50 protein-coding genes are annotated in these 57,671 nt (G+C 59.2%); 23 read left to right on the top strand and 27 right to left on the bottom strand.

The window, feature by feature from the left end:
* Positions 1–204: 204 nt before the first annotated feature.
* The 4 genes from PYK22_RS09855 to plsY all read right to left on the bottom strand — a co-directional run bounded on the left by PYK22_RS09855 (position 205) and on the right by plsY (position 4,045).
* Positions 205–1,719, bottom strand: a complete 1,515-nt coding sequence (locus PYK22_RS09855; RefSeq protein WP_041976777.1) for a leucyl aminopeptidase — start codon at positions 1,717–1,719, stop codon at positions 205–207.
* A 13-nt stretch (positions 1,720–1,732) separates the two neighbouring features.
* Positions 1,733–2,203 carry an SsrA-binding protein SmpB gene (gene smpB, locus PYK22_RS09850; RefSeq protein WP_041976775.1) on the bottom strand — a complete coding sequence of 157 codons (471 nt, stop codon included), beginning with the start codon at positions 2,201–2,203 and terminating at the stop codon, positions 1,733–1,735.
* A gap of 85 nt (positions 2,204–2,288) precedes the next feature.
* Positions 2,289–3,290, bottom strand: a complete 1,002-nt coding sequence (locus PYK22_RS09845) for an NAD(P)H-dependent glycerol-3-phosphate dehydrogenase (RefSeq protein ID WP_041976772.1) — start codon at positions 3,288–3,290, stop codon at positions 2,289–2,291.
* 146 nt (positions 3,291–3,436) lie between these two features.
* Complete coding sequence (gene plsY, locus PYK22_RS09840; protein ID WP_041976771.1) at positions 3,437–4,045, bottom strand: glycerol-3-phosphate 1-O-acyltransferase PlsY; 609 nt, start codon at positions 4,043–4,045, stop codon at positions 3,437–3,439.
* Positions 4,046–4,478: 433 nt separating this feature from the next.
* Here plsY and PYK22_RS09830 point away from each other — a divergent pair, with 433 nt between their 5' ends.
* Both PYK22_RS09830 and PYK22_RS09825 read left to right on the top strand, forming a co-directional pair.
* Entirely contained in the window at positions 4,479–4,895 is a 417-nt protein-coding gene (locus PYK22_RS09830) for a hypothetical protein (protein WP_041977243.1), read from the top strand.
* Positions 4,896–4,993: 98 nt separating this feature from the next.
* The gene (locus PYK22_RS09825) at positions 4,994–5,551 is read left to right on the top strand and encodes an MOSC domain-containing protein (protein ID WP_060635536.1); all 558 of its coding nucleotides are present in this window, start codon (positions 4,994–4,996) and stop codon (positions 5,549–5,551) included.
* A 36-nt stretch (positions 5,552–5,587) separates the two neighbouring features.
* Here the strand turns inward: PYK22_RS09825 and PYK22_RS09820 are convergent, their stop codons facing one another.
* The 9 genes from PYK22_RS09820 to PYK22_RS09780 form a co-directional block, all read right to left on the bottom strand.
* Positions 5,588–6,823: a competence/damage-inducible protein A gene (locus PYK22_RS09820; RefSeq protein ID WP_211197670.1), complete on the bottom strand. Its 1,236-nt coding sequence runs from the start codon at positions 6,821–6,823 to the stop codon at positions 5,588–5,590.
* A gap of 41 nt (positions 6,824–6,864) precedes the next feature.
* Entirely contained in the window at positions 6,865–7,608 is a 744-nt protein-coding gene (locus PYK22_RS09815; RefSeq protein WP_041976765.1) for a hypothetical protein, read from the bottom strand.
* A gap of 68 nt (positions 7,609–7,676) precedes the next feature.
* Positions 7,677–8,732: a 3-isopropylmalate dehydrogenase gene (locus tag PYK22_RS09810; protein WP_041976763.1), complete on the bottom strand. Its 1,056-nt coding sequence runs from the start codon at positions 8,730–8,732 to the stop codon at positions 7,677–7,679.
* Positions 8,733–8,823: 91 nt separating this feature from the next.
* The gene (locus tag PYK22_RS09805) at positions 8,824–10,848 is read right to left on the bottom strand and encodes a prolyl oligopeptidase family serine peptidase (RefSeq protein WP_211197669.1); all 2,025 of its coding nucleotides are present in this window, start codon (positions 10,846–10,848) and stop codon (positions 8,824–8,826) included.
* A 239-nt stretch (positions 10,849–11,087) separates the two neighbouring features.
* Complete coding sequence (locus tag PYK22_RS09800) at positions 11,088–11,528, bottom strand: universal stress protein (RefSeq protein ID WP_041976762.1); 441 nt, start codon at positions 11,526–11,528, stop codon at positions 11,088–11,090.
* 22 nt (positions 11,529–11,550) lie between these two features.
* The gene (locus tag PYK22_RS09795; RefSeq protein ID WP_157770805.1) at positions 11,551–12,330 is read right to left on the bottom strand and encodes a M28 family metallopeptidase; all 780 of its coding nucleotides are present in this window, start codon (positions 12,328–12,330) and stop codon (positions 11,551–11,553) included.
* A gap of 489 nt (positions 12,331–12,819) precedes the next feature.
* Positions 12,820–13,377: a 2Fe-2S iron-sulfur cluster-binding protein gene (locus PYK22_RS09790; RefSeq protein ID WP_041976758.1), complete on the bottom strand. Its 558-nt coding sequence runs from the start codon at positions 13,375–13,377 to the stop codon at positions 12,820–12,822.
* Between the two features lie 453 nt (positions 13,378–13,830).
* Entirely contained in the window at positions 13,831–14,397 is a 567-nt protein-coding gene (locus tag PYK22_RS09785; RefSeq protein WP_211197668.1) for a Fur family transcriptional regulator, read from the bottom strand.
* 65 nt (positions 14,398–14,462) lie between these two features.
* A complete protein-coding gene (locus tag PYK22_RS09780; RefSeq protein ID WP_041976754.1) occupies positions 14,463–14,906 on the bottom strand; it encodes a Fur family transcriptional regulator in 444 nt (147 codons plus the stop codon).
* Between the two features lie 705 nt (positions 14,907–15,611).
* Between PYK22_RS09780 and PYK22_RS09775 the strand changes: the two genes are divergently transcribed.
* Together PYK22_RS09775 and PYK22_RS09770 are read left to right on the top strand one after the other, a co-directional pair.
* The gene (locus tag PYK22_RS09775) at positions 15,612–15,851 is read left to right on the top strand and encodes a hypothetical protein (RefSeq protein ID WP_041976752.1); all 240 of its coding nucleotides are present in this window, start codon (positions 15,612–15,614) and stop codon (positions 15,849–15,851) included.
* 20 nt (positions 15,852–15,871) lie between these two features.
* Positions 15,872–16,105 carry a hypothetical protein gene (locus tag PYK22_RS09770; protein ID WP_041977239.1) on the top strand — a complete coding sequence of 78 codons (234 nt, stop codon included), beginning with the start codon at positions 15,872–15,874 and terminating at the stop codon, positions 16,103–16,105.
* A gap of 41 nt (positions 16,106–16,146) precedes the next feature.
* Here the strand turns inward: PYK22_RS09770 and PYK22_RS09765 are convergent, their stop codons facing one another.
* The 4 genes from PYK22_RS09765 to betB all read right to left on the bottom strand — a co-directional run bounded on the left by PYK22_RS09765 (position 16,147) and on the right by betB (position 19,278).
* A complete protein-coding gene (locus PYK22_RS09765; protein WP_157770804.1) occupies positions 16,147–16,614 on the bottom strand; it encodes a zinc ribbon domain-containing protein in 468 nt (155 codons plus the stop codon).
* A 156-nt stretch (positions 16,615–16,770) separates the two neighbouring features.
* A complete protein-coding gene (locus PYK22_RS09760; RefSeq protein ID WP_041976748.1) occupies positions 16,771–17,262 on the bottom strand; it encodes a hypothetical protein in 492 nt (163 codons plus the stop codon).
* A 67-nt stretch (positions 17,263–17,329) separates the two neighbouring features.
* Positions 17,330–17,677 carry an OB-fold nucleic acid binding domain-containing protein gene (locus PYK22_RS09755; RefSeq protein ID WP_060635534.1) on the bottom strand — a complete coding sequence of 116 codons (348 nt, stop codon included), beginning with the start codon at positions 17,675–17,677 and terminating at the stop codon, positions 17,330–17,332.
* A gap of 122 nt (positions 17,678–17,799) precedes the next feature.
* On the bottom strand, positions 17,800–19,278 hold the full coding sequence (gene betB / locus PYK22_RS09750) for a betaine-aldehyde dehydrogenase (protein ID WP_041977234.1): 1,479 nt from the start codon (positions 19,276–19,278) through the stop codon (positions 17,800–17,802).
* 283 nt (positions 19,279–19,561) lie between these two features.
* Between betB and PYK22_RS09745 the strand changes: the two genes are divergently transcribed.
* Both PYK22_RS09745 and PYK22_RS09740 read left to right on the top strand, forming a co-directional pair.
* A complete protein-coding gene (locus tag PYK22_RS09745) occupies positions 19,562–20,368 on the top strand; it encodes a cyclase family protein (RefSeq protein WP_041976745.1) in 807 nt (268 codons plus the stop codon).
* A gap of 120 nt (positions 20,369–20,488) precedes the next feature.
* Entirely contained in the window at positions 20,489–21,163 is a 675-nt protein-coding gene (locus PYK22_RS09740; protein WP_041976743.1) for a Dph6-related ATP pyrophosphatase, read from the top strand.
* 64 nt (positions 21,164–21,227) lie between these two features.
* Here PYK22_RS09740 and PYK22_RS09735 read toward each other — a convergent pair whose 3' ends face one another.
* The 3 genes from PYK22_RS09735 to PYK22_RS09725 form a co-directional block, all read right to left on the bottom strand.
* The gene (locus tag PYK22_RS09735; RefSeq protein ID WP_211197667.1) at positions 21,228–22,484 is read right to left on the bottom strand and encodes a DUF1501 domain-containing protein; all 1,257 of its coding nucleotides are present in this window, start codon (positions 22,482–22,484) and stop codon (positions 21,228–21,230) included.
* Positions 22,485–22,521: 37 nt separating this feature from the next.
* On the bottom strand, positions 22,522–24,675 hold the full coding sequence (locus tag PYK22_RS09730; RefSeq protein ID WP_060635533.1) for a DUF1800 domain-containing protein: 2,154 nt from the start codon (positions 24,673–24,675) through the stop codon (positions 22,522–22,524).
* Positions 24,676–24,897: 222 nt separating this feature from the next.
* Positions 24,898–26,295: a M28 family metallopeptidase gene (locus PYK22_RS09725; protein WP_041976739.1), complete on the bottom strand. Its 1,398-nt coding sequence runs from the start codon at positions 26,293–26,295 to the stop codon at positions 24,898–24,900.
* A gap of 488 nt (positions 26,296–26,783) precedes the next feature.
* Between PYK22_RS09725 and PYK22_RS09715 the strand changes: the two genes are divergently transcribed.
* The 11 genes from PYK22_RS09715 (at position 26,784) to PYK22_RS09665 (ending at position 43,585) form a co-directional block, all read left to right on the top strand.
* A complete protein-coding gene (locus PYK22_RS09715; protein WP_041976732.1) occupies positions 26,784–27,443 on the top strand; it encodes a radical SAM protein in 660 nt (219 codons plus the stop codon).
* Between the two features lie 36 nt (positions 27,444–27,479).
* Positions 27,480–28,229 carry a 7-cyano-7-deazaguanine synthase QueC gene (gene queC, locus PYK22_RS09710; RefSeq protein ID WP_083437762.1) on the top strand — a complete coding sequence of 250 codons (750 nt, stop codon included), beginning with the start codon at positions 27,480–27,482 and terminating at the stop codon, positions 28,227–28,229.
* Between the two features lie 201 nt (positions 28,230–28,430).
* The gene (locus PYK22_RS09705) at positions 28,431–29,741 is read left to right on the top strand and encodes a carboxypeptidase-like regulatory domain-containing protein (RefSeq protein ID WP_041976731.1); all 1,311 of its coding nucleotides are present in this window, start codon (positions 28,431–28,433) and stop codon (positions 29,739–29,741) included.
* Positions 29,742–29,882: 141 nt separating this feature from the next.
* The gene (locus PYK22_RS09700) at positions 29,883–30,698 is read left to right on the top strand and encodes a class I SAM-dependent methyltransferase (protein WP_041976727.1); all 816 of its coding nucleotides are present in this window, start codon (positions 29,883–29,885) and stop codon (positions 30,696–30,698) included.
* A gap of 200 nt (positions 30,699–30,898) precedes the next feature.
* Positions 30,899–33,973, top strand: a complete 3,075-nt coding sequence (locus PYK22_RS09695) for a sensor histidine kinase (protein ID WP_041976725.1) — start codon at positions 30,899–30,901, stop codon at positions 33,971–33,973.
* Positions 33,974–33,982: 9 nt separating this feature from the next.
* A complete protein-coding gene (locus tag PYK22_RS09690) occupies positions 33,983–34,618 on the top strand; it encodes a response regulator (protein ID WP_041976723.1) in 636 nt (211 codons plus the stop codon).
* 137 nt (positions 34,619–34,755) lie between these two features.
* A complete protein-coding gene (locus PYK22_RS09685; protein WP_041976721.1) occupies positions 34,756–35,037 on the top strand; it encodes a carboxymuconolactone decarboxylase family protein in 282 nt (93 codons plus the stop codon).
* A 36-nt stretch (positions 35,038–35,073) separates the two neighbouring features.
* Positions 35,074–35,319, top strand: coding sequence for a carboxymuconolactone decarboxylase family protein (locus PYK22_RS09680; RefSeq protein ID WP_157770803.1), 246 nt, complete (start codon positions 35,074–35,076; stop codon positions 35,317–35,319).
* Positions 35,320–35,758: 439 nt separating this feature from the next.
* Positions 35,759–39,142 (top strand): TonB-dependent receptor, encoded by a 3,384-nt coding sequence (locus PYK22_RS09675; RefSeq protein ID WP_041976715.1) that lies wholly within the window; start codon positions 35,759–35,761, stop codon positions 39,140–39,142.
* Between the two features lie 101 nt (positions 39,143–39,243).
* Entirely contained in the window at positions 39,244–42,231 is a 2,988-nt protein-coding gene (locus PYK22_RS09670) for a TonB-dependent receptor (protein ID WP_083437760.1), read from the top strand.
* Between the two features lie 4 nt (positions 42,232–42,235).
* Positions 42,236–43,585 carry an APC family permease gene (locus PYK22_RS09665; protein ID WP_041976710.1) on the top strand — a complete coding sequence of 450 codons (1,350 nt, stop codon included), beginning with the start codon at positions 42,236–42,238 and terminating at the stop codon, positions 43,583–43,585.
* A gap of 148 nt (positions 43,586–43,733) precedes the next feature.
* On the opposite strand, the gene PYK22_RS09660 is transcribed toward PYK22_RS09665, so the two are convergent.
* The 6 genes from PYK22_RS09660 to PYK22_RS09635 all read right to left on the bottom strand — a co-directional run bounded on the left by PYK22_RS09660 (position 43,734) and on the right by PYK22_RS09635 (position 50,049).
* Positions 43,734–44,690 carry an SDR family oxidoreductase gene (locus PYK22_RS09660; RefSeq protein WP_041976708.1) on the bottom strand — a complete coding sequence of 319 codons (957 nt, stop codon included), beginning with the start codon at positions 44,688–44,690 and terminating at the stop codon, positions 43,734–43,736.
* Between the two features lie 247 nt (positions 44,691–44,937).
* On the bottom strand, positions 44,938–46,236 hold the full coding sequence (locus PYK22_RS09655; protein ID WP_041976706.1) for a UDP-glucose dehydrogenase family protein: 1,299 nt from the start codon (positions 46,234–46,236) through the stop codon (positions 44,938–44,940).
* Positions 46,237–46,532: 296 nt separating this feature from the next.
* Positions 46,533–47,243 (bottom strand): hypothetical protein, encoded by a 711-nt coding sequence (locus PYK22_RS09650; RefSeq protein ID WP_162199830.1) that lies wholly within the window; start codon positions 47,241–47,243, stop codon positions 46,533–46,535.
* A gap of 285 nt (positions 47,244–47,528) precedes the next feature.
* Positions 47,529–48,755: a N(4)-(beta-N-acetylglucosaminyl)-L-asparaginase gene (locus PYK22_RS09645; RefSeq protein ID WP_060635532.1), complete on the bottom strand. Its 1,227-nt coding sequence runs from the start codon at positions 48,753–48,755 to the stop codon at positions 47,529–47,531.
* 234 nt (positions 48,756–48,989) lie between these two features.
* Complete coding sequence (locus PYK22_RS09640) at positions 48,990–49,340, bottom strand: hypothetical protein (protein ID WP_041976702.1); 351 nt, start codon at positions 49,338–49,340, stop codon at positions 48,990–48,992.
* A 73-nt stretch (positions 49,341–49,413) separates the two neighbouring features.
* Positions 49,414–50,049, bottom strand: coding sequence for a hypothetical protein (locus tag PYK22_RS09635; RefSeq protein ID WP_157770801.1), 636 nt, complete (start codon positions 50,047–50,049; stop codon positions 49,414–49,416).
* A gap of 174 nt (positions 50,050–50,223) precedes the next feature.
* Here PYK22_RS09635 and coaBC point away from each other — a divergent pair, with 174 nt between their 5' ends.
* The 6 genes from coaBC (at position 50,224) to PYK22_RS09605 (ending at position 57,319) form a co-directional block, all read left to right on the top strand.
* Entirely contained in the window at positions 50,224–51,465 is a 1,242-nt protein-coding gene (coaBC, locus tag PYK22_RS09630) for a bifunctional phosphopantothenoylcysteine decarboxylase/phosphopantothenate--cysteine ligase CoaBC (protein ID WP_041976699.1), read from the top strand.
* Between the two features lie 150 nt (positions 51,466–51,615).
* Positions 51,616–52,566 (top strand): uracil-DNA glycosylase, encoded by a 951-nt coding sequence (locus tag PYK22_RS09625; protein ID WP_211197666.1) that lies wholly within the window; start codon positions 51,616–51,618, stop codon positions 52,564–52,566.
* A 98-nt stretch (positions 52,567–52,664) separates the two neighbouring features.
* A complete protein-coding gene (locus tag PYK22_RS09620; RefSeq protein WP_060635531.1) occupies positions 52,665–53,261 on the top strand; it encodes a uracil-DNA glycosylase in 597 nt (198 codons plus the stop codon).
* A gap of 101 nt (positions 53,262–53,362) precedes the next feature.
* Positions 53,363–55,834, top strand: coding sequence for a primosomal protein N' (priA, locus tag PYK22_RS09615; protein ID WP_041976696.1), 2,472 nt, complete (start codon positions 53,363–53,365; stop codon positions 55,832–55,834).
* Between the two features lie 63 nt (positions 55,835–55,897).
* A complete protein-coding gene (gene lpxD, locus PYK22_RS09610) occupies positions 55,898–56,953 on the top strand; it encodes a UDP-3-O-(3-hydroxymyristoyl)glucosamine N-acyltransferase (protein ID WP_041976692.1) in 1,056 nt (351 codons plus the stop codon).
* Between the two features lie 72 nt (positions 56,954–57,025).
* Positions 57,026–57,319 (top strand): hypothetical protein, encoded by a 294-nt coding sequence (locus PYK22_RS09605; protein ID WP_041976689.1) that lies wholly within the window; start codon positions 57,026–57,028, stop codon positions 57,317–57,319.
* A gap of 90 nt (positions 57,320–57,409) precedes the next feature.
* On the opposite strand, the gene PYK22_RS18375 is transcribed toward PYK22_RS09605, so the two are convergent.
* Entirely contained in the window at positions 57,410–57,670 is a 261-nt protein-coding gene (locus PYK22_RS18375) for a zinc ribbon domain-containing protein (RefSeq protein ID WP_408003164.1), read from the bottom strand.
* Position 57,671 lies beyond the last annotated feature (1 nt).

Here is a 57,671-nt window from a genome sequence, read left to right as displayed (position 1 = left end):
ACGGGGTGAGGACCAAATCTAATCCGCACCCTGTGCTCGCCAATGATTAGAGCAACGCCCGTGCCATCAGGCGCTCTCACGGGAAAGCGCCGATCTTTTCGGACACTTCTAAAGCTCCTAATGCAACGGGATGAGCCTCTTGTCCACAATAGTTGACACCGCTGATTACAAAAGTGGACAGCCGGACCGATCGAATCGATATACCTATCGCGAGGCGGCCTTTTGTGCCTCCCTCTCGACCAAACGGATGAACGTGCGAACGGGCAATCCGGTAGGACCCTTTGCGCGATAAGGTTTGGCGTCATCGGACCAAGCCGTGCCGGCGATGTCCAGATGGGCCCACTTCAATCCTTCGGTAAACTCCTTGATGAAAGCGGCGGCGGTGATCGTTCCGGCTTTGCGCCCGCCGACGTTTTTGATATCGGCGATATCTGACTTGATCTGCTTCGAATATTCCTCATCGAGCGGCAGTTGCCAGAACTTTTCGCCCACTTCACGCCCCGCCTCGATGATCTCGGCAATTAGGGATTGATCCGTACCGAGCACCGCCGCATTGACATCGCCGAGCGCGATCGAGACCGCGCCGGTTAGGGTCGCCGCATCGACGACTCGTGTTGCGCCCAACTTCTTCGCATAAGCGATCGCGTCGGCCAAGATCAATCGCCCTTCGGCATCGGTGTTGAGCACCTCGATCGTCTTACCGGACATCGAACGGAGCACATCGCCCGGCTTGTAAGCGCGCCCGGAAGGCATGTTCTCCACGGCTGGAACGACGCCGAGGACAGGGATGGGGATTCGAAGCTGCGCGATCGCTTGCATCGCGGCAATCACCGCCGCGCCGCCCGACATATCATACTTCATCTGGTCCATACCTTCGCTCGGTTTGATCGAGATCCCGCCAGTATCGAACGTCACGCCCTTCCCGACCAAAGCGAGCAAGCCATCAGCGGGCGTCGCCGCCTTCGGCGCGTAACGAAGCACGATCAAACGCGCCGGCTCTTCCGATCCGCGGGCGACGGCCAGCAGCGCCCCCATCCCCTCCTTCTCCATCCGCGCCGGGTCGAGCGCATCGAATTCGAGGCCACATCTTTCGGCCACCTGTCTGGCTCGTTCGGCCAAAATGGTCGGCGTCATGAAGGCGCTCGGTTCGTTGGCAAGCTCGCGCGCGAGGTTGACGGCTTCGCCGACGATGCGCCCGCGTTCGATCCCGCGCTGCAGAAGATTCACATCACCGTCTTCGATGATCAAACACCGCTCGATATTCCGCTCCTCTTTTTCGATCGTGCGATACTTATCCGTCTCGAACAATCCGATGATCGCGCCTTCGACCGCCGCCGAGACCGCTCGCGCGAAGTCACCGTCAGCGATGCGCGGCATCAACCCGACGGTCTTGATGCCGCGGCTGCGCAACGCCCGCACGGCGGTGCCAGCCATCTGCGAAACTTGCGCGGCTCGATACTTGTCGCGCTCCCCGACGCCGACTAACAACAGACGGCGCGCGCGCAATCTTCCCACTTCAGGTAGCAGATGCAAATAGACCGTCTCCCCCTCTTTGCCCTTGAACTCATCGGTCCCGATGACGGAACTGATGATGCCTCCCGCCATCTGGTCCAGCTCTTTGAGATGCCCTTCTTCGATCTTCTCATCCTTGTAGACCGCCACGGCCAAAGCATCGACCGCAGCTTCAGCGAAATTCGTTGCACAGATTCCGATCTCCATTGCCCCTTCCCTCTCATTGAGATTTGATGGTCCTGTGTTTTAATTGCGCGCGAGCTTCGCGCTCCAGCGTGCGTCGCATCTCAGTTTCGCGCTTATCGTACAATTTTTTGCCGCGCGCCACGCCTATTTCAAGCTTGATGCGCCCGCGCTTCAGATAGACGCGCGTCGGAACGAGCGTCATGCCGCGCACGCTCGCCGCTTTGGCCAGACGGTCTATCTCGTGCCGATGGAGCAGAAGCTTCCGCGCGCGTAACGGATCGTGGTTGAGGCGATTGCCGTGCGCGTAAGGTGAGATGTGCGCGTTGAACAACCACGCTTCGCCATCGCGTATGGCGACATATGAATCTTTAAGTTGAATCTGGCCGTTGCGTACGCTCTTGACCTCCGTGCCGGTCAAAGCGATGCCAGCTTCATAACGATCCAAGATGTGATAATCATGCAAAGCCGCCCTATTGGTCACAACAACCTTCTCTTCATCGGCCATCTCGCCCACCCCCGTAACCTGATGGCGCACAGATCTCCAAACGGATTGATCGAGTGTACCTTCAAAGACCCGCCAATCCAAGGCGCTAGTCGAACTCATCACGCAGCGGCCTTGCCATCAGATCATCAACAGCGGCGCGCACATTTTTACCTTCATAGATCACCGCATGAACGGCCTCGGTGATCGGCATTCGCACGGCGTACCGCTCCGCCAACAAGCGGACCGCCCGCGCCGTCCGAATGCCCTCCGCCACCTCATGCATTCCGCACATGACATCTTCGAGCTTGCGCCCTCGGCCCAGTTCGCGCCCGACGTAGCGATTACGCGATAGCTCGCCGGTACAGGTCAAGACCAGATCGCCCACCCCCGCCAAGCCGAGCATGGTTTCAGCGCGCCCCCCGACAGCGACGGTGAGTCGCGTCATTTCGGCCAAGCCGCGCGTAATCAATGCGGCCAAGCTGTTCGTCCCAAGTCCTAGCCCAACAACCATACCGGCGGCGAGCGCGATGACGTTTTTGACGGCGCCGCCCATCTCCGTCCCGATCAGATCATCGTTGGCATAGAGGCGCAGGTTCGCATGACTCAACGCAGTTTGAACGAGCCGCGCGTTCTCGATCGCCCGGCTCGCTGCGACGATCGCCGTCGGATATCCAGCCAGCACCTCGCGCGCGAATGAGGGGCCGGAGAGGGCGACGAAACGCTCGACCGCCATTTCGCTCAACTCTTCAGCGAAGATCTCGGAAATCCGCTTGCCAGTCTCCGCTTCGATCCCTTTCGCCGCGCTGACAAACAACGCTTCGCGCGCCAGGTGGCCATGCAACGCCCTTAGGATCTCACGCGCAGCGTGCGAAGGCGAAGCGTACAGGACGATTTCAGCCCCGCGCGTCGCCTCAGCAAGCGAGGCTGTCGCTTGAACTTCTTCCGGCAACTTTTGCTGCGGCAAGTAGTCGCCGTTCTCGCGCTCGAGGTTGAGCCGTTCGGCCAACTCCGCGCGCCGCGCCCAAAGGCGAACGGTGTGCCCCTTATGCGCAGCTATGATGCTGAGCGCCGTTCCCCAACTGCCCGCCCCGACGATGGCAATCCGCATCTTGGAATCTACTCGAACTCTTCGCCGACTCCAGAATCTCCCTTATCCTCTTCGGCAATCCGCATCTTAGAATCTACTCGAACCCCGCTGAGATCAGCGTCGAAGCCGCCCGCGACTCTGACGGATCACTGCGCGCCGACTTTCGATCATCGCCAAATGAGCTTGTTTTCGGTCCGCCGAAGCAATCGCACGATATTTCCCCAATGCCTCAGGATGACGACTGCGCTGATGATACTCGCCGCCGTCAAGAGCGGAATGGGACGCGCCGTTTCACTGTTCAAGAGCCAGATGACGAACGGCAAAAGCACAGCAGCGGTGATCGAACCAAGCGACACGTAGCGCGTCAACCAAACGATGATGACGAAGATCGGCGCAAGCACGAGCACCGCCATCGGCGATAGGACGAGCAGCACTCCCAAGCCCGTCGCTACGCCTTTGCCCCCACGAAAGCCTAACCAAAGAGGAAAGATGTGGCCGATGACGACGGCGATGCTCGCCATCGCCACGCCCCAATCCACCTCACCGCCGCGCGACAAGATGGATCGCGCGACCGCGACGGCCGCCGCGCCCTTTGCCGCATCGAGCGCAAGAGTCAAAAATCCAGCCCCCTTCCCCGCGCGACGCGCCACATTGGTCGCCCCCGTGCCGCCCGATCCGCTCCGCCGCACGTCATCGCCGCTCACATGCCGCACGATCAGATAACCGAACGGTATCGAGCCGAGCAGATACGAGATGATGATAAGAAGCGCCTTCATTCCAACCGACGAACGACTATAGCAAGAGCGCCAAGCGACAACAAAACCGCTCAAGCCGAAAAGCGAGCGGCCTCGAACCGATCGAGATTCAGCGCAGCCGTCAACCTTAACCGTCCGCCCTCGACTTTGCGAGCCGAGCTGAGGTTCGGTTTGGCTCGATAACGCAGATCGACCGAAAGACGTTCAAAAAATAATTTCGCCGAAAGATGCGCGCCTGAAATGAGATATCGCAGCGGTCTCCAACGTGGGCCCAGAGCTTCGCCATCCAATCGAGGCAATACGAACCAACCATAATCGCAGCGGTCTTCAACGTGGGCTCAGAGCCCCCTTGGGCTTCATCACGACTTCGCCAGCGGATGGCGTTCGGTCCTTCGCGCGAATGCGCTCAGGCGCTTGGCACAGCGGAGCGCAAAAGTTAAGATCTCAGCACATGATGGCGATCAACCTGTGCTTGTTCGCTTCTGGTCTCTTCCTGACGGCGGGATTATTGACCGGCATTTGGAAATACGAGCGCATGATGGCGCGCCCTGACCACCGCGCCCCAGTGTATGTCGATATCGCCCATCGCGCATCGTTCCTTTACAGCTTCGCCGCGCTCGTCATGGCGAAGCTGCTCGAGTACAGTCCATTCTCCCTCAAGATTCAAATCCTGTCGGCGAGCGTCCCGCTCTTCTTCTTTGCGGCCTCGATCGCACGCTATATCCAACTCGGATGGCAGAACCAGACCGAGAATCAGTTTCGCGAACGTAATTTCATCACGACGTGGGGGATCTATCTTCTGATCATCGGCGAACTTGCCGGCATACTGCTGATCTTCGGAGGATTCATCTACACGCAGCTACTCTCATGACACCTGTGATCCTCTCAATACAAGTCGGTAAGGTAAGGTCGTTCTTCGCATCGAATCCGAAGGCCCAGTCATGGGCGAGCGCCATCGTCAAAGAGGCAGTGTCCGGCCCGATTCGACTCGGATTTGAAGGGCTCGACGGCGATGAGCACGCCGATTCCGTCCATCACGGCGGATGCGAACGCGCGGCGCTCGTCTATGCGTCATCCCATTATCATTCATGGCGCGGCGAAATCGGTCGCCCGGACCTCACATACGGGGCTTTCGGCGAGAACCTCACGATCGCAGGCGCGACTGAAGCCGAAACCTGTATCGGCGACATTTATCGCATCGGCGACGCGGTGGTCCAAGTCTCGCAACCGCGTCAACCCTGTTGGAAATTGGAGCGCCTTCACAAAGTGGAAGGACTGGCCCAACTGGCCGCCCGGAAGGGGAGGACAGGGTGGTATCTACGCGTGCTCGCCGAAGGCGTCATCGAACCGGGCCAGCGATTAGCTCTGCTCGAACGCCCATACCCGGATCTTACCGTCGCGCTAGCTAACGCCGTCATGTACAAGCAGAACGACGATAAAGGGTGTTTGATCAGACTCGCTTCGTGTCCGGCGCTTTCGCCCGATTGGCGCCACAGACTCAGCAAAAGGCTCAAAGAGGGCGGATGAGCGCCGATTCACCGGCGACCACATCGGTGTAGTGACTCAAATCAAGCGGCGACGCAAGAGATCGAGCGCGGCCTGCGAAGCGCGCCAACGTATGAGTTGGCGATCGCCCGTGAGCATCAATCGACGATGTTCCGTATGAGCATCATCGGCCAATGCGACGAAGACCAATCCGACCGGCTTATCCTCCGTCCCGCCGCTCGGCCCAGCGATACCCGTAACCGCCAAGCCGAAATCGGTTCCAGCGCGCCGCCGCACGCCTTCGGCCATCGCCTCCGCCACCGGCGCGCTCACCGCGCCGCATCTTTCGATCAACTCGCGCGGCACGCCGAGAGTCCTGATCTTCGCCTCATTCGAGTACGCGACGACGCCTTCGATGAAATAAGCAGATGCGCCCGGAACATCCGTGAGCCGCTGCGCGATCAGACCGCCCGTACAGCTTTCGGCCACAGCCAACGTATACCCTCCAACGGCGAGCCTGAGTCCGACGACCTCTTCCATCGTCTCGCCACGGAAGGCGAAGATGGCGTCACCGAGCCGTTCTTCGAGTTGACCGGCCAGACCATCGAGTAGCAGTTCCGCCTCTCTCTCCGTCGCCGCACGAGCCGTCAGATGTATCTCGACCTCAGCGCGATTGAAAAGGATGGTCGTCGTCGGGTTCTTGTATCGCGTGTAGACTGGGGCGATGCGCTCATCGACAGCCGACTCTCCCAACCCGACGACGCGCAGGATGCGGCGGACGACGCGCGTATTGCCGGCTCTCGCTTCGAGCTTCGGCCTGACATAGGTTTCGAACATCGGCTGCATCTCGCGCGGAGGGCCGGGGAGCAAGATGACGGAGCGTCCCTCATGCTCGACGTATAATCCCGGCGCCGTGCCGTGCGGATTGGGCAGGACCTCAGCCCCTTCGATCACCATCGCCTGCCGCGCATTGATCTCTGGCATCTCGCGCCCCAGACGATTGAAACGCTCGCGGATCGCTTCCAACACGCGATCATCGAGGATGAGGCGGCGACCGAGCGCGCGCGCCGCCGCTTTGCGCGTAATGTCGTCCTCGGTTGGACCGAGTCCGCCTGTCGCGATGACGACGCGCGAACGCTTCAACGCATCGCGGATCGCGCCTTCGAGTCGCGCATCATCATCGCCGACGATCGTTTTGAGTTTGACTTCGATGCCAAGCTGATTGAGCTTTTCGGTGAGCCACAGGCTGTTCGTATCCGCACGCTCGGGCGTGAGAAGTTCCGAACCGATGGCGATGATCTCAGCAGTCAACATGAAAGAGAGTTGCGATCCGTGCCAGTGATCGCTGAGATGAGCTAGACGCTCTTCTGATCTTCGTCATACATGTCGCGCAGAAGCTCAGAGATCGGCGGCGGAGGCGCTGGCTCTCTATGCGCGCTCTCGGCCGTTTCGAGCGCTTCAGGGTGCGGCTTCTTCGGCTCTTCGAGAAGCGCACGGCTTGCGCGCGCTGTGATCGCCCTTTTCGCTTCCGACAACCCCTCACGCGCCTCAGCGAGCAAGCGCGCGCCGCGCGTCTGCCTCATCCGCTCCAAACTTCTCACCGCCGCCATGATCTGCGGCTTTTCCGCTGGCTCGCGCTCAAGCCGACGAAGCGTCTTGACGTAATAGCGCAACTCCGGCGAAGGGACGGTGATTCGACTCTCGTCAGCAGATTCGCTCTCGAACACGTAGGAGAGATAATCCGCTGCCGCGCTCATGTTCCCCGCCCGCTTGTACAAGGCGCCGAGCGCGAAGTAGACGAGCGGCGGCGGATCCTTCATCATGCGTAAGATCTCCTCACCGCGATCGATGACTTCAACGATCTCATAACCGAACCACCGGCGATCCTCATCGCGCAAGATCTCGTTGGCGAGAACGTAGAACTGGAAGATGCCTTCGATCTGCTGCTGCTCCGAGCGTTCGACGGCCCGCCAGACGAAGTAGATGACGATCGCAAAGAAGACCACCACTGGCGCAGGGATGCTCATCGTCATCATCATCGCGATGATGACGACGATGGCGAGAAACCTCTGCGCCGAATCCCTCCCCTTGTTGCTCATAACGCGACTTCCTCGATTCAGCCGGGGACCCGTTATGCGCGACGATCGATCTTCTGCAACGTTCCAGATCAATCGCGCAAGATGCGCTGGCAAATAGCCTCACCCGCCTCTCTGGTTGAGAGGGTGCCGCCCAAATCGCGCGTCACCTCGCCCACAGCGATGCTCTCGCGGACGGCCCGTTCGACCGCACCCGCCGCGTGGTCGAACCCCAAGTATTCTAGCATCATCGCTGCGGTGAGAATAGCTCCGATCGGATTGGCGATCCCCCTTCCTGCAAGAGGCGGCGCGCTCCCATGCACGGGCTCGAATAACGAGACACGCCCCGGATGAATGTTCGCCGAAGCGGCGACGCCCAATCCGCCAACGATGCCCGCCCCGAGATCGGTCAAGATGTCACCGAATAGATTGTTCGTCACGATGACTTCGTAGCGGCTGGGATCGAGCACAAAGAACATCGCCATCGCATCGACGTACTGATGCTCGGCCTCGATCTCCGGATAACGAGCGGCGACCTCGCGGAACGTCCGTTGCCACAGGTCGCCGCCGAAGCGCTGCACGTTCGATTTGTCGGCCATGGTCACGCGCTTGCGCCCCCGCCTGCGCGCATATTCGAAAGCGGCGACGATGATCCGCTCGACGCCGCGGCGCGTGTTTATCTCCTCTTGAGTGGCGATCTCGTCCGCCGTCCCCTTCTTCAAGAAGCCGCCCGCGCCACAATATGCCCCTTCGGTGTTTTCACGAAAGACGACGAAATCTATCTCCCGCTCGCTTCTGTTTTTGAGCGGCGTCAAGCGTTCATGAAGCAAACGCACCGGACGCAAGTTGATGTATAGGTCGAGCCCGCGCCGCATCCCCAGCAAGATATCTTCAGCGTGCTTGTTCGATGGGACGCGCGGATCGCCGAAAGCTCCGACGAAAATCGCATCGAAATCGCGCGCGAGCGTTTGAAGCGCGCCATCTGGAAGCGTCACGCCTTCGCGCAAGAATCGTTCCGCGCCCCAATCGAAATGCTCGAATTGGAAGGCGATGCCATACTTCTGCTGCACGCAAGCGAGCACGCGCACAGCTTCAGCGATCACTTCTGGTCCAATGCCGTCTCCGGGGATGACAGCGATCCTTTTCATCTCGCACCTCATACGGGACACGCGACCTCTAAACCCTCTCGCGCCGCTTATGCGCACACATCTCGCGGCTGCTCAAGACGAGACTCCGCCGTCAGAAACTGAGGCCGAGCCGCCAGAAGAGGAAACTCCAGATGTCGGTCGCCTCTTCAAGCTGCTTGCTCAAAGGCTTACCCGCCCCGTGTCCAGCCTTCGTCTCCACGCGCAGCAAGATCGGATTCTCCGAAGCGTTCGCCGCTTGCAGCGCCGCCGCGAACTTCCGCGCATGCAGCGGATCGACGCGCGTATCGGACTCCGCCGTCGTGATCAGCGTCGCCGGATATCTCTCCCCTTTGCGCACGCGATGATATGGCGAGTAGGCGTATAGGTATTTGAACTGCTGCGGGTCGTCGGCTGAACCGTACTCTGGTATCCAAAGCTTGGCGATCAAGAACCGATGATAACGCAACATGTCGGTCAACGGCACTTGACATACGACCGCGCGGAACAGATCCGGTCTTTGCGTCAACGCGGCAGCGACCAACAATCCGCCGTTCGACCCGCCTTGAATGGCTAGCCGCTTCGGATTGGTCACGCGCTCGCGAATCAAGTGTTCCGCCGCCGCGATGAAATCGTCGAACACGTTCTGCTTCCGTTCGAGCATCCCCGCGCGATGCCACTCTTCGCCATATTCCCCACCGCCGCGCAGATTGGCCACCGCATAGACGCCGCCATGCTCGAGCCAAAGGTAGAGCCCACGATTGAATGAGGGCGTGAGCGAGATATTGAACCCGCCATAACCGTAAAGCAGCGTCGGACGATCACCATCGAACCGCAGATCCTTGCGGTAGACCAAAAATAGCGAAACGCGCGTCCCATCCTTCGACGGATAGAAGACTTGCTTTACCTCGACCGATCGCGGATCGACTCCCGGCGCCTCGACGCTCTCCCATCTGTCGGTCCGCTTCCCTCTCAGATCGTAGCGATAGACGGTCGGCGGAAAAGCGAAGGATGAGAAACCGAAGAAGGCTTCCGTCCCATCCTCTTCCCCCGTGACGCCGCCTATCGAGCCGAGAGTCGGCAGCTTCAATTCGTCCTCGAGCTTGCCATCGAGCGTATAGACGCTGAGGCGCGACGAAGCCCGCTCCAACCTGTTGACGAAGATCTTCCCGCCGATGATCGCAAAGCTCTCGATCGTCGCAGCAGCGGATTCAGGTACCACTTCACGCCAAGCGTCGCGGCGTGGGTTGGCCGCATCGACGACGAGGATCCGCCCGTGCGGCGCGCCTTCGGTCGTGCGAATGTACAACTTATCTCCGATGACGGCTCCATCGAAGATGGCCTCACGACCTTCGGCAACGGGAATAAGCCGCGCATCCTCCCGGCGCAGATCGCGTATGTAAAGGTCGTTCGCCGCCCAACCGCGCCCGACCGAAATGAGCAACCAACGCCCATCGCGCGATAATTCAACACTGGGCCACTCCGAAGGTCGCTCCTCGCGCCGATAGATCTCCTCGTCCTTTGTCGGATCGGTCCCGAGTTTGTGCAAGAAGACGCGCCGGTGATAATTCTCCTCACCTTTCGGCACCGATCCGGGAGCGGGGAAGCGCGTGTAAAAGAAGCCTGATGAATCGGGCAACCACGCTACCGATGCAGCGCGCGTATTCGGGATTGCCTCGGTCAAATTCCGCCCCGTGTCGACGTCGAGGATGTAAAGGGTCGAACGCTCATCCCCATTCCTCGAAAGCCCATAAGCGAGCAATTTTCCGTCCGGCGACGGATACCACCAATCTAGAGCGACCGTCCCATCCGGCGAGAGCCCGTTCGGATCGATCAGAACGCGATCCCGACCATGTAGCCCATCGCGCACGTACAATATCGGTTGATTCTGCTGCCCCTCTCGCCGCGTGTAAAAGTAGCGCCCTTTGCGCGGGACGGGAGGACTGATGTTACCAATCGAGAGCAGTTCGCCGAGCCGGCGCTTGATCTCCTCGCGCTTCGGGAGCGCGTCTAGATGCGCGCGCGTCCAGGCGTTCTGCTCTTCGGTCCAGCGCCGCACGCGCCCCGACTCGCCATCTTCGAGCCATAGATAAGGATCGACTATCTCGACCCCGTGCATCTTGAACGAGCTCGGTTCCATGGGCGTCACCGGAGCTTTGCGCTCAACGAGAGATTGACTCATCACAGACGATAAGAACAGGAGGCTAATAAGCCAACCGCGACTTAGAAGGAGATCTCGACATCCTCGCCGAAAAGCCCGCTCCATCTTTCACTCCTTCAAATCAGATCGGATGATATCGGTCCAGCGCTTGCGAGCATCCTTTGAGGTCGCCCCACTGAACTGCCAAGGCTGGGCAACTTAGCGCCTCACAGCGAAGATCAGAACGGGATGCAGAGCACCGGCACGCGAGCACCGCGCAGAACCTTCTCCGCCGTCGAACCGAAAAGGACCTCGGCGGGCGGAGTCGAGCGCCCGCGCACCCCCATGACGATCATCGGCAAATCCAGATCACGGGCGATCTTCAGGATCTCGACGAAAGGAGTCCCGACGACAACCATCTTCTCGATGCTCACGCCCTCGGTCTCAATCCCCTCCAAAGCGGCGATGAAGTCGTTCTCGGCCCGCTCGCGCAGCTTGGCAGTGATCTCCTCCGCTGAGCCGAAACCGGCCGTCACCGCCTCTTTGATGAAAGACTCATCGATGACATGAAGTAGCGTGATATCTCCGCGCGGTTTGACTATCTCGACGGCGGCGCGGATCGCATTTACTGAGCAGGGTGAGAAATCTACAGGCACAAGCACATCCGATGCCGACAGCATGACAACCTCCCTCATGCCGCGCTTACGGCGCGCGGCGATTTCGCAAACGTTCTTCGATGCGAGGCAGACTCGCCAGCACCGTATCGCCGACGATCTTCAAACTCCGCGGCGAGATTTTATCAAGCGTATCTTCCGGCGTGTGCCAGTGCGGATAGGAGTTAAGCTGTATGAGATCGACCGCCTCGATGCCGGCCCGCAAGAACGGGAGATGGTCGTCCCCGCCGACACCCTCTTCGCTCTCGACAAAGTACGCCCCATAACCGAGTTCACGCGCCGTCTGCCAAATCGCATCGACCAGCCACTTCGTGCTCAGCGTATCGCGCGCCAACTCCAAATTCTTATAACCGACCAGATCGAGCAGGATGAGAGCACGGACGCGCTTCAACTCTCCATGATCGATGAGCTGCGCGACGAAATGGCGGCTGCCATAAGTGTTGTCCGGATCGTCCGAGGTGCCGCAATCGGTCCACCCTTCGCAGAAAGCTTCCTCTCCATCGAAGAAAACGAACCAATAGCTGAAAGGTGGCCGCTCGCGCTTCGCCGCCATGACGCGCGCGATCTCCATCACCGCCCCGGTGGAAGAGCCGCCATCGTTGGCACCGACGAATCGGAACTTCTGGTAATACTTCGTGTCGTAGTGGCTCGCGATGATGATCGCATCGCGCGATTGCCCATCCAACTCAGCGATGATGTTGACCATTCGGCGCGGCCCGAGCGGAGTCTGGGCGGTGAACTCATCGGTCCTCACCTTCAACCCATAGGAACGGAGTTCACCAATGATGTAATCGCGCGCTTTAGCCAACTCCGCCGATCCCGCGGGTCGCGGTCCGAAAGAGACCAGCCTGCTGACATGGGCGAAGGCCCGATCACCATCGAACCCGGTGTCAACCTCGCTCCTCGCCGCCCCAGCGGAAGGCTCGCTAGCCCGCTCGCTGGTCGCAGGTCGACTCGGACATGCCCAAAACATCAACTGCGCGCTGAGTAAAAACGGGAATAACAGACACACGGGATTCCTGACCATCCGAGATAATCTCCAAATCGGCGCCGATCTTATGCCCAACTCGTACTTGCCGCATTCCTGACCATCCGAGATGATCTCCAAATGCTCTTCACTGCCTGCGCTGCCCCGATGCCGGCACCAATGATGAGCACAAGTTAAGCCTCAAAAGCCCTGAAGGCCGAAAGCCTGAGATCGGCTCCCTAGAGCCTGTGGAACATCATGAAGCGCCTCATATATCCCCGCAAGACTGAGCACGAGAGTTGAAGATCTGTCTCACCATGGCCACTTCATCTACTCCTTTGAACGCTGGCGTCCCGCAGCTCGACGATCTTGACGTTGCCGTTCTTCCAACGCGCGTCCACGAGCCGCAACCCAATCTAACAGCTTCTCACCAGCCTTAGAAGGCAACCGCGACAGCACGCCGAGCGCTTGATATACTGTGATGGCTTCGAATTCGAGGAGCGCTGCGAGCTTGCGCTCAAGCGGCATCTGCAAAAACTCACGACGCAGACGCTCCATCGGCTCCTCCTCATCCTTCCGATCGCGCTTCTCTTCCGCCATCGCTTCTCTGACGACCAACTCACCGCCGCGCTCGATCAGCGTTTGACATGCAAGACGCCATCCGGCAGATAACTGCTCGTTTGTCAGGCGCTCGCGCTCAACCATCGTCGGCGCAGATAATAGTTCGAGGCCCGCCTCGACGATGACCGCGCAAGAATCGCATCGCCCACGCCCACCACATTCGGCACGCAGCCGCGCGCCCAAGCGCCTTGTCGCCTCCCAAAGATAGCTGCCCTCAGGGATCACCCCGCTCAACCCATCAGGCTCATATCGCAAATAGACGCTCATCGCAATCCGCTCTCTTCGCTTTAAGGGCAAAGTACACTCAAACGGCGCTTTTTTCAACCGAGACGAAGCTCGGAAGATTAGCGCGCAAACTTCCTTCATCAATCGCACTGCGGCGTAGTGGTTCCTTACAGGCTCAAGAGATTAGCACGAAGACTTCACATATCTGGCGGTAGTATCTTAAGCGGACTAGATCGCGGCTTGAGATCCCCTCGCGTGAGAAGAATATTGGCAGCAAGCTCTCTCCATAGAGAGCGGCTTTAAGCCCGACAACCGAAGGGGATGAAGCATTCGAAGGCGAGGAGCGATCGAGACCTTAAAAGTTCGAAAGGGCGAGAGGATGATCCTTCGCCCTTTCGAACTTCGACGAACAGTTAAGATTACATCACACTAATGGTTTCCGCGTTGTTGGGCCACAGTGGGGCTTTCGAACTTCGACGAACAGTTAAGATTACATCACTTATGCGCGCGAGCCAGTGACAGACGCACACGCGGCTCGACCGTCTCCAAATTATGTCGCGCTGGCGCGCGGTCGCGACAGTCGGCACACAGACCGAAGATGCGCAACGAGTGCTGCTTCGGCTCGAAACGGTACTTGGCTGCGATCTCGTTCTGAATCGCCTCTAATTCCGAAGAGAGGAATTCGATCGTGTGACCACACTCGACGCAGATCATGTGATGGTGATGCGGAAGTTTGGAGTTACGCTCATAGCGCGTTTTGCCGTCACCGAAACGCACCTCGCGCGCGATCCCGGCCTCGGTCATCAACTTCAACGTGCGATAAACGGTTGTCTGCCCGATGGTCGGATCCTTCTCTTGCACGAGACGATATAGATCCTCGCTCGATAGATGCTCGTCCGTGCCAAGAAAGACATCCAAGATCAGATCACGCTGCGCGGTGCGCTTCAAACCGGCACGCTGAATGTGATGATGGAAGATCTCCTTCTCCCCCATCACGCTGGACGCGCCGTTATTACCAGTCGAACGTTCATTCAGCGTTAGAGTCGAAACAGGTTGCGCCATCTCTACTGGTCCTCTCGTTTCCTCGAACCGTTTCTTGCGAGCCATAACACTCACACTCGCGATCTTTACCCCTCGGCGATCTTGCGACACTTAGCGCAAAGGCCGCGAATCACCACATCGAGCTCTTCGACCCGATGCCCGCTCTGAAGCGGCAAACGCGCCTTCACGCTAAGACGCTCGACCTTGACATCCTCAATTAAACCGCATCGGCGGCAGATGAAGTGGTGATGCGGCTCAACCTTGATGTCATACCGCGTCACCCCGCCCTGCCCATACAGCTCTTGCACCAGCCCAGCCTCGTGCAACGCATGCAACGTGTTGTAGACGGTCGCCCGCGACGCACACGGAAACCGCTGATTGACCGCCGCCTCGATCTCCTCGGCGGTCGGATGCGTCCGATTGCTCCACAAATAATCGAGCACGGCGTAGCGCTGCGGCGTCACCTTCAAACCCGCCGCGCGCAACTGCCCTTCAACCCAAAGACGAACTTGTTTATCATTGCGTGGCACGTAAATTAGATTAAGTCTAAACGGTTATTTTGTCAAGAAATGCGTTTCATCTAAATCGAGCTTTCGTCTAGGCCGTCGCCCTCACGCCTTCCCCCCGGACAGAGGCCGAAAATTGGCCTTATGGGCTTGTCTTCCCGACAGTGAGCGTTCACGGCGTCCATGCTTTTTGGCCCCGAACCGGTTGCGTGGTATCATCTGCCAACGGTGCCGGGGTGGCGGAAATGGCATACGCGACGGACTTGAAGTCAATTTGAGCACTTCGGCAGGAAACTCCGGGGTGAATGGAGTCAAAGTCGGCGAAACCTTCTCAGCTTGCGCTGATGGCAACGCCGAGCTAAGGTTGGGTTCGATCGAACCCAACAAAGTGTAGAGACGAGACGGCTCCCTCCTAAACATCGCGCGTGCGATGCATGGAGAAGGCATCGTCCAGACCACAAACCGCGCTTGGGCGCGGGCGGCGAAAGCCGTAGTGGTAAGAAAATCCGTTGGCCGAAAGGCCTTGCGGGTTCGAATCCCGCCCTCGGCACCAATTGGTCGGCGACGCCAATTCCTATCGCTTTCCTCCCCTTCCAGTGCTATCATGCATCAAGCGCACGCGATCTTTGCACGGCGCATATGGCGTAAGATCACCTCTCAGTCAGACCCGTTTCTTCTCAGTCCCCCTGGATTCGTAAGGAAGATCTCTGAAAGGGAGGGCAAAGAGAGATGTCTGCCAGCACAGGGACGAAGGATACCGTCTATAACCTCGTGAGCATTATCTACCACGCGCTACAAGGCGCTGAGACTTACGAGCAGTACGTTCGCGATGCGGAGAAGAGCAACGATCAGGAGCTCGTGCAGTTTTTCCACGAGGTCTGCGATCAGAACAAGCGAATCGCCAAACGCGCGATCCAACTGCTTTCACGCCAACTCGAAGAGCAAGCCAAGAGCACGGCTACAGGATGACTGAAGCGGGAGGTATGAAGATGGCGCAATGCGAAGTCTGCGGTAATGACTACGACAAAACCTTCCAAGTGATCATGCGCGGTCGCACGCACACCTTCGATAGCTTCGAGTGTGCGATCCACGCTTTGGCCCCGACTTGCGAACATTGCGGGTGCAAGATCGTCGGCCATGGCGTGGAGATCGGCGACGCTTTCTACTGTTGCGCGCACTGTGCCCGTCGAGCAGGTCTGAACGTCGTACAGGACCGCGCTTGAATTCCACGGCGGATGTTTGTTCAGGCAAACATCCGCCCACTTCAATCTCTTCTCCCAATGCGCTCCACTTCGCTTCCGCCGAATAGTTTCGTCGTTTTGTCGGTGACGCTCGGCGGATGGGCGGGCAATCTGTTGCTCAGCGCCCCATCAGGGGGCGACGAGATGACGGGCGTCTTCGCCGATGGCAAACGCAAGCCTCCGGGTTCGAAGGCGAGCGCGTAGAGGATCCTCATCAAACCGCCGACGAAGAAGATGACGGCGGCGAAAGCGACCAATGCATCCGGCAGGGCCATCAATTCATTTAGGACCGCGAGCAAAGGCGTGATCACGCATCCGCTCAGCATGACGATCGCCCCATGCCGCACGCCGCGTCGGCGCGGCGATTCCTGCAGTATGGGGAGCGCCCCATCGTCGGCCAACAGCAAACGCACCCCATCCAAAAGGAAGCCACACCGAGAACAGAAATGGCCCTCGTCGTTGAACGGCTGACCACAGCGCGGGCAAAACATCTTTATCCTCCCAGTGCGCCGAACGCGGGTCTCGACGTTGGGCGCCCAAGTCATATTCAGACGCAATGTCTGTCTCACACTATACTCCTAAAAATTACGATTCTGAATGTTAACAAGATGCGACAGCGTTGTCCTCATGCGGTCACATAGGCGCAATCAGATACGAGGGAGGCGCTCATCGGAGAAGAGCCTGAAGGTGGCAAATGCCCGGCCCTGATGGTGGGCCGCGCGCATCAATGTTTCGGTCAAGAGCGCAAGCAGCGGTTGCAACTGTCCGGAAGGGACCGCTATTTGACGGAAGAGATCCTCATCGGAACGGAAGGAAGCGAATCCTCGCCTCCTCGTCTCTTCGACTTCCACGAGGTATTCGATGACGCTTTCCGGCGTCGGAAGATTCTCCGGCAGCGTCCATTCGAATGGATCATCCCAAAGATTCGCCGTAATGCCGCCGAAAGTCTGTTCGATGGCCGCGGCGCTGCGCAAAATATGTTCACCGCAGGAATAGACGGGGAACCACTGCGCCGCACGCGGTTGCCAGTAGAGCTTCTCCTTGGGGATCAGGCGGGTGAGCGCGCAAGTGCTCTCATGCAGCCGCGCGAATTGTTGATCGAGGTTCTCGATTAATCTTCTTTCTGCCGCGACCGACATCACCCTTGCGCGCCCCCTCGCCAGTTGCTGGAAAGAGTGACTGGCAATCTCTATGCCACGGGATCGCCTAACCCGATCTCCGCTTGCTCTCCTCGAGGATGGTGCCGAAATTTCGCCCACCGAAGCTGAAACCGTTTTGTATTCGCCCTTCGGCTCCGACGCGCGCGCCGCGCGCGGGCACGCCGCGTCGCGTGACGACCCACATTCGCCCAGTGCCGTCGTCGAGTTCGTAGACGCCCATCCCTAAAGCGCCGTAACTGTTCGTTACGGTGCCGGCGATCGCCACCTCCTTATTCTGATAACGCCCGGGATCGGCGTTGATCTTAGCGATCGTCGTGCGATTCGGGCAAGCGGTCAGTAAGAGCACGGATGCGATGACGAACGAGAAAGCGATGGTCTTCCAATGCTTGATCATGAATCTTCTCCTCGACCTCCAAAGTTCTGCTCGTAGGACTCGATCGGGGGAGAGAAGATTTCACGTCTGTGATGAACGGCCTCACGCATTTCGTTGCCGAACCAGCCAAGACTTCCTCTCGCCTACCGACTGTACCAGCCAAGCGGTCTTCCCGACAGATCGATCCACACGCTTTTAACCTGTGTGTACAGTTCTATGGCGTGTTTGCCCATTTCGCGCCCATACCCGGATTGCTTGTATCCACCGAAGGGCGAAGCGGCGTTGAAGATATTGTAGGTGTTTATCCAGACGACGCCCGCGCGGATTTCGCGCGCCAGACGATGCGCGCGCACGATGTCGCGCGTCCAGACGCCCGCCGAGAGGCCATAGATGGTCCGGTTAGCTTGTTCGATTAGCTCCTCCTCGTCCTTGAAGGTGATGACGGCGGCGACCGGGCCGAAGATCTCTTCCTGTGCGACGCGCATCTCATTCTTCACGTCGGCGAAAATCGTCGGGCGGAAGAAGTAGCCGCGCGCGAGCGCGCCTTCGAGTTGCGGTTGTTCCCCGCCAGTGACCAAGGTTGCCCCCTCTTCGTGCGCCAGATGCACATAGTATTTCACCTTCTTCAACTGCTCTTCAGAGACCTGCGGCCCCATCTGCGTCTGTTTGTCCATCGGATCGCCGAGGCGGATTCGCTCGGCGCGCTCACGAAACTGCGCGAGGAAATCGTCCTTGATCCTCTCATCGACGAAGATGCGCGACCCAGCCGTGCACACTTGTCCTTGATTGAAGAAGATGCCCATCAAAGCGCCGTTGACGGCCTGTTCGAGATCGGCATCGGCGAAGATGATGTTGGGAGATTTGCCGCCGAGCTCCAGTGAGACTTTGGTCAAATTCTCAGCCGCCGCGCGCGCGATCTTCTTCCCGACTTCGGTCGATCCGGTGAAAGCGATCTTGTCGATGCCGGGATGCGACGCGAGCGCAGCTCCCGCCGTCTCGCCGAAACCGGGGACGATATTGACGACGCCATCGGGGAATCCAGCCTCTTGGATCAATCTGCCTAGTTCCAAAGCCGTCACGGGCGTCTGCTCCGCAGGCTTGAGCACGACCGTGTTGCCTGCCGCCAGCGCCGGGGCGAGCTTCCAAGCCGCCATCACGAGCGGATAATTCCAGGGGATGATCGCGCCGCAGACGCCGACCGGTTCGCGCACCGTGTAATTGAACAAGCGCCCCGGAACGGGGATCGTTTCGCCCTCGATCTTCGTCGCCATCCCAGCAAAGTACTCGAAATGCTCGACGACCTCGGGCAGATCGACATAGAGCGATTCGCGGATCGGTTTGCCGTTATCCGCCGTTTCGAGCGCGGCCAACTCCTTCGCCCGTGCGTCGATCAACTGGGCCAGCTTGTAAAGCAGCCGCCCGCGATCGCGCGCGCTCACTTTGGACCACCTGCCTTCGAAAGCGCGCCGCGCCGCTTCGACCGCCTTGTCGATATCGGCCTTATCAGCTTCGGCCACTTCGGCCAGAACCTCTCCCGTCGCTGGATTGATCGAGTTGAAAGTCTTTCCCGACTCGGCGTCGACCCATTGACCGCCGATGAAGAGTTGATAACGCCGAGGCATGCTCGATTTCTCCGCTTGCTGCGCTGACACCGCTTCTTCCCCCCTTACGAAACGTTCGTCGGACGATTTCGCCCATAATGTAGCACCCGAGCGCGATCCGAGTCCAAGATGCCCTTTGTGATTTTTGCGTGGCTCGAGATGACAAAAGCGCAAGCTCATGACCGATCTCTCGGATCAAGATTTCGATCCATATCCGTCCGACTGGCGAAAGCATTGCAGCTCGGCCCGTCGGCGAGTAATATCCAGAGCGAAGATCCCATCGGCCCAAGAAAGGAGATCGAACATGCGTCGCCTTCTGCCTTTCGCTCTGTGCCTCTTCGTCTCTTGCGCGAAATCGAGCCACGCGCCATCTGCGGCGTTCAGCGGGACGATGATCGATCTTTCACACCCATACGATGAGCAAACGATCTTTTGGCCCACCGCTGAACCGTTCAGACTTGAAAAGGTCTCGGACGGTTTCACCGATAAAGGCTACTATTACGCCGCGAACAACTTCTGCACTGCCGAACACGGCGGCACGCATATCGATGCGCCAAAACACTTCGCGCCGAACGGCAACACCGTAGATCGCATCCCGATCGAACAGTTGATCGGGCGAGCGATCGTCGTGGACGTGAGCGATAAATGCGCCGCCAATCCGGATTATCAAGTGAACATCTCCGACTTCGAAGCATGGGAGCAACGTAACGGAAGGATCCCTGATGGCGCGATCGTCCTTTTGCGAACCGGCTACGGGAAACGCTGGCCGGACCGGACGAGCTACTTGGGAACCGATGAACGTGGGCCCGAAGCGGTCGCTAAGCTCCACTTCCCCGGACTTGCCCCTGAAGCGGCGCGTTGGTTGACGAGCAAGCGATCGATCAAAGCGATCGGGCTCGACACGGCGAGCATAGACTATGGCCAATCGCAGCTTTTCGAAAGCCATCGGATACTGTTCGAACATAACGTGCCAGCCTTCGAGAATCTCGCCAACCTCGACCGATTGCCAACCAAAGGGTTCATCGTCGTCGCGCTGCCGATGAAGATCGCTGGCGGGAGCGGCGGTCCGCTTCGCGCCGTCGCCATCATCAGCGAAGGGGGCGCCCAATGATCTTTCGTTCAAACGGCCCACAACGTGGCGACGATACGCGCATGCGTTTAGACGAGCGCACGATGATCATTCGTTCGAACGATCCGCATCGCCAACCAAAAGGCGCGTAGATCGACTGCCATGACGGGACCTTCAAAGATCATCTTGGCCTGGAGCGGGGGCAAAGATTCCTGCCTCGCGCTCCATGAGCTTCTCCGCTCAGAGGAGTTTCAGATAGTTTCGTTGCTGACGACCGTGACGCGCGATTACGCGCGCATCAGCATGCACGGCGTGCGGCAAGAACTGCTCGAGGCGCAAAGCGCCAGCTTGAGATTGCCGTTGGATCGCGTCCTCATCCCCAAAGGAGCCGACAACCGGACATACGAAGCGGCGATGGCCGAAGCGCTCCTTTCGTGGCGCGAGCGCGGCGTGATGCGGATCGCGTTCGGCGACCTCTTCCTCGAAGACGTGCGCGCATATCGCGAACGGATGCTCGCCCCGCTTGGAATAGAGGCCCTTTTCCCGCTCTGGAGACGCGATACGCGCGAGTGTGCCCATCTTTTCCTCAAGCTCGGCTTTCGCGCCGTCGTCGTCTGCGCCGACGCGAGCAAACTCGAAGCGCACTTTACCGGACGGGAGTACGATGAGAGCTTTCTGCGCGATCTACCGGAAGGCATCGACCCATGCGGGGAGAACGGAGAGTTCCACACTTTCGTTTATGACGGGCCGCTCTTCTCGGAAGCCATCCGTTTCACCATCGGCGAGCGCGTCGAACGTGATGGTTTCCATTTCTGCGATCTGGTGCCGCAAGCATGAGAGGAGAAAAAATGAGCGCAGGTGAACTACCTGCGCCTCAAGTGGACGACAAAGAGGCTTTCGCTTAGCTGAGCAGGCCGCGGAACTTCGCCGGCGTGTATCCGGGAAAGATCGTTCGCAGATCCGTGACCCGGAGATGCTTCTGGGCCAGTTCGCCGAACACGTCGCGGAAATCGGTCGTCAGCGCCAGATCGCGCCCCTCATTGAGCTGATCGCTTTTCAACCCGGGCCAATCGCAGTAGACGCGACCGCCGCGCGTCGCTCCGCCGATGACGAACATGGCGTTGGCGTGCCCGTGATCCGTGCCGCGGTTGCCATTCTCGCGCGCCGTGCGCCCGAACTCCGACATCGTCACGATGACGACATCGTCCATGAGCGGCCCGAGGTCGGCGACCAGCGCGGCGATGCCTTGGCTGAACTCCTCCAATCTCGCGGCGAGTTGTCCGCGCGCCCCTCCTTGGTTGACGTGCGTATCCCAACCGCCGATATCGGTAAAAGCGACTTCGAGGCCGACGCCGGACTTGATCAACTGCGCGATTTGGCGCAGCGCATCGCCGAAGCGTCCGCGCGGGTAGACGGCTCCGTTCGCTGGCTTGTATTGATTCGGATTGACGCGCTTCAAAAAGCTGATGGCCTCGAAAGTCTCTTTGCCCGCTGCGCTCAACAAACGATCGTTAGTCAACTGCTCATAGAGCGCTTCGAATCCGTTTTGCACACCAGCCGCCGCATTACCGCCCGTGCGGATGGTGAAGTCCGAGAGATTCTGGATGGCCAAAGCCGGCGCACGCCCCTGAAGTATGCGCGGCATGTTGGGCGTCATCGCGACGGCGCGGAAAGGCGTAGCGTGCGGATCATTGTGCGCTTGCAACAGACGGTTGAGCCATCCATCGGGCGTCCCCTTGCGCCCCGGCGTCCCCGTCTCCATGTAGTCTTGCGCGTCAAAGTGTGAGCGCGTTGAATCTGGAGAGCCAACCGCGTGAACGATGGCTAAGCGTTGCTCGCGCCACAAAGGCTCGAACGGCGCTAGCGCCGGATGCAAGCCGAAGAACCCGTCGAGGTCGATCGCGCCATCCTCGCTTCGCGGTTTCGGGATGGCGATGTTCGGACGATAATCGTAATAGGCGCTTTCGCCGTAAGGCACAACCATATTCAAACCGTCCACCGCGCCGCGCTGGAAGATGGCGATCAAAGTCTTCCGCCTTCCGCCGCTCGCGCTCAACGCTTGTGCGACGGTGCGTTGCAAGAAGGATGGGGCTGAACTCATCAAACCGAAGCTCGCTAGCGCGATGCTGCCCGATTTCAAGAAGAACCTTCGATTCATGTTCATAGGACTTCACCTCGTTAAGCTTGACGATCTTTCACTGCCGTTGGAATTCCGGCGAACCGAGGACCAGAGCGGCGATGCGGGCGATCTCCGCGCGCGCGCCCGTCATCCCGCCGTTTCTCACCGCAGGATTTGATCCATTCGTCTCCGAGCCGACCGATCGAACAGCCGTTCTCTCCATTTGCGCTCCGATCGCTTGTGGCGCTGCCGGGTCAAGCTGCGCGATCAAGCGTTCGCGCGCTTGCGGCGAGATCTTCTCGTCGAGAAAGAGAGTGACGAAGCGATCGAAGATCCGCCGCCTGTCTTCCGCGGTCAGACTGTTCTTGGCTGCGAACTCGGGCACCAACTTCGTCACATCGACGCGGGTTCCCGGAATGCGGTTATGGGCGAGCGCGATGGCGAAGTTGATGCGTTCGAGCAACGCGCCCGTGTTGACCCAGTAATCAGCTCTGTCGGGATAGCCGTTCGGAGCTTGATATAGGTAGAGCGGTTCACCCATGCGGGCGATCCAGTTGTGGATCGCCGGACCACCGTCGGTATCTCCGCCGAGCGCTCGGATGGCGCTGACGACCAGCTCAAACGGCGTCTTGATCTTCGCGCGGCGGGCCTCTGGCGCATAGAACTCCGGCGAAGTGAAGATCGCGCGCAACGTTTCGCGTATATCCCCGTCTGTCTTCAGAAAGACTTGCGCGACGCGATCGATCAGAGACTGCGGCGGATCATCGCTGACGAAACGACGACAGAGTTTCGTCGCGATGAAACGCGCCGTCGAAGGATGGCGGCTCAAAATATCGAGCACTTTCAAACCATCCTCGATGCCGCCGCCAGCGGGGATCTTGTGGCCCAAAACGACCTTTTCGCCCGTATCATGCATGCGCGGGTTGAAGACGAACTTCCCAGCCCGCTCGTTCAGAATCTGCGCGATGCGTTGCGCCAGCGGCTCACCCTGCTCCGAAACCATCCACCCGGACAGGGCGTAAGGATCGAAGATGGTCCAGCCCGTAAAACAACGCGCCACTTCTTGGACATCTTTCTGCGTGTAGCCGCCATCGACGCCGAGCGTATGCAGCTCCATCAGCTCGCGCGCATAATTTTCGTTGATCCCGCGCCGCCGCGCCGGCGACGGGCGCATTTGAGGCTGACCCTTCCTCTCAGCCTGTGCCGCCCTCATCGCTTCAATGGCGGCCTGACGCTCCATCAAACGCGGGAGGTTGCGCCCTCTCCCAATAGCGGCGCCGAGCCCTAACCGACCGAGCCGCATCGCCTCGCCGCTTGAAAGCGCTTGACGACGCGGCGGCGGCGCATTCGGGCTGACGCTCTGGAAATTGTCGAGATAGAAAAGCATCGCCGGGCTTTGCGCCGTGGCCACAAGCAGATCGCGGAATTTGCCTAAAGCATGCGGTCGGATCACCTCACGCTCGTATTCGGGCAGATACCATCGTGTCAATCCCTTATCGGCGTAGACGTTGAAGTGATTCATCCAGAAATCGACCATCACCTCTTGCAGTTGTCGTTCGCTGTAAACGGCGCGGATGATCCGCTGCGCCTGCATCTCCTGCGTGATCCGCTGCGGCGGCAACAGCCCGTTCTCGATAAAGTACTGCCTCAAATCCCGTCTGAACTCGCGTTTGCTCTTTTCACCACCATTCACCGTCGAATCGCCCGTCGGCTTTGGCGAATTATTTGCTGGTCCAGCGGCGGAAGTCGATTTCGAAGTTTCGCTCGAGGAGGCGACGCCGTTCTGCTTCTTGTACTCATCGCGGAGCGTGGCAAGATCGGGCGGCAATTTCCCTTGCCGATCGAGCACGCGGATCAACTGTCCGGGATTCGGATATTTGGCCAAGAGTTCGCGCGTCGCCATGAACGGAGCTTGCAGATTCTGGAGTCGAGCTTCTGTCGCCGAATCATCTATCCGTTCAGGATGAAGCTGCTCTTCGATGTAACGCTCGATGCCCATGGCGCGCACGCGCTCGACATCGCCCGGACGCGGGCCGAATCCCAAACGGTTCAGCACGTGAATGATCAGTTCATCATCGGCGTTCGCGGACGGCTTCCGCCCTGCCGCATTCACTTGCACCGAGGCCGCATTCGCCACCGACGACCAAACGAGCGCCCAAAGGCAAAAGAGCGCCATCGCGCGGCGTCCGACGCCCTTTCGGCTTAGGAAGTTGAATCCGATCGCTACCATCCTTATAAGACTCCTCGATTTCGAAGGACGAAACCCAAACCGCAGGATCGTTGGGGAGAGCCTTATCGTCAACCACAATTTTAGACGAACTGCGCGGGCGACCGGTTGAAAAAAGTTTCCTCGCTGGCTCGCCAAGCTCCCTAATTGCTTTCGACCCGAACAAACAGCCGCGGCGAAAAGGCGACGGCGGATTTGAAGCGCGAGGGGAGCCGCAGTGGCTCCCTATTGACGTCGCGCGCCCGCCGGATGCGGGTATGAGACCGGGCTGCGATGCCCGGCGCGATCGACGGCCCGGACGCCGAAGAAGTAGTTGTCCTTCGACAATCCGCGCACGGTGTAGCGCGTGACGCGCCCGACGAATCGTGAGTTGGTCCACACCGGCGCAGTCGTCTCTCGCCAAACGATCTCGTAGCCAGCGAGGTCCGGCTCGACGCTCGCTTCCCATTCGAGCTCTGTGTCGTCGCTCGGGCGCGGGTTGATTCGCACGTCGCGTGGCGCCGCTGGCGCGCGCGCCAACTCGGCGAGCGCCGCGGCGTTGATGCGCGCAACGCGCGCGATGTACTGGTAATCGACGAACTCCGGCAGATCGCCATAAACGATGCCATTCTCCGTGCGCACGTTCTGGTGCTGATGGCGGAAGTTCTCGTGTGGCTCCGTAAAACGCACCGCAGGATAACCACGTTGCAAGAATGGAATGTGATCGCCGCCGCGCCCATACCGATCACGCCGATAGATCAACCAGACGCGCATGCTCGGAACGTAACGCTCGCCGACCTCTTTGATGAAACGCGCAAGCTGACGCGATGGCGAGTCGTTCTCTCCGCCCACGCTTTGACGTGCCCGGGCTTCCTCCGGCGTCTCGCTTGTCGGCACACCTTCGGAGAAGACGCGCACGGTGAAAGGATCGCGCACGCCGTTTCCGCCGAGCGTATTGCCGATGATGTCGTTAGTGAACATCGCAGCGATCCTCATCCCCTTCCGCTTCGCCTGCTCGGCGAAATAGGTCGAACCGAGCAAACCCTGCTCTTCGCCCGCGACGGCCGCGAAGATGATCGTCGCATCGAACTGATGCCGAGCCATGACGCGCGCCATCTCGAGAACCGCCGCGACTCCCGAAGCATCGTCATTCGCCCCGGGCGCATCGCACGTCGCATCGGTGGGGCTGCCGCACATCGAATCGTAGTGACCGCTGACGACGTAGACGCGATCCGCGGACTCCGGCTGGGTGCCACGCAAAATGGCGATGATATTCGTGATCACAGTCGGCTGCGGGACGCGCCCCCGCGGCGGCGGTTGCGCTTCTTGTAGGAAGGATTGCTTTTCGACGGTCATACGACCGCCCGAGGTGCGGCTGATATCGAGAAACTGCGCATAAATCCAGTCGCGCGCTGCGCCGATGCCCCGTTTCGGATCATCTTGCGCCGAGAGAGTGTTGCGCGTCCCAAAGGAGACCAATTTGCGCACCGTCTGTTCGATCCGTCGCGCATCTATCTCAGCGATCATGCGTGCGATCTCCGGATCGATCTCTTTCGGCGTGCGATGAACAGCACGTCGCTGCGCGACCCCCGCTTCCAAAGAGGCGGCGACGATCAACGCGATGACGAAAAGAAGCCTTCTCATCTGCTCTGTCTATCCCCAGCGTTGATTTGCAAGGCAAGATCTCGCGTCGCGAAGTTAACTGAAAACATGAAAGTCTGGCAACACCGCGGCAGCGCCGCAGGAAGATCTCGCATCGCGAAGTTAACCCCTCGCGGCTTCAAGCGCCTAGCGAATCGGCTGGACCGTTCGGTTCGATTCCGCGAAGCTGGCGCGCCTGGACCGCTGAAGTTGGGCTCGATCCGCGCTTTGAAACGATTGTTTTCCCCGAGCGCGCGCGGAGCCGATGATGGTGGCGGGATTCGTCAAGGCCCGCCCGTCTTTTCCCCGAACGCGCGGAGCCGATTCAAATCGGCGACCGGCGGGCTGCCTCGAATGCGTCTTCACCGAACGCACGCGGAGATTGGCATCCGACTTAAACTTGAGAGATCGGATCGCGCGACGAAGCACCGATGCGCTCTTTGGCACTCAACCGTTTTGACACCCCGCGCGGGCGTGCGTTAGAGTCAAAAATGGTTACCATGTCGACGTTGCGCGTCACGGAGATATTCCGCTCGATTCAAGGCGAATCGACCCATGCCGGGCGCCCGTGCGCTTTCGTGCGCTTGACCGGATGTCCGATGCGCTGTGTGTGGTGCGATTCGACCTACACTTTCACGGGCGGCGAGCGCATGACGATCGATGCGATTCTCGAGCAAGTGCGCGCGTTTGACTGCCGCTTAGTCGAAGTCACGGGCGGCGAACCGTTAGCGCAGCGCGCCAGCCTCGAGCTTATCCGCCGCCTTTGCGATGAAGGCTACGAGGTGTTGATCGAAACGGGCGGTTACTTCTCCACGGAAGAGGTCGATCCGCGCGCAGCGATCATCCTCGACGTGAAATGTCCCGCTTCGGGCGAGGCGGAGCGGAACCATTGGCCGAATCTCGAACGACTGCGAGCCGACAAGGACGAGGTGAAGTTTGTCATCGCGGATCGCGGCGATTGGGATTTCGCCCGCGACATCATCGCGCGCTACGATTTGGAGCGACGCGCGCACGCCATCTTGATCTCGCCCGTGTGGGGTGCCGTAGATCTGCAGATGATGGCCGAATGGATCATTTCGAGCGGCCTTGACGTGCGCATGCAACTTCAAATGCACAAAATCATCTGGGGGCCGGAAGCGCGCGGCGTATAACGCCTTGAGCATAGCGTTCCAATCGAGGTGCAAAAGATGGGCGGCAGCAACGAGATCGTCGATCAATCCGTCACAGAGGTTGGAAGCGAATTCGAAGGGAGTCGAACGACCTCGGATCCGCGTTTTGCCGTTTGCCTCGTCTCTGGCGGCATGGATTCATGCGTCACGGCGGCGATCGCGCGCGAGGAGAACGATCGGCTCGCTTTCCTTCATGTCTCCTATGGTCAACGGACGCAGGCCCGCGAACGGCGTGCTTTCGAAGATCTGGCCGATTTCTACGGGGTCGAGCAGAGATTGACCGTCTCGCTCGAAAGCTTGGCGCGCATCGGCGGATCCTCTCTGACCGATGAACGGATCCCGGTGGCGGAAGCCAACCTCGCTTCGCGTCAGATCCCGACCAGTTACGTCCCGTTTCGCAACGCTCATCTGCTCGCGACGGCTGTAAGTTGGGCCGAAGTCTTGGGAGCAGGCCGCATCTACATCGGCGCGGTAGCGGAAGACTCCTCCGGTTACCCTGATTGCCGACCGGAGTTCTATGCAGCTTTTCAACGCGCGATCGATGTCGGCACGCGACCGGAGACGCGCATAGAGATTCGCACCCCTGTCATACACATGCGCAAATCGGCGATCGTTCGCCGCGGCATCGAATTGGGCGCGCCTTTCGCGCTCACGTGGTCCTGTTATCGAAATGAGGACCGCGCCTGCGGGCATTGCGACTCCTGCGCCCTGAGGCTGCGCGCTTTTCGCGAAGCGGGCATCGCTGACCCGATCCCGTATGCCGATTGATCGCGCGCCGCCTCGGCAACGGCGACCCGCGTCCGGACATCATAAGCGAGATGCGCAAGAGGGAGATCGCGCGCGCCGCTTCGGGCTTGCTGGCGAACGTGCTAAGCTGATGAAGTGCTGTTACCCTAAGAAGATGAGCGATCCCGCTCAAAACGCGGGATCAAACGGCATCATCTTCTCGACCGAGAGGAGACCACAACTATGCGCACAAAATTCTTAAGTATCGTCATCGCGGCGCTCTTGACCGCTTTGAGCGCCTCTTCGGTTTCGGCGCAGGTCGTCACGGCATCGGGAAAAGTCACGCTCAAGCAACCCGATGGGACGACCGTTCCGGTGCCCAATGCGACCGTTATCTTCTATCGCACGGATATCAAGGGCGAATACCGGACCAAGACCGATAAGAACGGGAGATACATCTACGCGGGCATCCCCTTGACCGGCACGTACATTATCGCCGTCAGCGCGCCTAACGCGCAACCGACCTTTCTAAGCGACGTGCGCATCAGCCAAAGCCCCGAGAACGATTTCGTGCTCGAACCGGGCGACGGCAGCACGTTGACCTTGGAGCAGATCCGGGCTCTGATGGCTAAAGCGCCAGCAAGGGCGGCGGGCGCTCCGGAAAGCGCCGAGGCACGGCGCGCACGCGAGGAGATGGAGAAGAAGCGCGCCGAGATGGAGGCCGAAAGGAAGAGGCTCGAAGAGCTCAACACGAAACTCAACGAGATCCTCAAAGCCGGCAACGATGCCTTCTCGGCGAAGAGATATGACGAAGCGATCAGCTACTACGATCAAGGGATCCAAACCGATCCCGAGCAAGCGGTCTTCTACCGCAACAAAGCCTTGGCGCTGCGCGCGCGCGGCGTGGACCGCTACAACGCCGCCGTGAAGAACAAAGACCAGACCGGGCGCGAAGCGGCGGTCGCCGATTTCAAAGCTTCGATCGAGGCGACGGAGAAAGCGCTCGAAGCTCAACGAGCGTTGCTCGCTAAACGCGCGAGCGCCGAACAAGCTAGCGGCGCCGCCGGTCCGGCCCAGCCGAAGAACGAGGAACTACCCTATCTAGAGAGCCGCGCCGAATCCTATCGCTTGGCCCTGCAGGTCGGCCTGTCGGATATGGCCGAAGGGGCGATCAAAGCCTACCAAGAATACATCGCCGCGGAGACGGACCCGGCCAAAAAGGCGAAAGCGCAAGTCAACCTAGCAGATGCGCTCTTTCAAGCCGGGCGCGTTGATGAAGCCATCGCTCAGTACAGACAGCTTTTACAAGCTAATCCGAATAACCTAGACGCGCTCTACGGACTGGGGATCGCGCTCGCCTCAGATCCGGCGAAGATCAACGAGGCGATCGAGGTCTTCAAACAGTTCGCCGCCAAAGCGCCAGACACCGATCAGCGTAAACAGCAAGCGCTGCAAACGGCGCAAGATCTGAGCGAATCGCTCAAACAACAAGCGCAACCGACCAATACCAACGAAACCAACACGGGCGGTCGCACTCGTCGCCGCAGGCCGTAAAAGATCTCCATCTAAGACGCGCGGCGAAGCTCGAAATAAGCGAGCTTCGCCGCGTTGTTCTTGCAGCTTGCGGCGCGCCGCACCTGTCGTGATAAAGATGGCTCGCAACCTCGAAGAGAGGATATAATGTGAAACACGCCGATGGATGCTAAAGAGCTGGCCTATCTCCATGATCTTTACGTCGCTCCGGATTGGGGGGAACGTTTCGCCGAGCTGCTCGATGAGAGCATAGCTCTTCCCGAAGAGGGCGAGGTGCTCTACATCTCGGCGGGAACGGGCGGCCATGCGCTCGCGCTCCTGGAGCGCGCAAGTGAGGATGTGCAACTTGTCTGCACCGATGAAGACGCCGAACGGTTAGAGATCGCGCGGGCTAAAGCTGACGTGATGAAACTCGCCGAGCGCGTCAAATTCCGCGTCGCGCCGATGGAAGAGACTGGATTCGACGCCGGGCGATTCGATCTGGTCATCGCCGAAGCGTCACTTACGACACCGGCGCGATTGCCGCAGATCTTCGCCGAAGCGGCGCGCGTCGCAACGTATGATGGATTGATCGCTTTGGGAACGACGACAGCCGCGAGCTTCGGCGAATTCTTCTCCATTTACTGGGAAGCGCTCGATCGCGCCGGACTCGATCAGATCGCGACCGACGTGGTCAGCCGCTTCATCAACGAACAACCTACGATCTCACACCTCGAAGAGATCGCAGAACAGAGCGGCCTTAAAAACATCAAGACGCGCACGCGCATCGAAGAGTTTCGCTACGACTCAGGCGAAGACTTTTTGAATTCTCCCTTCATCGCCCACTTCCTTCTCGAGAAGTGGCTGGCACCGATCCCCGAGATCGAACGACGGAGCGCCATCTTGCGCGAAATCGCCCAGCTCATCGATGAAGAACGCCACCACGCCGACTTCCCTTTGACTTACAAGGCCACCGTCATCACGGGGCGCAAGCGATGATCCTCGTCAGCATCGGAAACGATCCTCAGCTGGGCCAGTTCGGTCGCATCATCCTTGGGGGCGCAAGCGATGATCTTCGTCGCATCGGAAACTTTAGGCCAAGCCCTCTCGCCTCAGATCCGGGATGATTGCATTCAATCGGCCTTCCCGTTACACTTTGTCTAGCTTGCGAGCAAAGCCGGCATAGCGCGGGTCGAACGATGAGAAGCGTTTCGAGAAAAGCGATCTGCCTCGCCTGTCTCGCCCTCGTGACCAGACAGATATTCGCCCTCGCGCCCGATCGGAAGATCGCTCAATACATCCATGACGTTTGGCGGGCCGAGAACGGTCTGCCACAAAACACCGTGCGCGATATACTGCAGACCCGCGATGGCTACATCTGGTTGGCGACCGATGAAGGGCTCGTTCGCTTCGACGGGTTACATTTCACGGTCTTCGATAAACAGAACACCGCCGCGATAAGGAGCAACAACATTCAGGTCCTTTACGAAGATAGGCAGGCCAATCTATGGATCGGTACGGATAAGGGACTGGTCCGCCTGAAAGATCAGCGGTTCGTTTGCTATTCCACAGCGGAAGGGCTATCGAACGTCAACATTCGATCGATCTACGAAGACCATCGAGGGGACATTTGGGTAGGAACGCTGAATGGGCTCAACAGATTCAGGGACGGGCGCTTCGATGTCTATACGATCAAAAACGGCTTGCCAAGCAACAGCATCAACTCCGTGTATGAGGATCGCGCTGGCTCCCTCTGGATCAACACGAGCGGCGGGTTGGCCCGCTTCGATGGCGAACGATTCACCACCTACGGGATCGAAAGCGGATTCCCCGCTGGGACGGTGACGGCGGTTTTGCAAAGTCGCGATGGGGATCTATGGTTTGGCACGTCGGGCGGGCTGGTCCGCTTCAAAGACGACCGCTTCACGACCTATACGACCAAAGATGGTCTCGCCAATAACATGGTCTGGGCGCTGTGCGAAGATCACGCGGGCAATTTGTGGATCGGCACCGACGGCGGTCTGTGTCTCTTCAAAGAGGGGAGATTGATCTCGTACACGACGCGAGATGGCCTTTCTGACAACAGCGTGATGCTGATCCGCGAAGACCGCGACGGCAATCTCTGGTTGGGGACGGCGGGAGGATTGACGCGCTTCAAAGATGGCAGGTTCGATGTCTACACCGCTCGCGATGGGCTTTCCAACAACGTCATCCTAGCGATCTATGAAGATCGCGAAGGCAATCTATGGGTTGGGACCGAAGCGGGCGGACTGAACGTTTTCAAAGATACCAAGTTCATCACCTATGACTCGCGCGATGGGTTATCCGACGACATGGTCTGGACGGTGTACCAGAGCCATGATGGCAGCATTTGGATCGGCACGCAGTCGGGTGGCTTGAACCGTTTCAAGGATGGCTCCATCGCAGTCTACACGACCGAGGACGGGCTTCCGAGCAACACGGTCAGAGCGCTTTGCGAAGACCACGAAGGGGCGCTGTGGATCGGCACTCCTCGCGGTTTGGTGCGCTTCAAAGATGGTCGATTCAGGACCTACACCGTTCAGGACGGGCTATCGAGCGACGCGATATGGGCCATTCATGAAGATTCGAATGGTCAATTATGGATCGGCACGCTCGGCGGTCTTACACGATATAAAGGCGGCAAATTCACGATCTACACGACAAGCGATGGCCTCTCTGATGATGCGGTGCTCGCGATCCAATCGACTCCAGATGGCGCTTTGTGGATCGGCACGCGCAACGGCGGCTTGAATCTTTTCAAAGATGGGAAATTCACAGCCTACACGACCGAGCAAGGATTATCCGATAACAACGTGCGAGCGATCTATCGCGATCGTGAAGGCGCGCTGTGGATCGGCACGCGAAGGGGCGGATTGAATCGTCTCAAAGATGGGCGCCTCACCAGCTACACGACGCGCGAGGGATTGGCCGATGATTGCGTTTATCAGATCTTAGAAGATGAGCAGAACAATCTGTGGATGAGTTGCGCAAAAGGTATCTTCCGCGTCAACCGCCAAGAACTCAACGCTTTCGCCGAAGGGAAGATCGAAGCGATCCATTCCATCTCCTATGGGACGGAAGATGGGATGGGAAGCCGCGAATGCAATGGAGGCCAACCGGCGGGCTGGCGAAGCGCCGACGGACGGCTCTGGTTCCCAACGATGAAGGGGGTGACCGTCATCGCGCCCGAAAGCATGAAGATCAATCGCACGCCCCCTTCGGTCGTCCTCGAACAGGTGATCGCCGACGGCACCGCCTATGATCCGACGCAGCGCGCAGAGCTTCCTGCTAACACCAGCAGGATCGAATTCCAGTATACGGGACTGAGCTTCGCCGCCCCGGAGAAGGTGCGTTTCAAGTACAAGCTCGAAGGATTTGACAAAGATTGGATCGACGCCGGAACCAAGCGCACCGTAAGCTACACGAACATTCCGCCCGGAAACTACAAGTTTCGCGTCATCGCCTGTAATAACGACGGCATATGGAACGAAGCGGGCGCATCCTTCGCCTTTCACTTGAAACCTCGTTTCTATCAAACGCTCTGGTTCTACTCGCTGCTCGGCGTGGCGATTCTGCTGCTCGGTTGGTTCATCTACCGGTTGCGCCTCAAACAAGTGCAGGCGCGCTTTGCCGCCGTGCTCGCCGAGCGCAACCGCATGGCGCGCGAAATCCATGATGCGCTCGCACAGGGTTTCGTCGGCATCGGATTGCAACTCGAGGCGATGGAAAAAGCGCTCGCCGAATCGCCTCAAATGGCGAAGAGGCATCTCGAAATCGCGCAACGTATGGTAAGCTACAGCCTTGCCGAAGCCAGCCGTTTGGTCTGGGATCTACGCTCGCCGATCCTTGAGAACGGCAATCTGGCGGAGGCGCTTTCCGAAATCGCCCGGAGGCTGACGTCGGGCACAACCGTTCAGGTCGAGATGCACATCAGCGGATCACCGCGCCGCCTCGCTGAATCGGTCGAAAGCAACCTGCTGCGGATCGGGCAAGAAGCCATCACGAACGCCATCAAACACGCTCGCCCGCGACGGATCGACGTCGAGCTCTCTTTCGAACCGCAGCGAGTGATCTTGCGCGTCAAAGACGATGGCTGCGGGTGGGATTTAGCCGAGAACGATTTGCTCGCCCGAAACGGCCATTTCGGTCTGCTCAACATGAGCGAGCGCGCCAAACAGATAAAAGGCCAACTGGCGATCAGTAGCCGTCCCGGCGAGGGGACGGAAGTCAAAGTCACAGTTCCGATCACCTGAACCGCCCTTATGAGCAAAGAGAGACAGCGCATACGCATACTGATCGCCGATGACCACTTCGTGGTCCGCATGGGACTCCTCGCCCTCATCAACACCCAACCGGATATGAGCGTGGTCGCAGAGGCTTCGACGGGAAAGGAGGCCGTCGAACTCTTCCGTCAGCATAGACCCGACATCGCGTTGATGGATCTGCGCATGCCGGAAGTCAACGGGATCGAAGCGATCGCGCTCATCCGCCGCGAATTCCCCGACGCCCGTTTGATCGTCCTCAGCTCTTACGATGGCGATGAGGACATCTACCGCGCACTGCAAGCCGGCGCCCGCGCCTATCTGCTGAAGAGCATGCTGCGCGAGAACGTGCTCGAGACGATCCGCGCCGTGCATGCCGGACTCCGCCGCATCCCCGAAGAGATCGCCACGCGGCTGGCCGAACGGATGAACCGCGATCAACTGACGGCGCGCGAAATGGAAGTTCTACGCCTGATCGTCGATGGTAAGAGCAATAAAGAGATCGCCGCCGCGCTTCATGTCAGCGAAGGGACGGTGAAGATCCATGTCAACAACATACTGAGCAAGCTGGGCGTAAGCGATCGCACGCAAGCCGCCATCTTCGCCCTGCAACACGGTCTTATCCATCTCGACTGAACTTATAACCAAAGTAATAACCCGCGCTCCGCCTTAAGTTCGATGACATAAATTCAGACTTCAATTACACATCCGCGGACGAAAGGGTTGAAAGGGAGCAACGGCATTTCCATCTCGAAGGTTGCAAGGATCGGAAGATGGCTTGGATCGAAACCATACCTTTTGAGAACGCAGACGAAGAGCTGCGGCGGATTCTACAGGAAGTTCGCGCTTCCTATCCCCGCGAATACGAAACTCCCGTTCCCGAAGCGAGCCCGATCAACGAATCGATCATCTCCTCGCATACGCTCATTCCACACGCGCTCTATCACGCCTTCTCCACCTTCAGCGCGTTGATGTCGCCGGAGCTGCCGCTCTCGCGCAGACAGCACGAGATGATCGCCACCGTAGTGTCAGCCACAAACCGCTGCCACTATTGACTGACCTCTCACGCAGAGTTTCTGCGGCGAGTGACCTTGGACGATGAACTGGTCGAAGCCTTGCGCGAAGATTATCGTCGCGCGCCCATCACCGAAGCCGAACGGGCGATGTGCGAGTACGTCGAGCAACTGACGCGCGATGCGACACAGATCACGCCCGAGTTCCACGAACGACTTCGCAAGGTCGGGTTCAATGATACGGCGATCCTGCAGATAACGCTGATCGCGGCATGGTTCAACTATATTAACCGCGTCGCCGATGCGCTCGGCGTGGGCCGGTGATCCTTCGGGCAAATGGGATAGAGATTTTAAACCTGCTCTGCGCGTGAATCGCTCGAGATTGACATCGCTCTCGCGAGCTTCAGGCAAATGGGATAGAGATTTTAAACCTGCTCTGGCCCACGGCGTCGCTATGATCTAAAGTGGGAGGCGCTTTCGCGATCGAGCAGCAACGCTTCCTATCCTTCCGAATCGGGTCTTAGCGCAGTTATAACCAAAGTTATAACCGAATTCTTCACTTTGGTTTGATGCGCGCGAGAGCTTTTCGCGTTATACCGACAACCTCACTGCAAAGATCGAGCCCTACTGAGAGTGCGAAGCGAACCAGATGATTCTTGCTCGATCGATCGACAAAGACGATCGAGCAAGAATCATCCCCTTTTGGCAACCCAAGGCCGATAAGGGCCAAGCGCGATTATCGATACTTAACGGAGATAGTGCTATGCGCAGCCTCATCTTTCTATCCCTGATCCTCTGCTCGATGGCGGCGCTGCCAGCATTCGGGCAGAGCAATTACGCGGTCCTGAGCGGGAGCGTTTTCGATCCGCAACAGCAGGTCATCGCGGGCGCCTCCGTACAACTCGTTTCACAGAGCACGGGGACGAGGCGCGAAGTGACCACCAACGAGCAAGGCATGTTTCAAATCACTGGTCTGCTTCCCGGCGATTACACGCTGACGGTGAAGGCCACGGGATTCGCTCCGCTGGTCCAGAATCTGCGCCTCGAGGTCGGGCAACAGATGACGCTCGAGCTTAAGCTCAATCTCGCTTCTGTCAGCACGACGGTCGATGTGCAGGCTCAGATCGAAGTATTACGCACGAACGATGCGAGCGTCGGCGAGGTCGTCGAACCGACGGCGATCAGCAATCTGCCGCTCAATGGGCGCTTGCTCACGGATCTCGTGCTCCTCGTCCCGGGAGCGCACGCCGGGCATGGCGCGCAAGCTGGCAACGCCAATCCGCTCTATTGGCGACCGGGCCAGCGCGCCGCTCTGACGATCAGCGGCAACCGCCCGAACGCGAACTACTATCTGCTCGACGGCAGCACGAACACCGATCCGACCTTCAACACGCCCAACTTCATGCCCTCGCCTGACGCCGTGCAGGAGTTCAAGGTTCAGACTGGAAGCTATTCAGCCGAGATGGGCGGCGCCGGCGGCGGACAGATTAATATCGTCACGCGCACCGGGACGAACGAATTTCATGGCACGATCTACAACTTCCTGCGCAACGACGCGCTCGATGCGCGCACGTTCAATGAGATGGAAGGGGCGAAACATCTCGTGCGAAATAACTTCGGCGGCTCGCTCGGCGGTCCGATCCTTCGGAACCGGACCTTCTTCTTCGCAAACTACGAGGGGCTGCGGCACACGCGCGCGATCACACAGATCCTCACCGTCCCGACCGAAGAGGAGATCATGGGCGATTTCAGCATGAGCGGGACGACCATCTACAATCCATTTACGACGCGCCCGAATCCGAACTTCGACCCGACGAAACCGGTCAGCCCCAACAACCCGCAGATCATCCGCGACCCATTTCCCAATAACGTCATCCCACCAGAGCTGATCGATCCAGCGGCGGCGCTTTTCCTGCGAAAGTATGTTCCCCGCCCGAACTTGGAGATGGGCATGTGCAACATGGCGATGACGATGATGGGCGCGCCGATGGTCGTCGGTCAAGGGATGGATTGCAATAACTACTTGGATGTGCGCAACGAGCGGCACCACAACGACCAAGGCACGTTCCGCATAGATCATACTTTCAACCAAGGCGATACGCTCTTCTTCCGTTACTCCTTCGGAAAGGAGCGCGGCTTCACGCCAGAAGGGCTCCCCGGCTTCGGCGCTTTCCATGACAACCTCTCGCAGCACGGCAACATCGCGTGGAACCACATCTTCAATCCGAACATGGTCAACATGGCCGCCATCGCCATCAGCCGATTGGCGATGCATCGCTACTCGGAGAACAGCGACAAGAACGACATCGTTAGCGAACTCGGCATTCGCGGCGTCGGTTTCGGCGGACCAGGAGCCTGGGGCGCGCCATATTTTCAGGTACAAGGCTACACGCCAATGGGCGACCAGTATCTCGCCACGCCGACGCGCGCTTGGGACACGTTGCTCGAACTGCGCGATCTGCTGAGCTGGCAAAAAGGGCGCCACAGCCTGAAGTTCGGCGGTAGCTTCCGCTACTACATCTGGCCCATGTGGGGCTTCTTCCAGAATCGCGGCTATTACCAGTTCACGAGCGGGTTTACGACGCGCACCGGAACGAACGACGGCACGGGTTCGGCGCTCGCCAGTTTCCTTCTCGGCTTGCCTGTCGTCAAGCAGCGGCAAGCGGGCATTCCGCAGATGCAGCTTCGCCAGTGGTACGCCGATGCGTTCATCCAGGACAGCTTTCAGCTTACGCGCAACACGACGTTACAGCTTGGGCTACGCTACGAGTACATGAGCCCGCTGCGCGATATTCGCTACACGAATTCGAACCTCATCTTTCGCGACGGCCAATTGATGGCCTTCATCGGTGGCCAACAGGGCTATCCTAAAGGCTTGCTCTATCCGAATAAGCTCAATTTCGCGCCGCGCGTCGGTTTATCTCACCACAGCCCGCGATATGGCTTCGTCGTGCATGCGGCTTTCGGCATCTTCTTCACCCCGGTGGATATGAACACGTGGTGCAATCAACGGCACAACGTCCCGTACGTCTTCCCCGAAACGCAGCAGAGCGATAACTTCATCCCTTCGGCGGCATTGATCGCCTCGCATTTCAACTTCGCCGATCCGGTGCTGGGCCAGACGGTGGTCAGCTTCGCCGCCTTCGAACCGCATGCTCCGGCCCAGTACATTCAGCAATGGAGCCTTTCGGTCGAAAAAAGCCTCAGCTCAACGACCACGTTGGAACTCGGCTACCTAGGTTCGCACGGCGTTCATCTGCAACGCGCCCACTTGATCAACAACGCGCCGCCCGGACCGGGGCCGATCGGACCACGGCGCCCCTATAAGACGATCAGCTTCGTCCCGGGCACGGTTATTCCGGACAACGTCAAGGTGGTCAGCACGACCTTCCCCGTGAGCAGCATCAACCTGCTCGAAAACTCGGCGCAGAGTTGGTACAACGCTGGCTACGTTAACGTCCGCCGACGCTACGCGCGCGGTCTGACCTTCTTGACCAATTACACTTGGTCGAAGAATCTGAGCGATGCGCCCGACTTTCGTTCGCCGATGTCCGAATCTCCGCTCCCGCAGAACAACTCCAACCTTGCGGCGGAGAAAGGTCCAGCGTGTGACATACGTCATCGGTTTGCGTTGAGCTTGGTTTATGACATCCCCGCTTGGGGCCGCTCCGGTTGGTTGCAGACGCTAGCCCGCGAGTGGCGGATCTCGGCCATCTACCAAGCCCAAACAGGATATCCGTTCACCATCTCGGTCTTCGGCGATACGGCCAACGCTGGAACGCTGCTCGGCGACAATCCGATTCGCGCCAACTACACGGGGCAACCAGTCTTCGGTCCAGGCACGCGCACAGCCGATCGGTGGTTTAATCCCGATGCTTTCACCACTCCGCCGGCGTATACTTTCGGCAACGTGGGAAGGAATTCGGTCTACGGCCCAGGCTTACAGACGCTCGACCTCGCCTTACAACGCGATTTCAATTTGACGGAGAAGCTGCGGTTGCAGTTCCGCGCCGAACTCTTCAACGCGCTCAATCATACCAACCTCGGCACGCCGAACCGGTTCGTCAACACGCCGCAATTCGGCACCATCACGGAAGCGGCGACGCCGGGGCGCGAAGTTCAGCTCAGCTTGCGAGTTTCATTCTGAGCGATGATAGATCAGGGATCGCGGCGCGGCGACAAATCAGAACTCGCGGCGCCGCGTCAAACCTTTAGAGCGGCAATTTAATCGGGAACGGAGCGCTCTGAATGTCGAGAAACCTGATGGCCGTCAGCATCGGTTCGATCCTCGCGAGTCTCTTTCTGAGCCTTGTGAGCGCCACAGCCACCTCACCTCAGCAATTAGCCACCGCTACTTTGAGCGGGCGCGTCGCCGATCAAACCGGAGCGATCATCAGCGGCGCACAAATTCAAATCACCAACAGAGCAACCGGCGCGCGCCGTGAAACCGCCACCAATGCCGATGGATTGTTCACCGTAACCAATCTCGCGCCGGGCCTCTATGAGATTAGCATTGTGGCTCCCGGTTTCGCCGAAAAGAATTACAGGGATATCCAGCTTCGGGTCGGACAAACTTTAACGCTAGAGATCGCGCTCGATGTTCCTAGACTTCAGGAAGAGGTTGTGGCCGATTTGAGTGAGCCAGCGCAACTTGTCAACACTACTGGATCGGTTATTGACGGTGTGATTTCATCTGCGGCGATAGAGAACTTGCCGCTCAATGGCCGCAATTTTCTCGAGCTAGCTCTTCTCGCTCCCGGCAACGCGCCAGCGCCGAACTTCGATCCGACGAAAACCAACACGGTGGAGATATCCTCCGCAGGTCAACTCGGTCGCGGTGGGAATGTGACTGTGGACGGAGCTGACAATAACGACGATGTCGTTGGCGGCCCGCTCCAAAACATCTCGCAAGAGGCGGTGCAAGAGTTTCAAATCGCCACTAGTCGCTTCTCGGCGGAACTGGGTCGCTCCGGCTCGTCAATTATTAACATCGTGACCAAGTCGGGCACGAACGAGATCCATGGGGCCGGCTCATTCTTCTGGCGTGACGACAAACTCCAAGGGCTGCCGGCCACTTTCGATCGCAGCAGTGGGCAGAAGCCGCCCTTTGACCGCGAGCAGTATGCAGTCGCGCTCGGCGGGCCGTTCGTAAGAAATTGCGCGTGGTGGTTCGGTTCGGTCGAGTACCGCGATCAAAACGGCGCGGTGCTTGTCGGCACCCGCGACGTAACGCGACGCACGATCGTGCGCAGCTTCGCTCCGGCGCCGCTTAACGATCTGCTCGTGACTGAACGCAACGACTGGCATCCTTCGGACCGCGATCAACTCAGCTTCCGCTACTCGTATCAACGCGCCAGCGATGTGGCCGCCAGCACGCTGATCCGTGCCATCGGTTCAGCATCGCAACGGCAAAAGAGCCGCAACATCTATCATTCCTTAGTCACCAATTGGACGCACATCATTTCACCAACCGCTGTCAACAACCTCACTTTCAGCGAGAGCAACTTCTTCAATCGCATTCAACCTTTACAGATCGCCCCGCAATTGACTTTTCCAAGCTTACAAGATGGCGCTTCGTTCCGCGTGCCACAGCAGACGACGCAAAATCGGTTGCAGTTTGCAAACTCCGTCTCTTGGACACGCGGCACACACGCGCTTCACTTCGGGGGCGAAATCCAGCGCGTTGACGCCGGTTTCGATCTCGGCGTTTTCAGGCAGGGTCGCATCGAACTGATCGAAGATTTTCCAGCCTTCGATCGCAACAGCGACGGGCGAGTGGATGACGATGACTTGCTCTTTGCCATCACGCTGCGCAGCGCGACGCCGGATCGCGATCTTGCCATTCCTGATGCCGACAACACTTATCTGGCCTTCTTTATTCAAGATGATTGGCAGATAAACAGGCGCTTGACGCTGAATCTCGGCCTGCGCTATGAGCTTGACACTGACGTAAAGAACGTGAGCAGATTCAATCAACTCAATCCGCTCATCCTGCCTTTCGTCAAAGGTCCGCGCCGCCGCGATACGAACAACTGGGGACCGCGTTTCGGCTTTAACTGGTCGACGAGCAGCGGGCGCACGAGCGTTCACGGTGGTTACGGCATCTACTATGATCGCGTGACGTTGGAACTTCAATCGCTCGAACGTGGGCTCGATGGGCGATCGTTGGTCATCGAAGTGCGGGCTGGAAATTTGTTCTACCTCGATCCCATCACCGGGCGATTTCCACCGTTTGCGCCGACGCTATCGAATCCCTTCACGGGATTCATCCTACCCGGCGCGGGCGCTGGTGGCATCAATATTATTGACAGCGGGCTACAGAACCCGATGGTGCAACAGATGAATCTTGGTCTTCAACATCAAATCGGCGACATACTCGTGCGTGCCGATTACTTGCACGCGCTCGGCACGCACTTCATCATCGGGCGTGAGATTGGAACGGTATTCAACCCAGTCGTCGGCGGTCCTGATCGCGTAGTCAATTTGGAGTCGAGCGTCAAGACGAAGTATGATGGTTTGTTGCTGAGCGTAGAGAGGCGTTCTCGGCGCAACCAATTCCGCGCCTCCTACACGCTCTCCAAAGCGTTCAACTACGCCAACGATGATCAAATACCGTTCTCGATCGGGCCAATCGATCCAAACAATCTGCGATTAGAATATGGGCCGACGCCCAACGATCAGCGGCATCGTTTCACCTTCGCCGGAACCTTCGAACTGCCGCGGCATGTGCGCCTGTCATCAATTTGGACGTTAGCCTCGGGCGTGCCGATGGATATCCTGATGCCTGATGGTTTGACGCGCATCCCCGTGCTGCAACGCAACGCTGGCGGACGACTCTTTCATACGGGTGCGGAATTAAACGCTTTCATCCGCCAGATCAACGCGAGCGGTGGGATCAACGGACAACTCCTTCCGCTCGTGAGCGACGGAGCGCGATTCAACGACAGCTTCAATTCGCTCGATCTACGCTTATCAAAAAGCTTCAAGCTGAGCGACCGGGCGAGCCTTGAGCCGATGGTTGAGGTCTTCAACCTCTTCAACGTGACCAATGTGCTTGGCGTATCTAATGTGAATTATTCCGGCTTCGCCAATGTGCTCAGTCGCGATAACAACGATCCGGCTAGTCCAGGTTACCTGCGCTCTTCGAGTTTCGGGCGTCCGGTCACAACTGCCGGCGGCGTATTCGGCTCGGGCGGCCCGCGCGCCTTTCAACTGGCGGTAAGATTTGCTTTCTAAGGCGATGAGAGAACCAGGCTCAGGAAAGCGACCGCATGAAGGATTGCAGCCCGAACTCGGGCTTGGTTCAGCCACTGCGATAGTCATCGGTGAAGTCATAGGCATCGGCATCTTCCTCACACCAGCCGGCATGGCTAAATCTCTTGGTTCGCCACTGTGGTTGATGATCGTCTGGCTAGCGATGGGCGCAATGGCGCTCAGCGGTGCGCTCTGCTATGGCCGGCTGGCCGCGCAGTTTCCTTACACAGGCGGAGGTTATGTCTATTTGCGCGAAACCTACGGTCGAATGGTGGCCTTCCTCTACGGATGGAAATCCCTTCTGGTGATGGATCCGGGAATTACGGCGGCGCTGGCGGTCGGAATGGCCAGCTACGTTGGCTCGATCATCAGGCTGACGCCGCTTGGAAACAAGATCGTTGCCATTGTCACGATCTTTGCCCTGGCCGCAGCGAACATCGTGGGTGTGCGGGTAGGAGCGGGCGTTTTGCGATGGTTGACGCTATTAAAACTCGGCCTGCTCGCGTTGATCGTCGTCTGGGGATTTGGTCAACAGCTCGGCGACTGGTCGAATTTTTTGCCGCTGATAGAGCGGCGAAGTTCAGTGCCCTACTTCGAGGCGCTGGCCAGCAGCATGGTCGCCGGTTTCTTTTCGTTCGGCGGGTGGTGGGATGTGAACAAGATAGCCGGCGAAGTGCGGAACCCGACTCGCACGCTGCCACGGGCGATGGCACTCGGCGTGATCACAGCTACGCTCGTCTATTTGTTGATTAGCGCCGTGTTCATCTACCTAGTTCCGCTTGATCGCGTCACATCAAGCGAAACCTTCGCTGCGCAAGTTGGTGAAGCGATGTTCGGCCAAGTAGGCGGGCAAGTCTTTTCCGGCATCGTCATCATCTCAGTCCTTGGCAACCTAGCGGCTTTGATGCTCAATGCGCCGCGCGTCTACTACGCGATGGCACGCGATGGATTGTTTTTGCCTGCTGCAGCTACCTTGCACTCACGCTTCGGCACACCGGCTCGTACCATTGCTTTACAAGCGGGGCTTGCCTCTTTGCTCGTAGTCTTCGGATCGTTCAATCAAATCGTCGCCTACTTCATCTTCGTCACGGTGCTCTTCATCGCGTTGACGGCGGCATCGGTTTTTCTGTTGCCATCCAATCAACCATCAATGTCGCGCGTCGGTCGGTTCAACTTTTGGTTTGCTCCGCTCCTTTTCCTTGCGCTGGTTGGTCTATTGCTTATACTGTTGATCAGCCAGAATCCGAAACAGGCCCTGCTCGGCACGGGAGTGACTATGATCGGCGTGCCCGTCTATCACCTGTTATTCAGGCGAAGAGAGGTAAGCCGCGGTTGAACAGATCGGCGCGCGCACTCCCCTTCCTAGGCGCGCGCGACAGGCGGAGGAGGTTCATCTCGAGTGATCAAGCCGTCAGAAGCGAAAAAAGATCGAAGCATGATGGAGATTCCGCTTTCGAGCGCACGGAATTCAGGTTGACGCTCGATCAGCGTGCGTAACGGCTCTGTTTCCACCACTCGATCGTTTTCTGAAGACCTTCTTCCAAACCGATGACCGGTTCATAACCGAGAAGCTCACGCGCGCGCGTGATATCAGCAAGACTGTGACGAACGTCGCCGGGACGTGGTGGGCGATATTCGGGCGCGACCTCGCGGCGTCCGGTCAACTCCTTCAACACTTCGAGCAGACGATTGAGCGTGATCCTTTCGCCGTTGGCGACGTTGATGACCTGACCGACGGCGCGCGACGATTCCGCCGCCTTGAGATTGGCCTGCACGACGTTTTCGACATAGGTGAAATCGCGCGACTGTTCGCCGTCGCCGAAGATCACGGGCCGCTCGCCCTTCATCAAAGCGGCGATGAAACGAGAGATGACGCCTGAATATGGCGAACTCGGATCCTGTCGCGGGCCGAAGACGTTAAAATAACGAAGCGCCACCGTCTCCAAACCATACGTGCGCGTCCAAACTTGACAGTAGTACTCGCCGACAAGCTTCGCCGCGGCATAGGGCGAAAGCGGATCGGGACGCATCTCTTCGGACTTTGGAAGCGTCGGCTGGTCGCCGTAAGCCGAACTCGACGCAGCATAGATGACGCGCCGCACGCCGCGCCGCCGTGCCGCTTCGAGCAAAGCGAACGTCGCTTCGACGCAGGCGCGATGCGTCTCGCGAGGCTTCTCGACCGAACGCGGCACAGACGGGATCGCCGCTTGGTGAAAGACCAGTTCGACGCCGTCGAGCGCGCGTTCGAGCGCCGCTTCATCTAACAGGCTAGCGTGGATGAAATCGAAATCGCCGCCGATCTCGTCGAGATTCTCGCGATGGCCCGTGGAGAGATCATCGATGATCCGCACGCGCGCGCCGCGCTCGATGAGAGCCGCAGCTATATGCGATCCGATGAATCCGGCGCCGCCAGTGACCAGTGCGATGTTTGAAGGCTTCATAGGGATAAGGATTTGGATCTAGAACAGGCGCGATCCGAGAAGGCTCCGCAGTTGAATCCAAGCGAAGCACCTGCCGTCGTCTCTAAAATACTCCGAAAAGAGCGCTTGTTCCACAATTCATCGGTGCTCGACGCGAAATAGACTCTCTTGTTTCTAAGATCCCCCGAGACGAAAAGGGCGCGTGTTCCACGCCACCATCACTTGCCGATGACATACGCAGCTAGATGGCTCTTCGAGGCGCGCCCGCTCACCGTCCGACGCCGACGTAATCGAAGCCCAATTCGCGCATCTTCTCCGGTTCGTAAATGTTGCGCAAATCGGCGATCTTCGGCGCCCGCATCAGTTGTCGCACGCGCTCAAGATCGAGCGCACGAAACTGATTCCATTCGGTGACGAAGACGAGCGCATCGGCGCCTTTGACAGCTTGATATTCGTCTTCCGCATAGGCTATCTCAGGCAACACTTTAGCCGCCTCGGGCATCGCCACAGGATCATAGGCGCGCACGCTGGCCCCACGTTCGAGCAATCCGCGTATGATGTAGATGGAAGGCGCCTCGCGCATATCGTCCGTTTGAGGTTTGAATGAGAGCCCGAGCACGGCGATGATCTTCCCTTGGAGATCTCCGACGAGACGTTCGATCTTCGAGATCATCGCTGCGCGCTGTCGTTCATTGACTTCGATCACCGCATCGACGATGAGCGACGTGCAACCGTACTGACGCGCGACAGCAGCCAACGCCCGCGTGTCTTTTGGGAAGCAAGAGCCGCCGAATCCCGGTCCAGGATGGAGGAATTTGCGACCGATGCGATTGTCCATACCCATGGCACGCGCCACATCGTGCACGTCACAACCGATCTTGTCGCAGAGATTGGCGATCTCGTTGATGAAAGATATTTTGGTCGCGAGAAAGGCGTTGGCGGCGTATTTGGACAACTCCGCAGCTTCTAGGGATGTGATGACGAAAGGCGTCTCGATCAAATAGAGCGGACGATACAGATCGCGCATGATGGCGATGGCTTCCTCATCGCGACTCCCGATGACGACGCGATCGGGCCGCATGAAATCCTCGATAGCAGCCCCTTCGCGTAGGAATTCCGGATTGGAGACGACGCCGAAGTTGCATCTCTTCTTCTGATGCTCGCGTATCAGACGGCGCAAGCGTTCGCCAGTGCCGACGGGCACGGTCGATTTAGTGACGATGACTTTGTAGCCATTCATGAATTCCGCGATGGAACGAGCGGCATCTTCGACGTAGCGCAAATCAGCCGCCCCATCTTCCTTCGGCGGCGTCCCTACAGCGAGGAAGATCACCAACGCTTGCTCGACAGCCGACTTCAGGTCCGTTGTGAAGCGCAGTCGCCCAGCTTGCATGTTCTTGGCGACCAGAACATCCAAACCGGGCTCGTAGATCGGCATGATGCCCTGCGCAAGGCGCGCGATCTTCTCCGCATCGACATCGACGCAGGTGACATCATTGCCAAATTCCGCGAAACATGCCCCCGTGACCAAACCAACATATCCGGTGCCGACGACCGCAATATTCATGATCTCGATCCAGTGAAGAGAATCCTCAAAGCTTTTCGAAGTGCGACACAAAAGCGCGCTTCGGGAAAGCTAAAGAGTTAAAAGCTTAATCCGTTCGCGGATCTATGACAAGCCGGTGAGGACCTATCTTTCGCCGGACAGTGATTTTTCAGGACGAGCGCCCCACGATGGTCGGATTCGGCCGATGAAAATTCGATGCGGGCCATATGCCCTCGCACATGGCCCGCGCAGATCCATCTGAAGCCGCGAACGGAGTCGCTCGCGACCAAGTCTCCCGATTTGGAGGGAACCGTTGCTTAGCGCGTCGGACTGATGACGGTCACAGGACCGCCGAAGTTTACGTCATTGTTGCTGGTTGACGCCGCGATGATCGCCGCTGCGATCGCACCGCCAGCCGCGAGCAAAAGGGCAGCCAAACCGCCCCCCGAGAGACCTTTCATGCCCTCTGTACGCAAGCGAGAGCAACGGGTCCCCGGCTGCGCCTGGCCCGCCGTCGCTTCCTGGCCAGCTGCCACAGGCTTCACCTCGCTACCGGCGCGCAGTTCGACACGACCGGCTTGCGTATTGACGATCGTGTTTCCGCACTCGACGTCAACGGTATAAGCGTTGGATTGCGTGTTATCTGCGACGACCACGCCATCCTTAGTGGTGATGCTCGATGAAGAGCCGGCGGAGCTGATGACGCGCACCCGCCCGGCGTCGAGCGATCCCGTCAGTCCGTTTTCATCGAAGTTCAACTTGAGGCTCGAATTCGGCAATAGCTCGATCCGTCCGAGTTTGCCGACGGTGATAATAGCGCTTGCGTTCTGCGCTGTGGTGATCGTGCTACCAGAAAAGACGGTCGCCCCAGTGATAGCCTTTGCGCCGTCCACGCTGACTTCACCCGAAACGGTCAACTCGGCAGCCATCTTCTCTTGTGCCGCCAATCCGACCATGGAGTACATGCTCAGGACCGCAATCGCAAGGCAGAGCGCAAGGGGCGTACGGCTCCATGTTCTGCTGATCATCAACTCTTCCTCCCGTAGAGTGAAACTTTATGAAATTTTTCAGAGAGCGCGCCGCGACTCCCGCAAGACCGCCGGAGACGGCCCAAAATCCCTCCACGCGAAACCCTCTCTTAAGGGCCGCTGGAGGACTCCCGAAAATCGCAAGAGCGTGTTAAAGCCTACCGGCCCTAACAATTTGGCCTTTTTACACGAATCGCGCGCGCCTGTCAACCGCTATTTGCATGGCTTGGGTCAATTTCCCGCAAAACCCGCCACTCCGTTAAAGGAGATAAGGGAGAGGCGCGGTCACCGCCGTTCAAAAAGATAGGCGCTGTCTATGAGTCGTGCGCCCGAGGAATCGGCGAAGGCAAACTGGCGGCGCCTCTTTTGCCCGCGACTATTGACGGTATGGCTCCAGAGGGCCGCACCAGCATACTCGCCGCGTTTATTGAGCGCGTAGAAGTTGACGTCTATATCGCGCAGCTTTTCGAGATCGTTCCCGTAGCGCGCGGCGATCAGCTTCAAAGCTTCAAGACAGGCCTGCTCCGGCGACATGCCACGCTTCATGTACTCGACGACGGTGCGTGCGCCGTTGATATAGATGACCTCTTCACCGCGCCCCGTAGATCCGGCAGCGCCCACATCGTTATCCACGTATAGGCCGCAACCGATCAAGGGCGAATCGCCGACGCGCCCCGGAAGCTTCCACGCCAGGCCGCTCGTCGTCGTCACGCCGCTGATATCGCCCGCGCTATCGAGCGCCAGACAGTTGATCGTGCCCGTCGGCGGACGGCGCGCCACCTCATCGGCCCAAGCGATCAACTCGCGCAACCGCTCTTCATCACCGCCCGCGATCTGCTCAGCGAGGATATCGCTTTCGCGCTTTCGCTCCTCCTCAAGTCGGCGCTGCCCCGCTGGAGAAGCGGGTGCCGGCGTATGCGGGCTTGGCCCCCAGTCATCCCGATCCGACAACGTCTCCTTCCAACGTATCCAAGCCAGACGCGATTCGGGCGTAAGCAGATCGACGTTCTCAAAGCCGTGGGCAGTGGCAAAGTCGCGCGCGCCCTGCCCGACGAGCAAGATGTGGTCGGTCCGCTCCATCACGACACGCGCGACCTTCGACGGCGTGCGCACGCCGCGCAAGGCAGCGACCGCACCGGCGCGGCGCGTCGGCCCATGCATGACGCTCGCATCCAACTCGACCTCCCCGCGCTCGTTCGGCAATCCGCCATAGCCGACGGAATTGTCCTTCGGATCGAGTTCGACGATATTGACGCCTTCGATCACCGCATCGAGCGTATCGCCTCCGCGCTTCATCACCTCGACCGCTTTGGCGACCGCCGCCAGCCCATTGGCGCTGGCGATCGAGATCGGCGGCGCCGCGCGCCGTGTGCCTTCTTGCCCAGCCAGAATTTCCGTAACCAACCCGGAACCGAGCGAAGCGGCGCTCAAACCGAATGCCGCTTGTTCGAGGAATCTTCGACGGCTGCTATCCATTTCCGCGATGACCGGCAGAACCAGCGCCGCGCGCATGATTCCGCCTCGCTACAAGATGTGGAGAGAGCGCCGAGCATCGTATCAAACGTGAGGAGAACAAACAAGCGCCCTATGACACGAACGAGGACTCATTATCGCGCAAGCTTCGGCCCGGAGAGGTGATTGTGACACGAAAGCGCCACGAGCTTCGCAAGAGCATATTCAGCCCGTCGAGCGCGTTTAGCAGATGATTGGGACACGAAAGCGCCACGAGCTTCGCGCGATAACGGGTCACGCTCGCTTTCTCGTCGCCGCCAGCTCCTCGTATGCGCGGCGGGCGCGTTCGGCCAACTCTTTAGGCACAGTGACGCGATAGGGGTGTTTGGCGAAGAAGGATGGGACGCGCTTGACTTGCGCCCCTAGATCTTGGAGCGCGGCGACGGCGCGCTCATCATCGAGTTCATCGACGCCGTATGCTTCTGCCGCGCGCCGCAACGCGCCGCGCAACCGGTCCAGCGGCAGCTCTCGCTCGGCCAAGACCTTGCCGCGCGATTGAAAATCGCCGAGCGCATGCAGGACGATGGCCGCATCATCCGGCGTCGGCGATTTCGGTTGCACATCGAACAAGCTCGGTTGACGCATATGGCATCGCGCGTTTCGAATCGATCAGCCTGTTAGAATCAGGCGGCGCAGCGATTAACCGTTGGCGAAACGATCACGGAGCACTCGTTCGCCGAGGACGAACTTCATTAGACGGCGAATCCGGATCGCGCGCGCCACCTGCCATATGAGGCGATGCCCCATCTGCATCCCGCCTCTTCCGCTCGCGCCGTTTCGCTTCGAGCAGCTCGGCCTGTTCATACGGATCGAGCCGCGCGAAGATGTAGAAAGTCTCTCCGACGTGCGACGTACCCAAGAACCGGTATGTATCGTTGATCACTTCACCGATGTGAAGCGATCTCACATCTGGCGGATTTTCGAAGATCGTGTGGAACTCGTCACGCGCGACGGCGACGAGTTCGGGGACATAATCGTTACCGGTTTCACGGGCCATCCGTACCACCATCTGGCGGAGCGCACGTATGCGGCGCGAGTTACGAAGATAGTAAGCCGGGCTGATTTCGCGACGGCTCACGCGATCATCGACGACCTCTTCTTCGGCGCGCAGGTAGTCGAGATATGCGCGCACGACTGGACCGAATTCGCCTTCGCCGACCGCTGCCTTTGCCTGGCGCTGTTGGGCCCAGGCGATCTCACAGATGAACACAAGCGCCAAAGCGAAGATGACGCGCCGCCATAATAGGGAGCGATGCGAGCGATCAGCGCCCGGTTTCGCGCGCGCCATCTTCATCTCGCCAGCCAGCATAGTTCGAGATTCTAATAATTGCGCTTTCGGATTGCCAATATCACCCTCACCGCTGCGCTCATCGGAGAGCCTGTAAGAATCGTTCGCCGAGAGCGGCAAGTTGCGCCCCTGAGCGCGTTGCGCGCCAACCGACCCGGGTGCTACATTTCCCGTGTGAAGATGGCACAACCTGAAGAAGCGACTCAGAAAAGGGCGGTCCGGCGAGTCGCGCTCGGCGTCGCGGGCGGCATCGCCGCTTACAAAGCGGTCGAGATCATGCGCGGTCTGCAACGCGCGGGTTGCCGCGTGCGCGTCGCGCTCACGCGCCACGCTTGCGAGTTCGTTCGCCCGCTCACCTTTCGCGCCCTCACCGATGAACCCGTGATCGTTGACGATTACGCGCCCGAAAATCCAGATCCGATCGCGCACATAAGCTTCTCGCAAGAAGTTGATCTCTTCCTTGTCGCGCCGGCGACGGCCAACCTTCTCGCCAAGTTCGCCGCCGGAATTGCTGATGATTTCCTGACGACGACCTATCTGGCGACGACCGCGCCCGTCGTCATCGCTCCGGCGATGAATCCGCAGATGTGGCATCACCCGGCAACGCAACGCGCGCTCGAGCGTTTGCGCGCCGATGGTGTGCGCATCATCGAACCGGATGAAGGCGAAATGGCCTGCGGCGCGATCGGGCCGGGACGTTTGAGCGAACCGGGAAGAATAGTCCGCATCGCGCTCGAAATCCTCGAAAGCGAGATCCGCGCGCGCGATCTCGCGCGCGAACATGTGCTCATTACCGCCGGAGCGACGCGCGAAGAGATAGATCCGGTTCGTTTCATCTCGAACCGCTCTTCAGGGCGCATGGGCTTTGCGCTCGCCGAAGCGGCACGCGCGCGCGGCGCGCAAGTCACCGTCATCGCCGGAATGACCACCGCGCCCGAACCTTACGGCGTCGAACTCGTGCGCGTCTGCTCGGCGGAAGAGATGCTTCGTGCCGTGCTGGAGAGACTGCCGCACGCGACGGCTTTCATCGCGGCGGCGGCCGTGGCCGATTACCGTCCCGCGACGCGGCAGGCGCAGAAGATCAAAAAGACGGGCGCACGCCTGACGCTTGAACTCGAACCGACGCCGGACATACTCGCGACGGTTGCCGCGCGAAAGCATGAATCGCTGTTGGTCGTCGGATTTGCTGCCGAAACCGAGCGCGTCGTCGAACACGCGCGCGACAAGCTCGAACGCAAGGGGCTGGATCTGGTCGTCGCCAACGATGTCTCGCAAAAAGGCGCGGGATTCGACTCCGAAACCAACATCGTAACGCTCGTCACGCGCGATGGAGAGGAGAGTTTGCCGTTGATGACCAAAAGCGAAGTCGCGCATCGCATACTCGACACGGTGGCGCGCCTTCGTAAGCTGGCGCGCGGCTGAAGCCAGCGATGCTGCGCCATCCGGCGACCATCGCCGGGATGTCAGAAAGCGGCGCAAAGGCGAGAAGATCGCTTACGACGATCCTCGCCGAAATTTGGCCTGAGTGACAGGAGCTGAGCAGATTCTTGAACTTGCTGAAAGGAGCGATGGATGGGCGATCCCAAGCAAGAGCTTAGGGAGTTGATCGGCCAGATCAAGGTTCGTCTCGAATTCTTGCGCGAACTGGGGGTGGAGACCTTCGATCTGTATCCACCGGCGCGTGCGCCTCAAGCGCAGATCGTGCCGGAGCGCGAGGCCGTTCCAGAAGCGCAGGCGAGCGCCTCTCAAGAGGCTTCGACGGCGCGCAGAGCGCAACCCGACATGATGACGACGACCGCGCGCGACACTAGCGGAAGAGCTAAAATCGATGGCAACATCGAAGAAGAGAGCGAGGTCATGGCTAGAAGCAAGACGACGAAGCGAAGCGCGACGCCGCCGCCCCAAGAGACTCTGTTCGGCGAGATCACGCCCAAGGACGAAGCGAGCCTTCCCCGCCCGGGCGAAACGCTGGAGGACATCCGCCGCGACATAGACGACTGCACGCGCTGCCCGCTGCACAAGAGCCGCACGCAGATCGTCAACAGCGAAGGCAATCCGCACGCGCGCTTGATGTTCGTCGGCGAGGCTCCGGGCGCCGACGAAGATGCACAAGGGCATCCCTTTGTCGGTCGCGCCGGACAACTCTTGAACAAGATCATCGAGGCGATCGGCATGAAGCGTGAAGATGTCTTCATCGGCAACGTCAACCGCTGCCGACCGCCGCAGAATCGCACGCCCACAGCCTCGGAAGCGGCGACCTGCAAACCGTTTCTGCTACGCGAGATCGCCGTCGTTCGACCGGAAGTGATCGTCGTGCTTGGCAATACGGCGATGCAGAATCTACTCGGCACGAAAGAAGGCATCACCAAGATGCGTGGGCGTTTCCACGATTTCAACGGGATCAAGGTGATGCCGACGTTCCACCCGGCTTACCTGCTGCGTGACCCGTCGAAGAAGCGTGAGGCGTGGGAGGACATGAAGAAGGTGCGCGACTATTTGAACGGGACGCTGAAACTCGATTGATGGCGTGCCCGCTCGAGAAGGAATGAAGCGACACAAAAGTTTGAGAGGGCGCTGGAAGAACTCTTCGAAAGAGCTGAAGATCGTCCCGAGGAGGCGAGATGAATTCGCAAGGCACTTTCTCGTTTGAAGCTCAAGAGGAGGAGCCAACCGAAACGCTCGCGCAGATCAACGCCGAACTACTCGAACGGGCGCAGATGATCCCCTCCTTGCGCGAGCGGGTCTTCATCTTCGGCGAAGGACCGGCGGATGCGCGCGTCGCGGTCGTCGGCGAATCCCCCGGTCCACCCGACATCGAATCGGGACGCCCCTTCATGGGTCCGGCGGGCCAGATGCTCGAAAGGATACTCGGTTCCATAGGCCTACGAAGACAGGATTGTTACTTGACGAACACGGTGAAGATCGTTTCGACAGGCGACGAGATGACGTCCGACATCCTGAACTTCTTCACGCCATACCTTCATCGCGAGATGGCGGTCGTGCGTCCGCGTTTGATCATCGCGTTCGGTAACACGCCGACGCGCGCTCTTCTCGGCACGAAGAGACCGATATCGCAAGTGCGCGGCGAGTTCTTCGATTACCGCGGGATGACAGTGCTGCCGACCTTCAATCCCGCCTACCTGCTACGCGATCCATCGAAAAAGCGCGAGGTCTGGGAAGACATGAAGAAAGCGCGCGCTTTTTTGAACTCACCCTGATGCTATGTGGTGCGCCATAGATTCGTTCGACGCTAAATCCGACTCGCAATACCATTTTAGATGGCGGATGGAACAGCAAAGCGTTGAGGCTGAACGAGTCAATGAACGGGCAGGGTGCGCCGCCATATGTTGAAGTCGCCGTTCCGCTCGGCGTCAGGCGGACATTCACCTATCGTCTACCGTTGGCCATTGGCAACGCCGCTCAAGTCGGCGCGCGCGTCCGTGTCACATTTGGTAAGCAGCAGGTCACCGGCTACATCGTCGCGCTCCATGATGAACTGGATCGCGCGCTGGAAGTGGATGCGCGTGAAGTGCGCGAGATCGAGGAATTGATAGATGCCGAGCCGCTCATCACGCCCGAGATCCTAGAGCTTACGCGCTGGATCAGCGACTACTATCTTGCGCCGTGGGGCGAGGTATTGAAAGCAGCCCTTCCCGCTGGCGCCAATGCGCGCATCGAGCGCGTCCTCGCCATCACGACCGAAGGGCGCGACGAACTGGCGCGCCTGCCGGAACGACGAGCGCTGACGCTGAAAGCGCAGCTTCTGCGCATGCTCGCCGAACAGGGACCGATGACAGTGCGCCAAGCCCAACGCACGCTCGGCACTGCGCGCGTCGCGCGCATCTTGGCCGAACTCGAACGCGCCGGATGGATCAGCATCAAACACCAGGCGCAGAATGCGGCGGCGCGCGCCAAAAGGCGTAAATTCGTGCGTCTTGCGCCCATCGAGGAGCATGCTGCGCCCGATGCCGCGCGCGCCCTCACGGCGGCGCAAACGCGCGTCATCGAAGCTCTGATCGCTGCCGATGGCGAGCTGCCGTTCACCGAACTTACCGAACGCGCGCGCGCGAGCGCTTCCACCATCGCAACGCTCGAACGAAAAGGGATCGTGAAGATCGAAGCGCGCGAGGTGCGCCGCGATCCGCTCGCCGGGGTCGAACTTCCGCCGCTTCCCGACATCGAGCTGAACAGGGCGCAGCGAGAGGCCCTCGATCAAATCACCGCCGCGCTAGATCAGCGAAGATACGCGGCCTTTCTTCTTCACGGCATCACGGGCAGCGGCAAAACCGAGATCTACATACGGGCGATGCGCGCGTGTCTCGAACACGGGCGTTCAGCTCTCATGCTCGTTCCCGAAATAGCGCTGACGCCCGTCTTTTCGCGCCGCCTGCGCGCCCATTTCGGCGACCGCGTCGCCATCCTTCACTCTTCGCTCTCCGCCGGCGAGCGATTCGATGAGTGGATGCGCATCCGGCGTGCGGAAGCGCGCGTCGTCATCGGCACGCGCTCGGCTCTGTTCGCTCCGGTCCAAGATTTAGGGTTGATCGTCGTTGACGAAGAGCACGATACGTCGTACCGCCAACAAGAATCGCCCTTCTACCACGCGCGCGACGCCGCGGTGATGCGCGCGCACAAGGAGCGCGCGACGATCATCCTCGGCTCGGCCACGCCATCGCTCGAATCCTTCCACAACGCACAAACAGGCAAGTATCGTTACATACACCTTCCCGAAAGAGTTGGCGGGCGTCCGCTCGCCCAAGCCGAGGTGATTGACATGCGCGCCGTCTTCGCGCGGCGCGGGCGGGAGGAAGCCCTCAGCGACGAGCTACTGGAAGCGCTCGAAGAGACGCTCGCGCGACGCGAGCAAGCGATCATCCTACTTAACCGTCGCGGTTACGCGAACTTCATCCTCTGCCGCGCATGCGGCGAGCGCATCGGCTGTCCGCAATGCGACGTGACGCTCACTTACCACAAACGAGAACGCGCGCTCCTGTGCCACTATTGCAACTTTCGCCGACGTCCGCCCGCGCGGTGTCCGATGTGCCAAAGTCAGCACCTTCACCTCGTCGGCGAAGGGACCGAAAAGATCGAAGATCTCCTTCAAGCCCATTTTCCGCGGGCGCGTACCGCGCGGCTTGATCGCGATACGACGGCGCGCCGCCGCGCTTACGAACAGACGATCATGCGTTTCGCAGCGCACGAGATTGACATTCTCGTCGGCACGCAGATGATCGCCAAAGGGCATGATTTTCCGAAAGTGACGCTCGTCGGCGTCGTCTCGGTCGATGCGGGATTGGCGTTACCGGATTTTCGCGCCGCCGAAAGGACTTTCCAGCTCATCACGCAGGTCGCCGGTCGCGCCGGGCGCGGCGATCGACGTGGCCGAGTGCTGATCCAAACCTATCATCCGGAGCATTACGCCATACGCTTTGCCTGCGCGCAAGATTACGCGAACTTCTACAGACACGAAATCGAATACCGCAAAGCTTTCGGCTATCCGCCATTCTTCGCGCTCGCTTCGCTCCTCATACAAGATGACGATCTAGGGCGCGCCGTAAAGAGGGCCGAAAAGCTTCGCCGAGCGCTCGATCGCGCAAATCGCGATCACAATTGTCGCCTGCTCGGCCCCGCTCCAGCGCCAATTGCACGCTTGCGCGGGCAACACCGCATCCAGATACTAGCCAAAGCGCGGCGCCGCGCATCGCTCCGCTCGCTAATCGATCTCGCCCTCGCTGAAACAGACGATCTTGACCGCGTCAGCGTAGAGATAGATCCGCTTCACTTAATGTGACGCGAATGAGCCTCGCCGCACGAAGATGCGTTCGCTCCGTCGCGTGCGTTAAACTCTACGGCTATGAGACTCGCAGAGTTGGCTGAACGCACCGGCGCGCGACTTGAAGGCGATCCGGAGATCGAGATCACAGGAGCTGCCGGGTTGGATGAAGCGACCGAAGGCCAAGTGACCTTCCTCGCCAATCCCCGCTATACGCCGCGCGTGCGCACGACGCGCGCCTCGGCCATTTACGTCGCCGAAAGGGTCGAGCTAGAGCGACGCGACATCGCCATCTTGCGCGTACGCGATCCGTATCTAGCTTATACGCGCGCGCTGCGACTCTTTCATCCCGAACCAACGTTCGAACCCTCGATCCATCCGACGGCGGTGATCGATCCTTCGGCGCGCCTCGGTCGCAACGTCTGGATCGGCGCGCACGTCTTCATCGGGCGCGAAGTCGAAATAGGCGATCGCGTCCGCATCTACCCGAACGTGACCATCTATGAACGCGCGCGCATCGGCCCGGATACGATCATCCATTCCGGCGTCGCCATACGTGAAGACACGTTGATCGGCGCGCGCGTGCGCATTCATAACAACGCCGTCATCGGCGCGGACGGTTTCGGCTATGCCAAAGACGAAGAGGGGCGCTGGCTCAAAATCCCACAAACCGGGCGCGTCCGCATCGAAGATGACGTCGAAATAGGAGCCTGTACGACGATCGATCGCGCTTCGGTCGGCGAAACGGTCATCGCGCGCGGCGCGAAGATAGATAACCTGGTCCAGATCGGACACTCCTGCACTGTGGGCGAAGACGCGCTCCTTTGCGCGCAAGTCGGCTTGGCCGGAAGCTCGCACATAGGACGCCGCGTCATCCTCGCCGGACAGGTCGGCGTCGCCGGCCACCTGAAGATCGGCGATGATGCTGTGCTGACGGCTAAGAGCGCAACCAGTCACGATGTGCCGCCGGGTAAGACGCTCTCCGGCATTCCAGCTTTCGATAACCGCGCGTGGCTGCGCGCGACGGCGGCTTTTCGCCGTTTGGGCGAGATGCAGAAGCTTCTGCGCACTTTGGAGGAGCGCATGCGCACGCTGGAGAAGGCTCTCGCGCTTGACAGCAAGAACGAGAGGGAGTGATAATTCAATTTGAAATTGGCTTTCAATTTCGTTTAGATCGCGCCGAAAGATCTTGAGGAGTAGAGCTTCGAGGTGAAAACCAACGGCCACGCGACGCTCAAAATCCTTCCCGCAACCGATTCCGATCAACAGGTCGAAGTCATCATCGCTTTAGATGATGGCCGCCTCGCGCTCCGATACTCGACGTGGACCGAAGGGCTGGGGTGGTGCACGCAGAAGACCATCTGGCTCGATGAAACGCAAGTCGAGGCGCTGCATCGCGCTTTGACCGTCGCGCGCGCGCGATTGCGCCAAGCGCGCGCGCAGCGAGGCGAACGAGTCGAAGCGGCTAAAGTCATCCCCTTCCCGATCATCAAGGAATCTTGAGCAAACTCCCCCATCGAGAAGCCTCAGGGGAACCGCTCGCTTCCGGGAAGCGGTTTCGTCTCCGATCGTTACGATGCGAAGATTTTCTAGTCAACTACCCCACGGCTGAAGCCGGGGGCTTGCACCTAGCCCGCTTACGCGGGCTGGCACGCGAGGCCGGTTGACGGCGGCCCGCCAGCGGCAGGCATGCCACCGCTGGCAAGGTACTTCCGGGCTATATTGCGGGGCAGCGTTGAGATCGGCGTTTAGCTCGAACCCGCAAGCCCGGCACNGAAACCGTGATTGGGAGCGTCGATTTCGACGATGGACATGTCCGCAACGGGAGCACATCTGCGACGTGTGACGGGGGATC

The organism is Pyrinomonas methylaliphatogenes, assembly GCF_000820845.2.
GTDB classification, from domain to species: Bacteria; Acidobacteriota; Blastocatellia; order Pyrinomonadales; family Pyrinomonadaceae; genus Pyrinomonas; species Pyrinomonas methylaliphatogenes.
This window is presented reverse-complemented; position numbering and strand designations above follow the sequence as displayed.

What these genes read in the sequence shown, in the direction of transcription:
- smpB (WP_041976775.1), bottom strand. Translation starts at nt 2,203, where the DNA reads ATGGCCGATGAAGAGAAGGTTGTTGTGACCAATAGGGCGGCTTTGCAT.
- priA (WP_041976696.1), top strand. Translation starts at nt 53,363, where the DNA reads ATGAACGGGCAGGGTGCGCCGCCATATGTTGAAGTCGCCGTTCCGCTC.
- coaBC (WP_041976699.1), top strand. Translation starts at nt 50,224, where the DNA reads ATGGCACAACCTGAAGAAGCGACTCAGAAAAGGGCGGTCCGGCGAGTC.
- plsY (WP_041976771.1), bottom strand. Translation starts at nt 4,045, where the DNA reads ATGAAGGCGCTTCTTATCATCATCTCGTATCTGCTCGGCTCGATACCG.
- PYK22_RS09765 (WP_157770804.1), bottom strand. Translation starts at nt 16,614, where the DNA reads ATGTTTTGCCCGCGCTGTGGTCAGCCGTTCAACGACGAGGGCCATTTC.
- PYK22_RS09815 (WP_041976765.1), bottom strand. Translation starts at nt 7,608, where the DNA reads ATGAGCAACAAGGGGAGGGATTCGGCGCAGAGGTTTCTCGCCATCGTC.
- PYK22_RS09770 (WP_041977239.1), top strand. Translation starts at nt 15,872, where the DNA reads ATGGCGCAATGCGAAGTCTGCGGTAATGACTACGACAAAACCTTCCAA.
- PYK22_RS09800 (WP_041976762.1), bottom strand. Translation starts at nt 11,528, where the DNA reads ATGCTGTCGGCATCGGATGTGCTTGTGCCTGTAGATTTCTCACCCTGC.
- PYK22_RS09810 (WP_041976763.1), bottom strand. Translation starts at nt 8,732, where the DNA reads ATGAAAAGGATCGCTGTCATCCCCGGAGACGGCATTGGACCAGAAGTG.
- PYK22_RS09635 (WP_157770801.1), bottom strand. Translation starts at nt 50,049, where the DNA reads ATGAAGATGGCGCGCGCGAAACCGGGCGCTGATCGCTCGCATCGCTCC.
- PYK22_RS09620 (WP_060635531.1), top strand. Translation starts at nt 52,665, where the DNA reads ATGAATTCGCAAGGCACTTTCTCGTTTGAAGCTCAAGAGGAGGAGCCA.
- PYK22_RS09625 (WP_211197666.1), top strand. Translation starts at nt 51,616, where the DNA reads ATGGGCGATCCCAAGCAAGAGCTTAGGGAGTTGATCGGCCAGATCAAG.
- PYK22_RS09715 (WP_041976732.1), top strand. Translation starts at nt 26,784, where the DNA reads ATGGTTACCATGTCGACGTTGCGCGTCACGGAGATATTCCGCTCGATT.
- PYK22_RS09790 (WP_041976758.1), bottom strand. Translation starts at nt 13,377, where the DNA reads ATGAGCGTCTATTTGCGATATGAGCCTGATGGGTTGAGCGGGGTGATC.
- PYK22_RS09855 (WP_041976777.1), bottom strand. Translation starts at nt 1,719, where the DNA reads ATGGAGATCGGAATCTGTGCAACGAATTTCGCTGAAGCTGCGGTCGAT.
- PYK22_RS09775 (WP_041976752.1), top strand. Translation starts at nt 15,612, where the DNA reads ATGTCTGCCAGCACAGGGACGAAGGATACCGTCTATAACCTCGTGAGC.
- lpxD (WP_041976692.1), top strand. Translation starts at nt 55,898, where the DNA reads ATGAGACTCGCAGAGTTGGCTGAACGCACCGGCGCGCGACTTGAAGGC.
- PYK22_RS09730 (WP_060635533.1), bottom strand. Translation starts at nt 24,675, where the DNA reads ATGGTAGCGATCGGATTCAACTTCCTAAGCCGAAAGGGCGTCGGACGC.
- PYK22_RS09745 (WP_041976745.1), top strand. Translation starts at nt 19,562, where the DNA reads ATGCGTCGCCTTCTGCCTTTCGCTCTGTGCCTCTTCGTCTCTTGCGCG.
- PYK22_RS09755 (WP_060635534.1), bottom strand. Translation starts at nt 17,677, where the DNA reads ATGATCAAGCATTGGAAGACCATCGCTTTCTCGTTCGTCATCGCATCC.
- PYK22_RS09645 (WP_060635532.1), bottom strand. Translation starts at nt 48,755, where the DNA reads ATGCGCGCGGCGCTGGTTCTGCCGGTCATCGCGGAAATGGATAGCAGC.
- PYK22_RS09700 (WP_041976727.1), top strand. Translation starts at nt 29,883, where the DNA reads ATGGATGCTAAAGAGCTGGCCTATCTCCATGATCTTTACGTCGCTCCG.
- PYK22_RS09805 (WP_211197669.1), bottom strand. Translation starts at nt 10,848, where the DNA reads ATGGAACCGAGCTCGTTCAAGATGCACGGGGTCGAGATAGTCGATCCT.
- PYK22_RS09735 (WP_211197667.1), bottom strand. Translation starts at nt 22,484, where the DNA reads ATGAATCGAAGGTTCTTCTTGAAATCGGGCAGCATCGCGCTAGCGAGC.
- PYK22_RS09665 (WP_041976710.1), top strand. Translation starts at nt 42,236, where the DNA reads ATGAGAGAACCAGGCTCAGGAAAGCGACCGCATGAAGGATTGCAGCCC.
- PYK22_RS09705 (WP_041976731.1), top strand. Translation starts at nt 28,431, where the DNA reads ATGCGCACAAAATTCTTAAGTATCGTCATCGCGGCGCTCTTGACCGCT.
- PYK22_RS09740 (WP_041976743.1), top strand. Translation starts at nt 20,489, where the DNA reads ATGACGGGACCTTCAAAGATCATCTTGGCCTGGAGCGGGGGCAAAGAT.
- PYK22_RS09845 (WP_041976772.1), bottom strand. Translation starts at nt 3,290, where the DNA reads ATGCGGATTGCCATCGTCGGGGCGGGCAGTTGGGGAACGGCGCTCAGC.
- PYK22_RS09690 (WP_041976723.1), top strand. Translation starts at nt 33,983, where the DNA reads ATGAGCAAAGAGAGACAGCGCATACGCATACTGATCGCCGATGACCAC.
- PYK22_RS09820 (WP_211197670.1), bottom strand. Translation starts at nt 6,823, where the DNA reads ATGTTGACTGCTGAGATCATCGCCATCGGTTCGGAACTTCTCACGCCC.
- PYK22_RS09830 (WP_041977243.1), top strand. Translation starts at nt 4,479, where the DNA reads ATGGCGATCAACCTGTGCTTGTTCGCTTCTGGTCTCTTCCTGACGGCG.
- PYK22_RS09760 (WP_041976748.1), bottom strand. Translation starts at nt 17,262, where the DNA reads ATGTCGGTCGCGGCAGAAAGAAGATTAATCGAGAACCTCGATCAACAA.
- PYK22_RS09685 (WP_041976721.1), top strand. Translation starts at nt 34,756, where the DNA reads ATGGCTTGGATCGAAACCATACCTTTTGAGAACGCAGACGAAGAGCTG.
- PYK22_RS09640 (WP_041976702.1), bottom strand. Translation starts at nt 49,340, where the DNA reads ATGCGTCAACCGAGCTTGTTCGATGTGCAACCGAAATCGCCGACGCCG.
- queC (WP_083437762.1), top strand. Translation starts at nt 27,480, where the DNA reads ATGGGCGGCAGCAACGAGATCGTCGATCAATCCGTCACAGAGGTTGGA.
- PYK22_RS09650 (WP_162199830.1), bottom strand. Translation starts at nt 47,243, where the DNA reads ATGATCAGCAGAACATGGAGCCGTACGCCCCTTGCGCTCTGCCTTGCG.
- PYK22_RS09725 (WP_041976739.1), bottom strand. Translation starts at nt 26,295, where the DNA reads ATGAGAAGGCTTCTTTTCGTCATCGCGTTGATCGTCGCCGCCTCTTTG.
- PYK22_RS09670 (WP_083437760.1), top strand. Translation starts at nt 39,244, where the DNA reads ATGTCGAGAAACCTGATGGCCGTCAGCATCGGTTCGATCCTCGCGAGT.
- PYK22_RS09660 (WP_041976708.1), bottom strand. Translation starts at nt 44,690, where the DNA reads ATGAAGCCTTCAAACATCGCACTGGTCACTGGCGGCGCCGGATTCATC.
- PYK22_RS09675 (WP_041976715.1), top strand. Translation starts at nt 35,759, where the DNA reads ATGCGCAGCCTCATCTTTCTATCCCTGATCCTCTGCTCGATGGCGGCG.
- PYK22_RS09655 (WP_041976706.1), bottom strand. Translation starts at nt 46,236, where the DNA reads ATGAATATTGCGGTCGTCGGCACCGGATATGTTGGTTTGGTCACGGGG.
- PYK22_RS09695 (WP_041976725.1), top strand. Translation starts at nt 30,899, where the DNA reads ATGAGAAGCGTTTCGAGAAAAGCGATCTGCCTCGCCTGTCTCGCCCTC.
- betB (WP_041977234.1), bottom strand. Translation starts at nt 19,278, where the DNA reads ATGCCTCGGCGTTATCAACTCTTCATCGGCGGTCAATGGGTCGACGCC.
- PYK22_RS09785 (WP_211197668.1), bottom strand. Translation starts at nt 14,397, where the DNA reads ATGGCGCAACCTGTTTCGACTCTAACGCTGAATGAACGTTCGACTGGT.